Annotated in this window: 54 protein-coding genes (2 of these 54 running past the window's edge); 23 read left to right on the top strand and 31 right to left on the bottom strand. The window is 71.9% G+C overall.

What is annotated here, in order from left to right; genetic code table 11:
- From IE264_RS20035 to IE264_RS20010, 6 genes are all read right to left on the bottom strand, one after another.
- A protein-coding gene (locus IE264_RS20035) for a hypothetical protein (protein ID WP_032753846.1) crosses the window boundary here: on the bottom strand, positions 1-550 show its 5' portion. Its footprint begins 47 nt before the window's first position; the window shows 550 of its 597 coding nt (coding positions 1-550); its start codon is at positions 548-550; the stop codon falls past the left edge of the window.
- Between the two features lie 142 nt (positions 551-692).
- On the bottom strand, positions 693-1,859 hold the full coding sequence (locus IE264_RS20030; protein WP_015612388.1) for an ROK family glucokinase: 1,167 nt from the start codon (positions 1,857-1,859) through the stop codon (positions 693-695).
- A gap of 133 nt (positions 1,860-1,992) precedes the next feature.
- The gene (locus IE264_RS20025; protein ID WP_032753844.1) at positions 1,993-2,838 is read right to left on the bottom strand and encodes an ATP-binding cassette domain-containing protein; all 846 of its coding nucleotides are present in this window, start codon (positions 2,836-2,838) and stop codon (positions 1,993-1,995) included.
- Positions 2,835-3,881, bottom strand: a complete 1,047-nt coding sequence (locus IE264_RS20020; protein WP_031127293.1) for an ABC transporter permease — start codon at positions 3,879-3,881, stop codon at positions 2,835-2,837. Before IE264_RS20020 ends, IE264_RS20025 begins: the two co-directional genes overlap by 4 nt.
- The gene (locus tag IE264_RS20015) at positions 3,878-4,888 is read right to left on the bottom strand and encodes a sugar ABC transporter substrate-binding protein (RefSeq protein ID WP_439905292.1); all 1,011 of its coding nucleotides are present in this window, start codon (positions 4,886-4,888) and stop codon (positions 3,878-3,880) included. The genes IE264_RS20020 and IE264_RS20015 overlap by 4 nt, the downstream gene beginning before the upstream one ends.
- Before the next feature lie 259 nt (positions 4,889-5,147).
- Positions 5,148-5,906 (bottom strand): GntR family transcriptional regulator, encoded by a 759-nt coding sequence (locus IE264_RS20010; protein ID WP_015612384.1) that lies wholly within the window; start codon positions 5,904-5,906, stop codon positions 5,148-5,150.
- A gap of 137 nt (positions 5,907-6,043) precedes the next feature.
- Between IE264_RS20010 and IE264_RS20005 the strand changes: the two genes are divergently transcribed.
- The gene (locus tag IE264_RS20005) at positions 6,044-7,057 is read left to right on the top strand and encodes a Gfo/Idh/MocA family protein (RefSeq protein WP_032753840.1); all 1,014 of its coding nucleotides are present in this window, start codon (positions 6,044-6,046) and stop codon (positions 7,055-7,057) included.
- A gap of 30 nt (positions 7,058-7,087) precedes the next feature.
- Here IE264_RS20005 and IE264_RS20000 read toward each other — a convergent pair whose 3' ends face one another.
- From IE264_RS20000 to IE264_RS19985, 4 genes are read right to left on the bottom strand one after another with little or no spacing between them, the layout of a single operon-like run.
- Positions 7,088-8,302, bottom strand: coding sequence for a cytochrome P450 family protein (locus IE264_RS20000; protein WP_032753838.1), 1,215 nt, complete (start codon positions 8,300-8,302; stop codon positions 7,088-7,090).
- Positions 8,303-8,351: 49 nt separating this feature from the next.
- Positions 8,352-9,524 carry a cytochrome P450 family protein gene (locus IE264_RS19995; RefSeq protein WP_015612381.1) on the bottom strand — a complete coding sequence of 391 codons (1,173 nt, stop codon included), beginning with the start codon at positions 9,522-9,524 and terminating at the stop codon, positions 8,352-8,354.
- A gap of 31 nt (positions 9,525-9,555) precedes the next feature.
- Complete coding sequence (locus IE264_RS19990; protein ID WP_032753836.1) at positions 9,556-10,287, bottom strand: response regulator transcription factor; 732 nt, start codon at positions 10,285-10,287, stop codon at positions 9,556-9,558.
- A 46-nt stretch (positions 10,288-10,333) separates the two neighbouring features.
- Positions 10,334-11,434, bottom strand: a complete 1,101-nt coding sequence (locus IE264_RS19985; protein WP_078657342.1) for an EamA family transporter — start codon at positions 11,432-11,434, stop codon at positions 10,334-10,336.
- A 269-nt stretch (positions 11,435-11,703) separates the two neighbouring features.
- Here IE264_RS19985 and IE264_RS19980 point away from each other — a divergent pair, with 269 nt between their 5' ends.
- The 3 genes from IE264_RS19980 to IE264_RS19970 all read left to right on the top strand — a co-directional run bounded on the left by IE264_RS19980 (position 11,704) and on the right by IE264_RS19970 (position 14,174).
- Positions 11,704-12,345, top strand: a complete 642-nt coding sequence (locus tag IE264_RS19980) for a TetR/AcrR family transcriptional regulator (RefSeq protein ID WP_015612376.1) — start codon at positions 11,704-11,706, stop codon at positions 12,343-12,345.
- Between the two features lie 123 nt (positions 12,346-12,468).
- On the top strand, positions 12,469-13,224 hold the full coding sequence (locus tag IE264_RS19975) for an SDR family NAD(P)-dependent oxidoreductase (protein WP_032753834.1): 756 nt from the start codon (positions 12,469-12,471) through the stop codon (positions 13,222-13,224).
- A 119-nt stretch (positions 13,225-13,343) separates the two neighbouring features.
- On the top strand, positions 13,344-14,174 hold the full coding sequence (locus IE264_RS19970; protein WP_032753832.1) for an aldo/keto reductase: 831 nt from the start codon (positions 13,344-13,346) through the stop codon (positions 14,172-14,174).
- Between the two features lie 95 nt (positions 14,175-14,269).
- Here the strand turns inward: IE264_RS19970 and alc are convergent, their stop codons facing one another.
- Complete coding sequence (alc, locus tag IE264_RS19965; RefSeq protein ID WP_032753831.1) at positions 14,270-15,391, bottom strand: allantoicase; 1,122 nt, start codon at positions 15,389-15,391, stop codon at positions 14,270-14,272.
- A 64-nt stretch (positions 15,392-15,455) separates the two neighbouring features.
- A complete protein-coding gene (gene allB, locus IE264_RS19960) occupies positions 15,456-16,799 on the bottom strand; it encodes an allantoinase AllB (protein WP_031127280.1) in 1,344 nt (447 codons plus the stop codon).
- A 364-nt stretch (positions 16,800-17,163) separates the two neighbouring features.
- Between allB and IE264_RS19955 the strand changes: the two genes are divergently transcribed.
- Entirely contained in the window at positions 17,164-17,964 is an 801-nt protein-coding gene (locus tag IE264_RS19955; protein ID WP_015612371.1) for an IclR family transcriptional regulator, read from the top strand.
- 44 nt (positions 17,965-18,008) lie between these two features.
- On the opposite strand, the gene IE264_RS19950 is transcribed toward IE264_RS19955, so the two are convergent.
- A complete protein-coding gene (locus tag IE264_RS19950; RefSeq protein WP_032753830.1) occupies positions 18,009-18,689 on the bottom strand; it encodes an ABC transporter ATP-binding protein in 681 nt (226 codons plus the stop codon).
- Positions 18,686-19,786, bottom strand: coding sequence for an ABC transporter permease (locus IE264_RS19945; RefSeq protein ID WP_032753829.1), 1,101 nt, complete (start codon positions 19,784-19,786; stop codon positions 18,686-18,688). The genes IE264_RS19950 and IE264_RS19945 overlap by 4 nt, the downstream gene beginning before the upstream one ends.
- A 110-nt stretch (positions 19,787-19,896) precedes the next feature.
- On the opposite strand from IE264_RS19945, the gene IE264_RS19940 reads away from it, so the two are divergent.
- Both IE264_RS19940 and IE264_RS19935 read left to right on the top strand, forming a co-directional pair.
- Positions 19,897-21,147 (top strand): sensor histidine kinase, encoded by a 1,251-nt coding sequence (locus IE264_RS19940; RefSeq protein ID WP_032753828.1) that lies wholly within the window; start codon positions 19,897-19,899, stop codon positions 21,145-21,147.
- On the top strand, positions 21,144-21,788 hold the full coding sequence (locus tag IE264_RS19935) for a response regulator (protein ID WP_015612367.1): 645 nt from the start codon (positions 21,144-21,146) through the stop codon (positions 21,786-21,788). The genes IE264_RS19940 and IE264_RS19935 overlap by 4 nt, the downstream gene beginning before the upstream one ends.
- A gap of 23 nt (positions 21,789-21,811) precedes the next feature.
- On the opposite strand, the gene IE264_RS19930 is transcribed toward IE264_RS19935, so the two are convergent.
- Positions 21,812-22,126, bottom strand: coding sequence for a DUF5955 family protein (locus tag IE264_RS19930; protein WP_031127275.1), 315 nt, complete (start codon positions 22,124-22,126; stop codon positions 21,812-21,814).
- A gap of 191 nt (positions 22,127-22,317) precedes the next feature.
- On the opposite strand from IE264_RS19930, the gene IE264_RS19925 reads away from it, so the two are divergent.
- Together IE264_RS19925 and aceB are read left to right on the top strand one after the other, a co-directional pair.
- Positions 22,318-22,923 carry a nucleotidyltransferase family protein gene (locus tag IE264_RS19925; protein ID WP_032753827.1) on the top strand — a complete coding sequence of 202 codons (606 nt, stop codon included), beginning with the start codon at positions 22,318-22,320 and terminating at the stop codon, positions 22,921-22,923.
- Between the two features lie 257 nt (positions 22,924-23,180).
- Positions 23,181-24,800, top strand: a complete 1,620-nt coding sequence (gene aceB, locus IE264_RS19920; RefSeq protein WP_015612364.1) for a malate synthase A — start codon at positions 23,181-23,183, stop codon at positions 24,798-24,800.
- Between the two features lie 123 nt (positions 24,801-24,923).
- Here aceB and IE264_RS19915 read toward each other — a convergent pair whose 3' ends face one another.
- A complete protein-coding gene (locus IE264_RS19915) occupies positions 24,924-25,529 on the bottom strand; it encodes an SMI1/KNR4 family protein (RefSeq protein ID WP_032753826.1) in 606 nt (201 codons plus the stop codon).
- A 104-nt stretch (positions 25,530-25,633) separates the two neighbouring features.
- Between IE264_RS19915 and IE264_RS19910 the strand changes: the two genes are divergently transcribed.
- Positions 25,634-26,503: an alpha/beta fold hydrolase gene (locus IE264_RS19910; RefSeq protein ID WP_032753825.1), complete on the top strand. Its 870-nt coding sequence runs from the start codon at positions 25,634-25,636 to the stop codon at positions 26,501-26,503.
- A gap of 81 nt (positions 26,504-26,584) precedes the next feature.
- On the opposite strand, the gene IE264_RS19905 is transcribed toward IE264_RS19910, so the two are convergent.
- Positions 26,585-27,436, bottom strand: a complete 852-nt coding sequence (locus IE264_RS19905; RefSeq protein ID WP_032753823.1) for an SDR family oxidoreductase — start codon at positions 27,434-27,436, stop codon at positions 26,585-26,587.
- Between the two features lie 63 nt (positions 27,437-27,499).
- Here IE264_RS19905 and IE264_RS19900 point away from each other — a divergent pair, with 63 nt between their 5' ends.
- A complete protein-coding gene (locus IE264_RS19900) occupies positions 27,500-27,910 on the top strand; it encodes a winged helix-turn-helix transcriptional regulator (protein WP_078657341.1) in 411 nt (136 codons plus the stop codon).
- On the opposite strand, the gene IE264_RS19895 is transcribed toward IE264_RS19900, so the two are convergent.
- Together IE264_RS19895 and IE264_RS19890 are read right to left on the bottom strand one after the other, a co-directional pair.
- Positions 27,817-29,355 (bottom strand): YfcC family protein, encoded by a 1,539-nt coding sequence (locus IE264_RS19895; protein ID WP_106973059.1) that lies wholly within the window; start codon positions 29,353-29,355, stop codon positions 27,817-27,819. The genes IE264_RS19900 and IE264_RS19895 overlap by 94 nt on opposite strands.
- A gap of 96 nt (positions 29,356-29,451) precedes the next feature.
- The gene (locus IE264_RS19890; protein ID WP_032753821.1) at positions 29,452-30,444 is read right to left on the bottom strand and encodes a fibronectin type III domain-containing protein; all 993 of its coding nucleotides are present in this window, start codon (positions 30,442-30,444) and stop codon (positions 29,452-29,454) included.
- Between the two features lie 164 nt (positions 30,445-30,608).
- On the opposite strand from IE264_RS19890, the gene IE264_RS19885 reads away from it, so the two are divergent.
- Positions 30,609-31,226 (top strand): TIGR03086 family metal-binding protein, encoded by a 618-nt coding sequence (locus IE264_RS19885; RefSeq protein WP_032753818.1) that lies wholly within the window; start codon positions 30,609-30,611, stop codon positions 31,224-31,226.
- A 124-nt stretch (positions 31,227-31,350) separates the two neighbouring features.
- On the top strand, positions 31,351-31,728 hold the full coding sequence (locus tag IE264_RS19880; protein WP_032753816.1) for a VOC family protein: 378 nt from the start codon (positions 31,351-31,353) through the stop codon (positions 31,726-31,728).
- Here the strand turns inward: IE264_RS19880 and IE264_RS19875 are convergent.
- The gene (locus IE264_RS19875) at positions 31,715-33,901 is read right to left on the bottom strand and encodes a hypothetical protein (protein ID WP_032753814.1); all 2,187 of its coding nucleotides are present in this window, start codon (positions 33,899-33,901) and stop codon (positions 31,715-31,717) included. The two genes, IE264_RS19880 and IE264_RS19875, sit on opposite strands and share 14 nt — an antisense overlap.
- Before the next feature lie 102 nt (positions 33,902-34,003).
- On the bottom strand, positions 34,004-34,687 hold the full coding sequence (locus IE264_RS19870; RefSeq protein WP_015612354.1) for an alpha/beta fold hydrolase: 684 nt from the start codon (positions 34,685-34,687) through the stop codon (positions 34,004-34,006).
- 65 nt (positions 34,688-34,752) lie between these two features.
- Between IE264_RS19870 and IE264_RS19865 the strand changes: the two genes are divergently transcribed.
- A complete protein-coding gene (locus IE264_RS19865) occupies positions 34,753-35,574 on the top strand; it encodes a chitosanase (protein WP_032753812.1) in 822 nt (273 codons plus the stop codon).
- Between the two features lie 99 nt (positions 35,575-35,673).
- Here the strand turns inward: IE264_RS19865 and IE264_RS19860 are convergent, their stop codons facing one another.
- From IE264_RS19860 to IE264_RS19815, 10 genes are all read right to left on the bottom strand, one after another.
- The gene (locus IE264_RS19860; RefSeq protein ID WP_051821683.1) at positions 35,674-37,146 is read right to left on the bottom strand and encodes a nucleobase:cation symporter-2 family protein; all 1,473 of its coding nucleotides are present in this window, start codon (positions 37,144-37,146) and stop codon (positions 35,674-35,676) included.
- A 327-nt stretch (positions 37,147-37,473) separates the two neighbouring features.
- Positions 37,474-38,862 carry an 8-oxoguanine deaminase gene (locus IE264_RS19855; protein ID WP_032753808.1) on the bottom strand — a complete coding sequence of 463 codons (1,389 nt, stop codon included), beginning with the start codon at positions 38,860-38,862 and terminating at the stop codon, positions 37,474-37,476.
- Positions 38,863-38,907: 45 nt separating this feature from the next.
- Positions 38,908-40,296, bottom strand: a complete 1,389-nt coding sequence (locus IE264_RS19850; protein WP_032753807.1) for a nucleobase:cation symporter-2 family protein — start codon at positions 40,294-40,296, stop codon at positions 38,908-38,910.
- Between the two features lie 68 nt (positions 40,297-40,364).
- Complete coding sequence (gene pucL, locus IE264_RS19845) at positions 40,365-41,288, bottom strand: factor-independent urate hydroxylase (RefSeq protein WP_032753805.1); 924 nt, start codon at positions 41,286-41,288, stop codon at positions 40,365-40,367.
- Positions 41,289-41,295: 7 nt separating this feature from the next.
- The gene (gene uraH / locus IE264_RS19840; RefSeq protein ID WP_015612348.1) at positions 41,296-41,685 is read right to left on the bottom strand and encodes a hydroxyisourate hydrolase; all 390 of its coding nucleotides are present in this window, start codon (positions 41,683-41,685) and stop codon (positions 41,296-41,298) included.
- Positions 41,686-41,705: 20 nt separating this feature from the next.
- Positions 41,706-42,242: a 2-oxo-4-hydroxy-4-carboxy-5-ureidoimidazoline decarboxylase gene (gene uraD / locus IE264_RS19835; protein ID WP_015612347.1), complete on the bottom strand. Its 537-nt coding sequence runs from the start codon at positions 42,240-42,242 to the stop codon at positions 41,706-41,708.
- Between the two features lie 164 nt (positions 42,243-42,406).
- Positions 42,407-42,805 carry a helix-turn-helix domain-containing protein gene (locus tag IE264_RS19830; RefSeq protein ID WP_015612346.1) on the bottom strand — a complete coding sequence of 133 codons (399 nt, stop codon included), beginning with the start codon at positions 42,803-42,805 and terminating at the stop codon, positions 42,407-42,409.
- A complete protein-coding gene (locus IE264_RS19825; RefSeq protein ID WP_015612345.1) occupies positions 42,802-43,053 on the bottom strand; it encodes a thiamine-binding protein in 252 nt (83 codons plus the stop codon). The genes IE264_RS19830 and IE264_RS19825 overlap by 4 nt, the downstream gene beginning before the upstream one ends.
- Before the next feature lie 82 nt (positions 43,054-43,135).
- Entirely contained in the window at positions 43,136-44,329 is a 1,194-nt protein-coding gene (locus tag IE264_RS19820) for a lactonase family protein (protein WP_051821682.1), read from the bottom strand.
- Between the two features lie 123 nt (positions 44,330-44,452).
- On the bottom strand, positions 44,453-45,292 hold the full coding sequence (locus IE264_RS19815) for a GntR family transcriptional regulator (RefSeq protein WP_032753803.1): 840 nt from the start codon (positions 45,290-45,292) through the stop codon (positions 44,453-44,455).
- 287 nt (positions 45,293-45,579) lie between these two features.
- Between IE264_RS19815 and IE264_RS19810 the strand changes: the two genes are divergently transcribed.
- The 9 genes from IE264_RS19810 to IE264_RS19770 all read left to right on the top strand — a co-directional run.
- On the top strand, positions 45,580-46,842 hold the full coding sequence (locus IE264_RS19810; protein ID WP_032753802.1) for an extracellular solute-binding protein: 1,263 nt from the start codon (positions 45,580-45,582) through the stop codon (positions 46,840-46,842).
- 42 nt (positions 46,843-46,884) lie between these two features.
- A complete protein-coding gene (locus tag IE264_RS19805) occupies positions 46,885-47,865 on the top strand; it encodes a carbohydrate ABC transporter permease (protein ID WP_032753801.1) in 981 nt (326 codons plus the stop codon).
- Positions 47,862-48,707 carry a carbohydrate ABC transporter permease gene (locus tag IE264_RS19800; protein ID WP_032753800.1) on the top strand — a complete coding sequence of 282 codons (846 nt, stop codon included), beginning with the start codon at positions 47,862-47,864 and terminating at the stop codon, positions 48,705-48,707. The genes IE264_RS19805 and IE264_RS19800 overlap by 4 nt, the downstream gene beginning before the upstream one ends.
- 58 nt (positions 48,708-48,765) lie before the next feature.
- Positions 48,766-50,376: a beta-N-acetylhexosaminidase gene (locus IE264_RS19795; protein ID WP_015612339.1), complete on the top strand. Its 1,611-nt coding sequence runs from the start codon at positions 48,766-48,768 to the stop codon at positions 50,374-50,376.
- Between the two features lie 37 nt (positions 50,377-50,413).
- A complete protein-coding gene (locus IE264_RS19790) occupies positions 50,414-51,868 on the top strand; it encodes a cellulose binding domain-containing protein (protein ID WP_015612338.1) in 1,455 nt (484 codons plus the stop codon).
- A gap of 239 nt (positions 51,869-52,107) precedes the next feature.
- A complete protein-coding gene (locus IE264_RS19785; RefSeq protein WP_032753798.1) occupies positions 52,108-52,947 on the top strand; it encodes a TIM barrel protein in 840 nt (279 codons plus the stop codon).
- Between the two features lie 68 nt (positions 52,948-53,015).
- Positions 53,016-53,909: a 2-hydroxy-3-oxopropionate reductase gene (locus IE264_RS19780; RefSeq protein WP_032753797.1), complete on the top strand. Its 894-nt coding sequence runs from the start codon at positions 53,016-53,018 to the stop codon at positions 53,907-53,909.
- A 211-nt stretch (positions 53,910-54,120) separates the two neighbouring features.
- Positions 54,121-55,578, top strand: a complete 1,458-nt coding sequence (locus tag IE264_RS19775; RefSeq protein ID WP_032753795.1) for a catalase — start codon at positions 54,121-54,123, stop codon at positions 55,576-55,578.
- Between the two features lie 546 nt (positions 55,579-56,124).
- Positions 56,125-56,331, top strand: the start of a protein-coding gene (locus IE264_RS19770) for an iron-containing redox enzyme family protein (RefSeq protein WP_031127237.1). Its footprint extends 840 nt past the window's final position; only the first 207 of its 1,047 coding nucleotides appear in the window; it begins with the start codon at positions 56,125-56,127; the stop codon falls past the right edge of the window.

Genomic DNA, 56,331 nt, shown 5'->3' with positions numbered 1-56,331 from the left:
CGGACATATTGACCGTGATGGTCTGGGTGGGGCGCGGCTTCTTGTTGCTGTGCGTGGTACTCGCCCAGTTCTCGTTCGGGCCGAAGTACCAGCCGGTGATGTCGATGTCCCGGGGGCTGATGTTGACCGCGCCGGGCTCCAGGGCCGCTCGCCCGGTGCCGACGCCGCTCAGGAAGCGGTCGAGACCGGCGGAGGTCGTCCGGAACTTCGCGTACATCCGGCTGGCTTTCCAGTTGTTCGTCTCGTAGTACTGGACCCCGATCCCGTTGCCGGGGATCGGGATCTCGAAGATCCGGCGCTGCATCTTGGAGGGCCAGCCCTCGCGGAGCCCGAGCGCCGCGGCCTCGGCTTCCTTGTCCTTGCCCGAGCGGCGGCTCTGGCCCGCGGAGATCAGCAGGTAGCCGGCGGGGATGCCGATCAGCAGCACGATGATCGTGGCGGTGATGAACCGCCGCTTGAACACCCGTCGGCGGTCCTCCGGCGGCTTGCTCCCGCCGTCGGCCGGCGACGGGGACTGGGTCGGCACCACGGGGTGGTCGGCTGCGATCATGGTCAGGTGGTCCCTCGTGCTGCGGAGCGGAGTACGGAGGCGTGAAAGCCGGTCGGGTACGGAGTCGGGGGCGGCTTCGGACGTTCGGGGGCGGGGGCGGCTTCGAGTACGGAGGCTGAGACGCCGGGCGGGCGGCTGCGGTTCAGTCGACCGTGCGGGTCGACCGGGTGTTGCGGATCGTGCTCGCCGCCTGGTCGTAGATCTGCGCGTACCGCTCGTACCGCTCGACGCGGCGCCGGTTGGCCCGGCGGAACCGGCGGGCGACCAGCCGGGCGAGGTCCGCGGCGCCGACCATACCGGCCTCGGGGCCGAGCTGGGCCTTGGCGATCCGGGCCTCGGGGCGGTAGCCGCGGCCGGTGAGGTGGCGCTTGAAGGCGTCCCGGGCTGGGCCGATCAGGAGGTCGTCGGCGGCGCTGACACCGCCTCCGATGACGAAGCAGGAGGGGTCGAGCGCGGCGGCCAGGTTGGCGATGCCGACGCCGAGCCACTGGCCGATGTCCTGGAGGAGCTCGATGCACATCGCATCGCCCTCGCGGGCCAGTTCGGTGATGAGCGGCCCGGTGATGTCGGGGATGTTGCCCTTGACCCGGTCCAGCAGATAGTGCGCGACCGGCGAGTCGGCGGCGGCCAGCTCCCTGGCCTCGCGGACCAGCGCGTTGCCGGAGCTGTACTGCTCCCAGCAGCCCCGGTTGCCGCAGGGGCAGCGGTGGCCCGACGGCACGACCTGCATGTGGCCGAACTCACCGGCCACGCCGTACTTGCCGCGCTTGACCTGGCCGTCCTCCAGGATCGCGCCGCCGATCCCCGTACCGAGCGTGATCATGACGAGGTGGTCCTCGCCGCGGCCCGCGCCGAAGCGCCACTCCGCCCAGGCCGCCGTGTTGGCGTCGTTGTCGACCATGACGGGGACGACCAGGCGGGAGGCGATGGCGTCGCGCAGGGGTTCGTCGCGCCAGGCGAGGTGCGGGGCGAACAGGACCTTGGAGCGGTCGGCGTCCACCCAGCCCGCCGCGCCGATGCCCACCGCGTGGACGTCGTGCCGGTCGGAGAGGTCCAGGACCAGCTCGACGATGGTGTCCTCGACGACCTTCGGGCTCTTGGACTTGTCGGGCGTCTCGGTGCGCAGCTGTTCCAGGATGTTGCCGTCGGCGTCCACGACGCCCGCCATCACCTTCGTACCGCCGATGTCGATCCCGACCGTGGGGACGCGGGGGGCGGTGAGGTGCGAGCGGCGCTCCTTGGTGCCGACGGTCTTGAGGACGGTGGCGCGGGCGGAGCCGCGGTGTGCGAAGTCGCGGTACGTGCTCATCGTCCCTGCGGGGTCTGGGGGGCCGGGCCGCTGTCGCGGCCGGCGGCGGACGGCGCCCGCCGCGCTCGATTCTGCCACTGCCCGGCCCCGGGGGCCGTCGGTCGGGGTCGGCCGCGCCGGGGCGGGTCGCCGCTCAGGGGGTGCTGCCGGTCGCGTCCTTGCCGCCCGGGAGGGTCGGGGTCGGGGTGCGTTCCAGCTCGTGGCTGAGCTCCTCCAGCTCACTGCCGCCCGCCATCTGACGTGTGAGTTCGTCCAGCGTGACGTCGTCCTTGGTGTGGCTGCCGGACATCGCTCCGCGCTTGAGGAGGATGAACCGGTCGCCGACGAGGTGGGCGTGGTGCGGGTTGTGGGTGATGAGGACCACGCCGAGCCCGGCGTCGCGGGCGGCCGCCACGTACTTGAGGACCACGCCGGACTGCTTGACGCCGAGGGCCGCGGTCGGCTCGTCCAGGACGAGGACCTTGGCGCCGAAGTAGACGGCACGGGCGATCGCCACGCACTGGCGTTCACCACCGGACAGCGTGCCGATGGGCTGGTCCACGTCGCGCAGGTCGATGCCCATGCGCAGCAGTTCCGTACGGGTCGTCGCCCGCATCTTCTTCACGTCGAGGCGCTTGAAGGGGCCGACGCCGACGGTCGGCTCGGAGCCGAGGAAGAAGTTCCGCCAGACCGGCATCAGCGGGACGACCGCGAGGTCCTGGTAGACCGTGGCGATGCCCCGGTCCAGGGCGTCGCGCGGGTTGGCGAGCGTGGTCTCCTCGCCGTCGATCAGGAACCGGCCGGCGTCGTGCCGGTGCAGCCCTGCGATGATCTTGATCAGGGTGGACTTGCCGGCGCCGTTGTCCCCGAGGACGCAGGTGATCTCGCCCGCGTGGACCTCCAGCGAGACGTGTTCCAGGGCCTTGATGTTGCCGTAGAACTTCGAGACGTCGTCCAGCTCGACCAGGGGGCCCGCACTCTTCTCGGACGTGGCCGTCATGTTGTCGCCTCCGCGCGCTTGCGCACCCACGCGTTGAGCAGGGTGGCCAGGAGCAGCATCGCTCCCAGGAAGAATTTGAACCAGTCCGGATTCCACTCCGCGTACACGATGCCCTTGCTGGTCATGCCGAAGATGAAGGCACCGACCGCCGAGCCGATCGCGGAGCCGTAGCCGCCGGTGATCAGGCAGCCGCCGATGACGGCCGCGATGATGTACGTCAGCTCGTTGCCGACGCCCTCGCCGGACTGGACGACGTCGTAGCTGAACAGCAGGTGCTGGCCGGAGATCCAGGCGGCGAAGGCGACGCCCAGGTAGAGCCCGATCTTGGTACGGATGACGGGGACGCCGACCGCGCGGGCGGCGTCCGCCTCGCCGCCGACGGCGAAGATCCAGTTGCCGAAGCGGGTACGGAGCAGGATCCAGGTGGCGATACCGACGAGCGCCGCCCACCACAGGATCGTCACCTTGAACTCGACGCCGCCGAGGGTGAGCGTCGAGGCGAAGAGGACCCGGGCGGATTCGAAGCCCTCCATGTCACCGATGGCCTTGGTGGAGACCGTGCCGCTGATCAGCTTGGTGAAGCCGAGGTTGAGGCCGGTGAGCATCAGGAACGTGCCGAGCGTGATGATGAAGCTGGGCAGTTTGGTGCGGGTCAGCATGAAGCCGTTGAACGCGCCGATGGCGAGCGTGACCAGCAGCGACACGAAGACGCCGACCCAGACGTTGGCCGTCATCTGGTAGCTGAACATCGAGGAGATCAGCGCGGAGCTGGTCACCATGACCCCGGCGGAGAGGTCGAACTCGCCGCCGATCATCAGCAGCGCGACCGGTGCGGCCATGATGCCGAGGACCGAGGCCGCGTACAGCACGGTGCCGAAGCTGGAGGCCTGGAGGAAGCTGTCGGCCACGATCGCGAAGAAGAGGAAGACCGCTGCCGCGCCGACGACCGAGCCGAGCTCGGGGCGGCCGAGCAGCTTGCGCAGCGGCGAGGTGCGGACGAGGCGCTCGTCCAGCTGGTCGGGGGCGGCTGTGGAGCCGCTCATCGGGTGCCCCGCTTGGTGTAGTCGGCCAGGGCGTCGGCGTCGCCCTTGGTGATGATCTGCGGACCGGTCAGGACGGGGAGGCCGCCGCCGAGGACGTTGCGGTTGTAGCGGTAGAGCCAGAGCAGGTCGACGGCCTCGTAGCCCTGGAGGTAGGGCTGCTGGTCGACGGCGAAGCCGAGCTTGTCGGTCTGGAGGCCGGTGGCGACCTTCGCGTTGAGGTCGAAGGTGTCGATCTCTGCCTTGCTGCCCGCCGTCTGCTTGGCCTGGACGGCTGCGTCGGCGAAGGGGGCGCCGAGGGTGACGACCGCGTCGATGCTCTTGTCGGACTGGAGCTTGGCCTCGATGGACGCCGTGACGTCGGGCATGTTGGTGCCGTCGACGTACAGGTTCTGCAGGGTGCCGTCGAAGGTCTTCTTCGCCCCGGCGCAGCGCTGCTCGTGGCCAACGTTGCCCTGCTCGTGCAGGACGCAGAGCGCCTTCTTGCGGCCGCGGCTGTTCAGCTCGTCGCCGACGGCCTCGCCGGCGATCGACTCGTCCTGGCCGATGTGGGTCAGGGCGCCGAACTCCTTGGACTCGGCGGATCCCGAGTTCACCGTGATGACCGGGATGCCCGCCTTGACGGCCTTGGCGACGACGGCCTTCATGGCGTCCGGCTTGGCCAGCGAGACGATCAGCCCGTCGACCTTCTTGTCGATCGCGGTCTGGACGAGCTGGGCCTGCTGGTTGGCCTCGTCGTTGTGCGAGTAGAGGAAGTTGATGTTGTCCTTGACGGCCGCCTGCTCGGCGCCCTTCTGGACGATGTCCCAGAAGGTGTCGCCGTCGCCCGAGTGGGTGACCATGGCGAAGGTCCAGCGGGGTGTGTTCACCGCGGCCCGTCCCTCGGCGGCCTCGGCCGCGCGCTCTTCCGCCCGCTTGCCGCCGGTGCTGCTGCAACCCGCCAGGGAGGCGGCCAGCACCACTGCCAGTACGGCGCCCATCGCGCGTACCCCTGTCCGAACCCTTGCCACGACGCCGTGCCCTTCTTGCTGCTGCTCGCTGTGCGGTCGACCGGGCCGGGGAGTGTACGGTCCCGGTCCGGCCGCCCAAGTATCCCCGAGCCCTGCCCGCTCCCGCCCGTGGGGCGCCTTCCAGCCGCGCCCCCGGCCCGTGCGGGGGTGCCACCCCGCAGCCCGTGCCCAGGATCCTCTGCCTGCGGGCGCACCAGCGCAAGGGTTCCGTCCTCAAACGCCGGACGGGCTTGAGTGGTCGCGGACGGGCTGAATCGGCTCAGCCGCGCATCAGGAGTTGGAACTCGAACGCGTAGCGCGAGGCGCGGTAGACGTGGGAGCCGAACTCGACCGCGCGGCCCGTGTCGTCGTACGTCGTTCGCTCCATGGTGAGCAGCGGCGCGCCCGGCTCCTCGTCCAGGGCGCCGGCCTCCCCGGCCGTGGCGGCGCGCGCGCCGACGGACTGGCGGGCGCTGTGCAGCGTGATGCCCGAGGCGCGCATCATCCGGTACAGCCCGGTGGACTCCAGCTCCCGCGCCGGGAGGGCGAGCAGGTCCGGGGGGAGGTGGTTGCGCAGGAGGGCCATCGGCTCGTCGTGGGCGTAACGCAGCCGCTCGACGAGGTTGACCTCGGTGCCCTCGGCGAGGCCGAGGGCGGCGGCGATCTCGGCGGTGGCCGGTTCCATGGTGGTGCGCAGGACCTTGGTGGCGGGGCGCTGGCCGGCCGCCTCCAGGTCGTCGTAGAGCGAGCTGAGCTCCAGCGGGCGGCGGACCTGGCTGTGGACGACCTGGGTGCCGACGCCCCGGCGGCGCACCATCAGCCCCTTGTCGACGAGCGACTGGATGGCCTGGCGGACCGTCGGGCGGGAGAGGCCGAGGCGGGCGGCGAGGTCGATCTCGTTGCCGAGCAGGGTGCCGGGGGCCAGTCGGCCCTGTTCGACGGCGGCCTCCAGTTGCTGCGCCAGCTGGAAGTAGAGCGGCACCGGGCTGGTGCGGTCCACGCTCAGCGGCAGCGGCTGATCGGCTCCTTGTGGGGTCACGGGGCGAGCCTAGTTCGATTGTCCGGACAAAGCCATGGCGGGAGTGGGGCCGGGTCGACGCCCGGTCGATGCGTGTGGCCGCCATTTGTCAGGACAAACGCTTGACATGATGACCGGGCGAACGTCACCTTGGGGCCATGCGCATCGGACTCATCGGAACGGGACGTATCGGCACTTTCCATGCGGAGGTGCTGAGCCGTCACCCCGCCGTGGACTCCCTGCTGGTGGCGGACGCGGATCCGGAGCGCGCCGCCGTGGCGGCCACCCGGACCGGGGCGTCGGCCGTCCCGGTGGACGCGATGTTCACCGGCGGGGGCCGGGACCTCCCCGACGCCCTGGTGATCTGTTCGGCGACCGCCGCCCACGCGAGCCTCATCGCCCGCGCCGCCCGTGCCGGGCTGCCGGCGTTCTGCGAGAAGCCGATCGCCCTGGACCTGCCCGGCACGCTCGGCGCCCTCGCGGAGGTCGAGGCGGCGGGCAGCATCCTCCAGCTGGGTTTCATGCGGCGCTTCGACGCGGGGTACGGCGAGGCCCGGGCGGCGGTACGGGACGGGAGGCTCGGGCGGCTGCACACCGTGCGGGCCGTCACCTCCGACCCCGCCCCGCCGCCCGCCGACTACCTCCCGCTCTCCGGGGGGCTCTACCGGGACTGCCTGGTCCACGACTTCGACATCCTGCGGTGGGTGACGGGCCGTGAGGTGAGCGAGGTGTACGCCACCGGGTCGGACGCCGGGCCCGCGATGTTCCGCGCGGCGGGCGATGTGGACACGGCCGCCGCCCTGCTCACCCTGGACGACGGCACCCTCGCCACCGCCACCGCGACCCGCTGCAACGGCGCCGGGTACGACGTCCGCATGGAGCTGGCCGGCGAGCTGGACCAGATCGCCGTCGGCCTGGACGACCGTACGCCGCTGACCTCGGCCGAACCGGAGGGTCCCGGCGCTCCGGCGAAGCCGTGGCCGGGGTTCCTGGAGCGGTTCGCCCCGGCGTACGAGGCGGAGCTGGACGCCTTCCTCCGGGTCGCCCGGGGCGAGCTGGCCAACCCGTGCGACGGGCGGGAGGCCCTGCACGCCCTGCGGATCGCCGAGGCCTGCGAGATCTCCCGCCGCGAACGCCGCCCGGTGGCGATGGAGGAGATCCCGGGCGGGTGAGCCGCCCGCCCTCCATCGGCCGCCGCCTCCCTACCAGGCCACCGGCAGGCTCAGCGGTCCGCGCATCAGGAGGCCGGTGCGCCATGCGAGCGTCGCCGGGTCGGCGGTCAGCCGCAGTTCCGGGCAGCGCTCCAGCAGCGACCGGATGGCGACCCGGGCCTCGATCCGGGCCAGTGGGGCGCCCAGGCAGTAGTGGATGCCGTGCCCGAAGGCGATATGGCCCCGGGCGTCCCGGGTGATGTCGAAGCGGGATGCGTCGGAGTAGCGGGCAGGGTCCCGGTTGGCGTCCGACATCGCGACGAGGACCAGTTCGCCCCCGCCCGGGATCACCGTGCCGTCGATGTCGACCGGTTCGGTCGTGAAGCGGTACGTGGGTGTCTCGACGGGCCCCTCGAAGCGCAGGATCTCCTCGACCGCGTTGTCGATCAGACCGAAGTCCGCTCGCAGGGCGGCGAGTTGGTCCGGGTGCGCCAGGAGGTTGTGCACCCCGTTGGTGATGAGGTTGACGGTGGTCTCGTGTCCGGCGACGAGCAGCAGCCAGGCCATGCCCATCAGTTCGTCGGCGGAGAGCCGGTCGCCGTCCTCGTCGGCGGTGTGGATGAGCGCACTCATCAGGTCGTCGCCCGGCCGCGCCCGCTTGTCCTGGAGCAGCCCGGTCAGATAGGCGGCCATCGCCCGGGTGGAGGAGGCCCGCTTCGAGGCGTCGACCGAGGAGACCGCCTGGTTCGACCATTCGCGGAAGGCCGCCCGGTCCAGGAACGGCACACCGAGCAGCTCGCAGATGACGTTCATCGGCAGCGGGTAGGAGAGCACCTCGACGAGGTCGGCCCGCCGGTCCGGGGCCGCGAGCATCCGGTCCAGCAGCTCGTCGGTCATCTCCTGGACGCGCGGGGTGAGTTGCTCCATCCGGCGCGGGGTGAACTCCCGGGCGACGAGCTTGCGCAGTCGGGTGTGGTCGGGGGTGTCGCTGCTGAGCATCGAGGTGCCCGCGGAGACCTTGGTGACGCCGAGCGCGGGTGAGGCCGCCGCCCACTGTTTGGAGAGCCGCTGGTCGGCGAGGAGCCTCCGCCCGGCCTCGTACCCGACCACGAGCCAGGCCTGGGTGCCCTCGGGGATACGGACCCGGTGGACCGGGCCCTTGGCCCGTAACGCGGCGTAGACGGGGTACGGGTCGCGGGTGAACTCCTCGCCGAGCGCGGCGAGATCGACCAGGGCATCGGTTCCTGGGGTCGCTTCGGTGGTCAACGCTCTTCCCTTTCGGGTGGGTTGTGCGGACACAACGGATACAGCGGGCTCACCACCGCACCGGCAGCCGCCGCACTCCTCGCATCAGCAGGCCCGGCAGCCACTCCGGCTCGCCGCCCGCCGGATCGCGGGCGAGGTCCGGGCAGCGCTCCAGCAGGGCCCCGATCGCGATGCGCGCCTCCATGCGGGCGAGCGGGGCGCCCAGGCAGTAGTGCGCCCCGTGGCCGAAGCCCAGGTGGCCCTGGGGGGCGCGGCGGATGTCGAAGGTGTCCGGGTCCTCGAACCGCTCCGGGTCCCGGCCGCCCGAGGCCAGGGCGACGAGCACCGCCTCGTCGGCCGGGATGACTGTGGAGCCGACCGGCACCGCCTCCCGGGTGAAGCGGAAGGTGGCGGTCTCCACCGGGCCGTCGTACCGCAGCATCTCCTCCACCGCCCCGTCGAGCAGTCCGGGGTCGGCGCGCAGCAGGGCGAGCTGGTCCGGGTGGTCGAGGAGGGCCCGTACCCCGTTGGAGATCAGGTTGACGGTGGTCTCGTGTCCGGCGACGAGCAGCACGAAGGCCATGCCGACCAGTTCGTCGGCGGAGAGCCCGTCGCCGCCCTCGTCGCGGCTTCTGATGAGCGCGCTCAGCAGATCGTCGCCGGGCGAGCTGCGCTTGTCCTCGATGAGCTGGACGAGATAGGCGCTCATCGCGCCGACCGGGTCGGCCTCCCGCTGGGCCGGGGTGGGGGTGACGATGCCGTTCGACAGCGTACGGAAGGTGTCCCGGTCGATGTCGGGGACGCCGAGCAGCTCGCAGATGACGGTCATCGGGAGCGGGAAGGCCAGCGCGTCGACCAGGTCGGCTGCGCCGGCCGGGACCATCGCGTCGAGGAGCTCCGTGGTGATCTCGGTGACCCGCGGGCGCAGCGCCTCGATCCGGCGGGCGGTGAACTCACGGACGACGAGCCTGCGCAGCCGGGTGTGGTGCGGGGCGTCCAGCTCCAGCATGTTGGCGCTGATCGGGTTCGCCTCGGCGGCCCAGCGCCCGGTGGTCCGCCAGTCCTTGCCGAACCGCTGGTCGGCGAGGACCGAGCGGGCCTCCTCGTACCCGACGACCAGCCAGATGCGTTCCGTCTGCTCGGTCCGTACGGCGTGCACCGGCCCCTCGGCGCGCAGCTTCGCGTAGTAGGGGTAGGGGTTCGCCGTGAAATCCGGCAGATCTCTCAGATCGAGCACAGCCATCGTGGTCAGCCCCTCTTCCGTTCCGGTCCCCTCAGCGTAGGCCGCCGCTCCCCTCGTCATCCGTGTCGAGCAGCCCCGCATCGTGGACCAACAGGGCGATCTGGACACGGTTGTTCAGGTCGAGTCTGGCCAGAATCCGCGAAACCTGGGTCTTGACGGTGGCGACGCTGAGGTAGAGCTCGCCCGCGATCTCCGCGTTGGAATGCCCGCGTCCGACGGCCACCGCGACCTCCTTCTCCCGCTCGGCCAGCTCCGCGAACCGCCTGCGGGCCCGCTCGGTGCGGGTGGTGCGGTCATCCTGCGCGCCGCCTGCGGCACGGGCCATGAGCTGCCGGGTGACGGCGGGCGAGAGCACCGGGTCCCCGGCGGCGACCCGGCGGACCGAGTCGACGATCCGGGCGGGCGGGGTGTCTTTCAGGACGAATCCCGCCGCTCCGGCGCGGATGGCCCGCAGGACCTGTTCGTCGGCGTGGAAGGTGGTGAGGACGACGACTTCGGGCGCGTCGGGGCGGCGGCGCAGCTCCTCGGTCGCGGTGAGCCCGTCCATGCCGGGCATCCGGATGTCCATCAGGACGACGTCGGGGCGCAGCCGTTCGACCAGGGCGGCGACCTCGCTGCCGTCCGCGCCCTCCCCCACGATGTCGATGTCATCGGCCCCGCCGAGCATCAGGGTGAGCCCGGCCCGCACGAGCGGGTCGTCGTCGACGATGAGCAGGCGGACGGGCGGGGCGGCGGAAGGCGTCGGGGAGGCCGGGGTGTTCATGACAGCCACCGTAGCCAGCCCGTCCGCCGCGTCCGGCACCCCCGCCTCACGCGGCGGGCCACGGCAGCCGGGCCCGGACCGCGAATCCGCCGTCCGGGGTGGGGCCGTGCTCCAGCCGGCCCCCGGCAAGCGTGGCGCGTTCGGTGAGGCCGATGAGCCCCTGGCCGGAGCCGGGCACCCGTTCGTAGGGCTCGGTGGGGGCCGGGTTGGCCACCTCGATGGTGAGCCCGTCCCCGGGGCCGCCGGTCACGGTGACGGTGACTTCGGTGCCGGGTGCGTGTTTACGCGCGTTGGTCAGGCACTCCTGGGCGATGCGGTACACCGTGCGGCCGGTGGCGGCGGGGGCGTCACCCGGGGCGGCGACGCGCTGGTCGACGGTGACCTTCATGCCCGCCTGCCGGGATTCGTCGATCAGCGCGTCCAGGGTGGTGAGGGTGGGCTGGGGCCGCTCGCCCTCGCCGGTGTCCCCGGGGCCGAAGTCCGCCGCCACGCTCCACGGTGAGGCGCCCGTTCCCGGCAGGGCGGCGAGTACGGCGAAGACGGCGACCGCGCTGCCGAGCTGGACGGTGGTCAGGGAGAGCGAGTCGGCCGACTGCACGGCCTTGATCCTGGCCATGGCCATGACGTGGACGGTCCGGGCGAGGGCGGCGAGCAGCATCAGCAGGTCCCCGGCGGAGGGGCTGGTGAATCCGCCGCCCTGGGTCAGGAGGATCACTCCGGCGACGGAGAGCCCGGCCGCGGCAACGAACGAGGCCGGGGGCCGGACCCGGGTCACGGCGGCTTCGGCGAGCGGTGTGAAGAACATGGTGAGGCTGATGATCAGTCCGGCGTTGGTGGCCGAGGTGTGGACCACCCCGTAGGTCTCCAGCAGGAAGATCCCGCTCAGCACCAGGCCCAGCAGTCCGGCCCCCCGCCACTGCGCGCCGCTCAGCGCCCGCAGCTTGCGCCACCCGGTGGCGACCAGGACCGGCAGCACGACGGCGAAGCGCAGGACGAGGACGGCGATCACGGTGTGGGTGGTGGTGATGCCCTTGGCGGCGAGGTAGCTCGCGCCCCAGACGACGGCTACCGCCAGCACGGGCAGATCGGTCAGCCAGGCGCGGCGGGGTGGTGCGAGGGCGGGCGCGGGCGCGACGGCAGCGGACACCTGGTGCTCCTTGGTTCTCCACAGCGGGACAAGTTGTGGAGACCTCACCGGCTCACACGCGGAACGATCACGCTACTCGCCGGGGGCGGCGGAAAGGAACACCTGTCTCACCGGTCGGATCCCGCCCGGATCATCCGCCGGTATCGCCCGTGGTCAGCGGCGGGGCGCGCCGGTGGACGGGCCGGCGGGACGGACGGCGGGTGGTCCGGCGGAGCCTTCGGCCGTCCCTAGAATGACGCCTCGATAACTCTGAGGTACGGAGTGGTCACATGGCGGCAGTACGGCTGGACGGGCGGGTCGAGCGGGGCAATCAGACGCGGCAGCTGATCCTGGGGCGCGCGGTGCAGATCGCCTCGGTGGAAGGGCTGGAAGGTCTCTCCCTGGGGCGGCTGGCCACCGAGTTGAAACTCAGCAAGAGCGGTGTGTTCGCCCTCTTCGGATCGAAGGAGGAGCTGCAGCTCGCCACGGTGCGCGCCGCGGTCGCGGTCTACGTCGACCATGTGCTGCGCCCGGCCCGCTCGGTCCCCCCGGGGATCGGCCGGATCTGGCGGATGTGCGAGGCGTGGATCGCGTACTCCCGGGAGCGGGTCTTCCGCGGCGGCTGCTTCTTCTACGCGGCCACCGCCGAGTTCGACGCCCGCGGCGGCAAGGTGCACGACGCCCTGGCGGCCGCGCAGACCGGCTGGGTCACCTTCGTGGAGGAGACGATCGAGGAGGCGCGGGCCGCGGGCGAGCTGGCCGGGGACACCGACGTACGGCAGCTGGCCTTCGAGGTGATCGCTTTCCTGGAGCTGGCCAACGCGGAGTCGGTGCTGCAGAACAACAGCCTCGGCTACGGCAAGGCGGCGCGGGCGATCCTGGGGCGGCTGCGGGCGACGGCGACGGAGGGCGCACGGCTGCCGGTGCTGTAGCGGCTCCGGCGGACACCGGCGGCACACCCCGTCCGATTCCCGCCGGTGTCCTCTCCTCCGGGTCGCTTTGCTGGTTCCTGTCGCCGGATTCGGCGGCGCTCCCCGAAGGCAAGGAACCCCGCCATGTCCAGCACCACCGTCACCGCCCCCGCACCCCGGGCCGCCCTGGTCACCGGAGGCAGCCGCGGCATCGGCGCGGCCACCGCGCTGCGGCTCGCCGAGGCGGGCGCGGACGTCGCCATCACCTACGTACAGGACGAGGAGGGTGCCCGCGCGGTCGTCGCGAAGATCGAGGGGGCGGGCCGGCGCGGGGTCGCCCTGCGGTGCGACGCGGCGGACGCGGACGGAGCCGCCGGGGCGGTGCACGGCGCGGCGGACGCGCTCGGCCGGCTCGACGTCCTCGTCAACAACGCGGGCATCGGCGTCCTCGGGCCGATAGCCGCGCTGTCGGACGCCGAGGTCGAGCGGGTCCTGGCGGTGAACGTGCGGGCGGTCTTCCTCGCCTGCCGGGCGGCGGCGGACCGGCTGGCCGACGGCGGCCGCATCATCTCGGTCGGCACCGCCCTGAGCCGGTACACGGGCGGGCCCGGATCGACGCTCTACACGATGAGCAAGTCCGCTCTCGCCGGGCTGACCAGGCCGCTCGCCCGGGAGCTGGGGCCGCGCCGCATCACGGTGAACCTGATCCAGCCGGGCCCGGTGGACACCGACCTCAACCCGGCCGGCGGACCGTTCGCCGAGGGCCAGCGGGCGGCCACCGCCCTGGGCCGGTTCGGCACGGCGGATGAGGTGGCCTCCCTGGTGGCGTACCTGGCGAGCGCGGACGCCGCGTTCATCACCGGCACGGAGGTCGTCGTGGACGGCGGCCACGCGGCCTGAGCCGACCGCCTCCCCCCGGGTCCGCCCGCCGTCGAGCTGCCCCGTCCCTGCCGCCCGCCTACGCTGGCCGGGACGGGGCAGGACGTGACGAGGGGGCTACCGGAAGGACAGCACGGACCATGGGCGACACACCGGTTCACACGCTCAACGACTCCACCACCCTCCCGGCGGTGGGCCTCGGCACCTACCCGCTGGACGACGCGGAGGCCGAGGAGGCCGTCGCGGGCGCCCTGGGGCTCGGCTACCGGCTCGTCGACACGGCCCTGAACTACGGCAACGAGACCGGCACCGGCCGGGGCATCGCCCGCAGCGGCGTCCCGCGCGAGGAGATCCGCCTCACCACGAAGGTGCCCGGCCGGCATCAGGGGTACGAGCAGACGCTGGCCTCATTCGAGGAGTCGCGGGCCCGGCTGGGCGTCGAGTACGTCGACCTGTACCTGATCCACTGGCCGCTCCCCCACGTCGACAAGTACGTCGAGACCTGGAAGGCGATGATCCGGCTCCGCGAGGACGGTCTCGTCCGCTCCATCGGCGTCTCCAACTTCACCGCCGCCCATCTGGAGCGGCTGGAGACGGAGACGGGTGTGCTGCCCTCGGTGAACCAGATCGAGATGCACCCGCTGCTCCCCCAGGAGGAGTTGCGGGCGGTGCACGCGACGAAGGGCATCGTCACGGAGAGCTGGAGCCCGCTGGCCCGGGGCCGCGAGGTGCTGGAGGACCCGTCGACGGTGGCGATCGCCGAGGATCACGGGGTGACCCCGGGGCAGGTGGTGCTCCGGTGGCACACACAGGTCGGTGCGGTGCCGGTCCCGAAGTCGGCGGACCCGGGGCGGCAGCGGGAGAACCTGGACCTGTTCGGCTTCGAGCTGACGGCGCAGGAGCTGACCACGATCGGGTCCGGGCGGCAGCGGCGCTTCGGCGGGGACCCGGACACGCACGAGGAGTACTGAGGGGCCGCGCATACGCACAGGAGTACTGAGGGCCGCGCACATGCCGGTGTGCCACCGCGATCCCCCTGCGATCGCGGTGGCACACCGGCCCGGTGTCAGCCGCCCAGCTCCCGGTGACGGGCCGCCAGCGCGTCCGCGCCGCCCTCGGTGAGGGACCCGTGCAGCCGGAGCCGGGAGATCCCGCCGTCCGGGAAGATGTCGATGCGTACGTGGGTGGCGCGCACCGGCCCGTCCAGGACGAAGCGGTGGTTGGTGTCGGGCTGGAGGCGGGTCCGGGGCAGGAGCTCCGCCCAGTCGCCGTCCTCGCCGTCGCGTACCGAAAGGCTGGCCCAGCCCGCCGAGTTGCCCTTCAGGTAGGCGGTGTCGATCTCGACGGCCCGGACCTCGGACTGCGCGGCGAGGCGGTAGCGGATCCAGTCGTTGCCCCGGTCGCGCCGGCGGCGGGTCTCCCAGCCGTCGTCCATCTTGCGCGAGCGGCCGGGCTGGATGGTGTTGGTGGCCGGGGAGTAGAAGCGGTCGGAGGCGTCCTCGACCTGGCCGCCGTTCTCCAGGGCCGCGAGGTCGAACGTACCGAGGGCGGCGAGCCAGGCGGGGTCCGGGGCGACCTCCCCGTACACGCGGAGCCGGGCGATCCCGCCGTCGGGGTGCTGGTTGATCCGCAGGTGGGTGAAGCGCTGTTCGGCGTCGACGGCGAACCCGTTGGCCGCGTGGCCGCCGACCGCCGTGCGCGGGACGAGCACCGTCCACTTCACGTCAGGAGCGAGGAGGTCCTCGGGCGACGGGGAGCCGGGCAGCGAGACCGCCTCGACGGAGATCGCCTGCGGGTAGTTGCCCCGGAAGTGGGCGGTGTCCAGGACGATGCCCCGGATGACACCGGGGGCGCCGAGGCGGACGAGGGCCCAGTCGTGGTCGTCGGGGGTGGGGTGCGGTTCGGTGGCGCCGGCACCACGGCGGCGGCGGGTCTCCCAGCCGTCCATGATCTTGCCCTTGTGGCCGAAGTGCTCCGGGTCGAAGACGGCGGGTCCGGGCTTCAGCAGGTTCTCGCGCTCGGCGAAGAACTCGTCGTTGGCGGCGATGACCCCGGCACCCAGGCGGCGGTCGGCCAGGTCCACGAGGTGGGCGAAGGGGAAGTCTGCGGTGCGGTGGTCGGCGTACGGGTCGCCGCCCGCGTAGGGGCTCGCGTCGCCGGTGAAGCGCGGTATCGCGGTGTCCGTCATGGTCGGGGGTTCCTTTCGGGGCACGGTCGGTGGTCGCCTACGAGAGCGCTGCTCGCTCCCACGGTCACTGCTCGCGTTCGAGGAGGCGGCCCGCGGGCTCGGCGAGGACGCCGTCGGCCGCGATGCGGACACCGCGCAGCCAGCTGGAGCGCACCACGCCGTGCAGGGTCTTCCCGGCGTAGGCGGTGACCTGGTTGCGGTGGAAGAGCTCGGCGGGATCGACGGTGAAGGTCGCCTCGGGCGCGAGGACCGCGAAGTCGGCGTCGCGTCCGGCCTCGATGGCGCCCTTGCGGGTCAGCCCGGCGAGCGCGGCGGGGGCGGCGGACATCCAGCGGGCGACGTCGTCCAGGGAGTGGCCGCGCCTGCGGGCCTCGGTCCAGATGGCGGGCAGGCCGAGCTGGAGGGAGGAGATGCCGCCCCAGGCCGAGGCGAAGTCCGGGGTCTTGAGGTCGGTGGTGCAGGGCGAGTGGTCGGAGACGATGCAGTCGATCGTGCCGTCGGCGAGCCCGGCCCACAGGGCGTCCTGGTTGGCGGCCTCGCGGATCGGCGGGCAGCACTTGAACTCGGTCGCCCCGTCCGGGACTTCCTCGGCGGTCAGGGTGAGGAAGTGCGGACAGGACTCGACGGTGACACGGACTCCCTCGCGCTTCGCGGCGGCGATCAGCGGCAGCGCGTCGCTGGAGGAGAGGTGCAGGACGTGGACCCGGGCGCCCAGCCGCTTGGCGTGCGCGATGAGCCCCTCGATCGCGGTGTTCTCCGCGTCGCGCGGGCGGGAGGCGAGGAAGTCGGCGTAGGCGGGGCCGGAGCGCTGCGGGGCGTCGGCCAGGTGGTGCGGGTCCTCGGCGTGGACGATGAGCAGCCCGCCGAATCCGGCGATCTCCGCCATGGAGCGGGCCAGCTGCTCCTGGTCCAGCTCGGGGAACTCCTCCACGCCTGAGGGCGAGAGGAAGCACTTGAAGCCGAAGACCCCGGCCTCGTACAGCGGACGCAGGTCCTTCACGTTGGAGGGGATCGCACCACCCCAGAAGCCCGTGTCGACGTGCGCCTTGGGCGCGGCGACCTGCTGCTTGATCCGCAGGTGCTCGACGGTGGTGGTCGGCGGGAGGGAGTTGAGCGGCATGTCCAGGAGCGTGGTGATGCCGCCGGCCGCCGCCGCGCGGGTGGCGGTCCAGAAGCCTTCCCACTCGGTGCGGCCGGGGTCGTTCACATGGACGTGGGTGTCGACCAGGCCGGGGAGCAGGACGTCGTCGCCGAGGTCCTCCAGGCGGGCGCCCGCGGGCACCTCGGTGTCGTACGGCAGAACCGCGTCGATGGTGCCGCCCGCGACGGCGACCGCAGCGGGGCGGGTGCCCTCGGGGGTGACGACGCGCGTCGAGCGCAGTACCAGGTTCACGTCCGGACCGGACACCCGTGCCTCCTTCACTCCAGAATTCGACGAACTCAGGAATTCAACGAACTGTTGAAACTTTTGAAGGAGTCTTCACTTGGGAATCGCCCTCGTCAAGACCCCACTTTCCGGGACGGGGAGCCGGCGGGCCAGCGCGGCGGTCCGACTGGAGGTTTCCACAAAGTAGAAGTCATATTTCGGAGTGCGGAACGTAGCATGGGCCAGGAGAGGCAGCACCGCACCACGGTGCCGACCGCCGCCAGGCCGTCGGCACCCGGACAAAACAGCCCCTGACCGGCACGGACGCCGTCCTGTCGACTGTGGGCCGATCGGGAAGCGCCCGGTAGGCTGCTGCCTTGCCTTCCGCTTCGAAAGGACCGTTGACGTGCCGCCGTCCCACGCCAGCACAGCCGACTCCAAGCCCTCCGGTTCCAGCGGTGGGGTGCAGTCCCTCGAGCGCGCCTTCGACCTGCTGGAGCGGATGGCCGACGCCGGGGGCGAGGTCGGGCTGAGCGAGCTGTCCGCCAGCAGCGGTCTGCCCCTGCCGACCATCCACCGGCTGATGCGCACCCTCGTCGTCTGCGGTTACGTACGCCAGCAGCCCAACCGCCGCTATGCGCTCGGCCCCCGGCTGATCCGCCTGGGCGAGTCCGCCTCCCGGCTGCTCGGCACCTGGGCCCGCCCCTACCTCCAGCGGCTGGTGGAGGAGACCGGGGAGACGGCGAACATGGCGCTGCTGGACGGCGACGAGATCGTGTACGTCGCCCAGGTGCCCTCCAAGCACTCCATGCGGATGTTCACCGAGGTCGGCCGCCGGGTCCTGCCGCACTCCACCGGGGTGGGCAAGGCGCTCCTCGCCGACACCCCCGCCGACGAGGTCCGCGCACTGCTCGCCCGGACCGGCATGCCGGCCGCGACCGAGAAGACGATCACCACCCCGGAGGGGTTCCTCGACGCCCTTGAGCTGGTGCGCCGGGCCGGGTACGCGGTGGACGACAACGAGCAGGAGATCGGGGTCCGCTGCCTGGCGGTCTCCGTACCCAACTCGCCCACCTCGGCCGCGATCTCCATCTCGGGCCCGGCGGGCCGGGTGACGGAGAGCGCGACCGAGCGGATCGTGCCGATCCTCCAGCAGGTCGCCAAGGAGCTGTCGGACGCGCTGGCGAGCAACGGGACGAGCGGCTGAGCCCAGGGCTCAGCCCCGTACCGGTACAGGTCCGGCCCCAGGGCTCAGACCGCCGCCGGTACGGTCAGCCGGCCGTCGTCCATCGTCACCGTGCGGTCCATCCGGTCCAGGTGCGCCAGGTCGTGCGTGACCAGCACCGTGGCGGTGGCGCGCTCCCGGGTCAGGGTGACCAGCAGGTCCAGCACGGCCGCGCCGCGTTCGTGGTCGAGCGCGCTGGTCGGCTCGTCGACGAGCAGCACCGCAGGCTCGTTCATCAGGGCGCGGGCGATGTTGATCCGCTGGCGCTGACCGCCCGACAGCTGGTGCGGCCGCCGGTCCACCCGGTCGGCGAGGCCCACCGCGTCCAGCAGCTCGACCGCCCGGCGGCGGGCTTCCCGGGCCCGCCCGCCCGACAGGTGGGCCATCACCTGGAGCTGTTCGGCGGCCGTGAGCGAGGGCAGCAGGTTCGGCTGCTGGAAGACGATCCCGATGTGCTCCCTGCGCAGGGCCGCCCGCCCCGCCGGAGTGAGCGGCCCCGTCCTCGTACCGGCCACGACGACCTCACCGGAGTCCGGGGTGACCAGGGTCGCGGCGGCGGCGAGCAGGCTGGACTTGCCCGAACCGGACGGCCCGACGACGGCGGTGAGCGTGCCCGCCGGAACCTCCAGCGAGACCCGGTCCAGGGCGGTGAGCCGCCCGTCGCCGTCCGGGTAGGTGAGGGTCACATCGGTGAGGGTGAGCGTCATCGGGCACTCCCGAGTGCGATGAGGGGGTCGACGGCGGTGATCCGCCGGATGGACAGGGCGGCCCCGAAGGCGCCGAGGGCGATCATGATCACGGCCGGCCCCAGGACGGTCGCCGCGTCCAGCACGAACGGCACCGGCCCCCCGCCGATCAGGGCCCCGGCCCCGGCGGCGAGCGCGGTGCCGAGCCCCGTACCGAGGACGAGCATCACCACGGCCTGCCCGAGGGCGTCGCGCAGGAGGTACGGGGTGGAGGCGCCCAGCGCCTTCAGTACGGCGATGTCGCCGCTGCGCTGGATGGTCCAGACGGTGAAGAAGGCGCCGATGACCAGGGCGGAGATGGCGAAGAGGAAGCCGCGCATGAGTTGCAGCGAGCCGTTCTCCGCCTGGTAGGAGCCGATCGCGGTGAGGGAGTCGTCGAGGGAGAGGGTGCGGGTGCCGGCCGCCTCGTCCCCGGCCGCCAGGTCGGCGGAGCCGGTGGTGGTCAGGGCGATCACGGTGGCCTGTTCGGCGGGGCCCGCGCCGTCGTGGCCGATGTGCTGCCAGTCGTCGAGGGTGGTCCAGACGACGGGCGTGTGGCTGTACGAGGCGTCTCCCGCGACGGCGGCGACCTCCCGCTCCGTCCGGCCGAGCGCGATCCTGTCGCCGACCGCCGCGCCGAGCTCCTCGGCCGCCTTCTCGGAGAGCACGACCCGCCCCGGGCCGATCCCTTCCGGCGTTTCCGGCGTTTCCGGCGCCAGGGTGCCGTCGGGTTCCACACCGAAGGCGGAGACGGCGGCCGTACGGTCACCGGGGGCGGTGGCGTTCAGCGTCCGGATGCCCAGCGGCTGCGCGGCCCCGACCCCGGGGAGCTCGGCCCAGGCCCGCCAGTCGTCCTCGCGGACGGTCGAGTCGGCGAAGGACACCGACCGGTCGCCCGGCGGGGCGGCGAACGCGAGGTGGTCGGCGTCCAGACCGGTGACGGCCGAGACGTTCTCCCTGGCCAGGCCGGCCGTCAGACCGGACAGCAGGCCCACGAGCAGCGTGATCAGGACCACGACCGACCCCATGAGCGCGAACCGGCCCTTGGCGAACCGGAGGTCTCTCCATGCGACGAACATGGGTCCATCGTCGGCTGTCCGGGGTGGGGGGACATCGCGCGGGGGGAGGTCGTCGGATCAACCTTTCGATTGACCGGCCGCGCGGGGGCCGCCGCTACGCTGGACGGACCATGCATTCGCGTTCGCACACCCACGTCACCGCTGCCCTGCGGCTCTGTCTGCACGCGCTGCTGACGGGCCTGCTGGCCCTGGCGGCGGTCCGCGCGGTGGGCGGGGACGCACCGCACGCGGGTGCGGTGGTGGCGCTGACGCTGGTGACGGCGGGGGTGTACGGGGCCGGGGCGCTCGCGAAGGCGGGGGCGCGCGCCACCTCCGTACAGCAGGGGGCGCTCACCCCGTCCGTGCGCCCCGGGACCAGGGCGGCGGCCCTCTGGCTGGCCGGGCTCTGCGCCCTCTGGCTCGCGCTGCTCGTCCTGTCGGCGGACGCCCTGTGGGTGGCCTTCCCGCTCTACTTCCTCCAGTTGCATCTGCTGCCGACGCGCTGGGCCGTCCCCGCCGTCGTCGTCACCGCGGCGGCCGCGATCACGAGCTTCGTCGTACACCGTCAGGAGATCGCCCCGGGCGCCTTCATCGGCCCGCTGCTCGGCGCGGCCGTCGCCGTCGCCACGGTCCTCGGGTACGACGCGCTGTTCCGGGAGAGCGAGCGGCGCCGGGAGCTGATCGTGGAGCTGGTCGCCACCCGGGCGGAGCTGGCCGAGGCGGAACGTACGGCGGGCACGCTCGCCGAGCGCGAACGCCTCGCCCGGGAGATCCACGACACGCTCGCCCAGGGCCTGTCCAGCATCCAGCTCCTGCTGCGCGCGGCCGAGCGCACGCTGCCCGGGGACGCCCCGGCCGCCGCGCACGTCCGCGCCGCCCGGGAGGCCGCGCAGGCGAATCTGGCCGAGGCGCGTTCCTTCGTACGGGCACTGACGCCGCCGGACCTGGAGCACGGTTCGCTGGCGGCCGCGCTGGAGCGGCTCTGCGCCCGGACGACCGCGCCGGGCCTCACCGTGCGGTTCGCGGTCAGCGGTACGCCGGTGGAGCTGCCGACGCCGTACGAGGTGGCGCTGTTGCGGACCGCCCAGTCGGCGCTGGCCAACACGGTGCGCCACGCGGGGGCGGGCCGGGCGGAGATCACGCTGAGCTTCATGGACACCTCCGTGGCGCTGGACGTCGTGGACGACGGCCGGGGCTTCGACCCCTCGGGGGCGCCGGTGGACGAGCGCGGCGACGGCGGTTTCGGGCTGCCGGCGATGCGGTCGCGGGCCGCGACGCTGGGCGGCACGCTGAGCGTGGAATCGGCGCCGGGCCAGGGCACGGCGCTGGCGGTCACGCTGCCGGTGGCGGTCCCGGCCCAGGACGGGGAGCGCGCCGCATGAGCGGGGAGAACGCCATCCGGCTGCTGCTCGCCGACGACCACCCCGTCGTCCGGGCGGGGCTGCGCGCGGTCCTGGACACCGAGCCGGACTTCCGGGTCGCGGGCGAGGCCGCCACCGCCGAGGAGGCGGTGGCGCTGGCGGCGGCGGGCGGCTTCGACGTCGTCCTCATGGACCTGCAGTTCGGCCCGGGTCCGGGAATGCACGGCTCCGAGGCCACGGCGGCGATCACCGCCGCGCCGGACGGCCCCCGGGTCCTGATCCTCACCACGTACGACTCCGACGCGGACATCCTGGCGGCGGTCGAGGCGGGCGCGAGCGGCTATCTGCTGAAGGACGCGCCCCCGCAGGAGCTGGCGGGCGCGGTACGCACGGCGGCGGCGGGCCGCTCGGCGCTCGCGCCCTCGGTGGCCCACCGGCTGATGGACCGGATGCGCACGCCCGCCGAGGCGCTGACGCGCCGGGAGCTGGAGGTGCTGCAATGGGTCGGGGAGGGCCTGTCGAACCTCCAGATCAGCAAGAAGCTGTTCCTGAGCCAGGCCACGGTCAAGTCCCACCTGGTGCACATCTACGCGAAGCTGGGCGTGGACTCCCGTACGTCGGCGGTCGCGGCGGCGACGGCCCGCAGGCTGATCCGGCGCTGATCCCACGGGGCGGCTGTCCGGCCTCACCCGCGCGGCGGCTCCCCGAAGAGATCCACCGCGTTGCGTACGTCGCGCAGGGGAGCCGCGAGTGCGCTGACCGAGCCGATCGACCCCGCGATCAGCAGCAACGAGCTGCGCATGCCAGGGATCTCCGGGACCCCGCCGACCGCGATGGCATCGAGTGCCGCGAGTTCCTCCTCGGCGATGGGCCGGTCCGGGAACTCGAAGGCGAGCGAGGCCAGCTCCCGGCGCAGCCGGGAGACGGCTGTCCGCAGCTCCGCCACCCGCGGGTCCTCATCGCTGCCGGTGACCCGCTTCTGCCCCACGCTTCGCAACACAGCACTCCCCCTCGCACGTACCTGTGCCGGTGTGACCCCCGGACCCCGGGGCTGTGGCCAAGTACCGGGTTCCGCCCGCAAGTTAACGCCATGACAGGCAGTGCGCGCCACTCCACGGACAGAAATCAGGGTGCCCCTTGAGAGTGACATGCGTGTCGCGTGTGCGAATGGCTCGGTGGTATCCAGGGCTCATGGCTTCTCGAGCGACGAATCCGAAGGTGGCGGGGGTGCTGCTCGCCGCGGGCGGCGGGCGGCGGCTCGGCGGCCGCCCCAAGGCTCTGCTGGAACACCGCGGCCGCCCCCTGGTAGAGCACGCCCTGCGGGCGCTGCGCAACGGTGGCTGCGGCCCGCTCCATGTGGTGCTGGGCGCGGCGGCCGACGAGGTGCGCGCCCGGGCCGATCTCACGGGTTCCGTGGTGACGGTCAATCCGGGGTGGGAGGAGGGCATGGGCTCCTCGCTCCGGCTGGGCCTGGCCGCGCTGGCCGGTACGGGCGCGGACGCGGCGCTCGTCCTGCTGGTGGACCAGCCGGGCATCGGGGCGGAGGCGGTCGCTCGGGTGCGTCTGGCCTACCGGTCGCGGACGAGTCTGGTGGCCGCCTCGTACGACGGGGAGCGCGGCCATCCGGTGCTGTTCGGGGCGGACCGGTGGGCGGACATCGCGGCGGGGGCGGTGGGCGACCAGGGGGCCCGGGCGTACCTGCGGGAGCACCGCGATGCGATCACGCTCGTGGAGTGTTCGGATGTGGCGCAGGCGTACGACATCGACACCGCGCAGGACCTGAGCCATCTGGAGTGACCTCGGCCGACCCCGCGAACACTCCGTACCCGCCCTGGCACGCTGCGCCGCCGGGGGGCCGTTTCTGTCGACCCGGAGAATCTCGATATCAACAAACCATTGAACTTCCACCATGAGGAAACTACTATCCACTGGTCAGAAGCCCTCTGAACCTCAGACGGCACCCACGGCCGTATCTCGGAGCCATGGCACGCCGTGCCGTCTCAGGCGACCCGGCGGCCATGAGACGCCGCCGCCCGCTGAAGGAGTGACAGCTCATGTCCGCACCAGCGCCGTCCACGCTGGCCATCGTCGATGCCGAGCCCCTGCCCCGGCAGGAAGAGGTCCTGACCGACGCGGCCCTCGCGTTCGTGGCCGAGCTGCACCGGCAGTTCACGCCGCGCCGCAATGAGCTGCTCGCCCGGCGCACCGAGCGCCGCGCCGAGATCGCCCGTACCTCCACGCTGGACTTCCTGCCCGAGACGGCGGCGGTCCGCGCGGACGACTCCTGGAAGGTCGCACCGGCCCCGGCCGCGCTGAACGACCGCCGGGTGGAGATCACCGGTCCGACCGACCGCAAGATGACGATCAACGCGCTGAACTCGGGCGCCCGCATCTGGCTCGCCGACTTCGAGGACGCCTCCGCTCCCACCTGGGAGAACGTAATCCTCGGCCAGCTCAACCTGACCGACGCCTACGAGCGCCGCATCGACTTCACCGACCCGAAGTCGGGCAAGTCGTACGCGCTGAAGCCCGCCGACGAGCTCGCCACCGTCGTCACCCGCCCCCGCGGCTGGCACCTGGACGAGCGCCACATCCAGCTGGACGGCACCCCGGTGCCCGGCGCGCTGGTCGACTTCGGCCTCTACTTCTTCCACAACGCCCAGCGCCTGATCGACCTCGGCAAGGGCCCGTACTTCTACCTGCCGAAGACGGAGTCGCACTTGGAGGCCCGCCTCTGGAACGACATCTTCGTCTTCGCCCAGGAGTACGTCGGCATCCCGCAGGGCACGGTCCGCGCGACGGTCCTGATCGAGACGATCACCGCCGCGTACGAGATGGAGGAGATCCTCTACGAGCTGCGCGACCACGCCTCCGGGCTGAACGCCGGCCGCTGGGACTACCTCTTCTCCATCGTCAAGAACTTCCGTGACGGCGGCGCCAAGTTCGTCCTCCCGGACCGCAACGCGGTGACGATGACCGCCCCGTTCATGCGGGCGTACACCGAACTCCTGGTCCGCACCTGCCACAAGCGCGGCGCGCACGCAATCGGCGGCATGGCGGCCTTCATCCCCTCGCGCCGCGACGCCGAGGTCAACAAGGTGGCCTTCGAGAAGGTCAAGGCCGACAAGGACCGCGAGGCGAACGACGGCTTCGACGGCTCCTGGGTCGCCCACCCCGACCTGGTCCCGATCGCCCTGGCCTCCTTCGACGCGGTCCTCGGCGAGAAGCCGAACCAGAAGGACCGGCTGCGTGAGGACGTCTCGGTGGCGGCGGGCGACCTCATCGCCATCGACACCCTCGACGCCAAGCCCACGTACGACGGCCTGCGCAACGCCGTCGCGGTCGGCATCCGGTACATCGAGGCCTGGCTGCGGGGCCTGGGCGCCGTCGCCATCTTCAACCTGATGGAGGACGCGGCCACCGCCGAGATCTCCCGCTCCCAGATCTGGCAGTGGATCAATGCGGACGTCGTCTTCGAGAACGGCGAGCACGCCACCGCGGAGCTGGCCCGCAAGGTCGCCGCCGAGGAACTGGCCGCGATCCGCGCGGAGATCGGCGAGGAGACCTTCACCGCCGGCAAGTGGCAGCAGGCCCACGACCTCCTGCTCCAGGTCTCCCTGGACCAGGACTACGCGGACTTCCTCACCCTGCCGGCGTACGAGCAGCTGCGCTGACCGGTCCGACGACCGAAGCTCCGCCACCGCCCTCGCACCGCCCCCGGCACCGCACAGCGCCGGGGGCGGTGCGGTTGTCCGGGATCCCGGGGGTTCCAGGGGCCCTCGGAGTCCCCGGGATCCTCATCCGAAGCCGAAGCGGCGGTTCAGCCGGCCCATGTCCCAGTCCGCGACGACGCCCTCGGACGGCTCGCGCCAGTCCAGGAAGCCCTCGCCGTCGACGTACGGTTCGTAGTCGCCCCAGACACCGTCGTGGAGCCCCCGGGCCGTGGACGCGAGGTACGCGCCCAACGACGCCCACGCCCCCTCGTCGGAGAACGAGCCGCCCTCGTCCTTCGCGTGGTCCCCGACCCGTCCGAAGGAGGGCCCGGGCTCCTGGCTGACGAAGAGGCTGTTGCCGCACCCGTCCTGAGCGACGGGAACCCAGCGGGGCTCCCACCAGGGGCGCTCCCCCGGGCCGCGCCGCTGATCCGCCCGCCGGTAGGCGTGGTACTCGTCCACGATCAGGCGGGTGCCGTGGAGCTCGTGGAGGGGCGGGAGGAGGAACCCGCCCGACCCGTCGTGCCGGGCGAGGGACGCCACCAGCTCGGCCGGGAACGCACAGCCGACCGCGTCCTGCGCCGCTCGGATCTCCCCGGGGGCGGCCGGGGGCGGAAGCTCCGCGTGGACGGCGGGGGCGTTGGCGCGGAGCCACTCCTCGATCCGGTCCCATGCCTCGTCGACGGTCATGGGCACAGCATCGCCGGGGTGGTGCGGGCCCCACAAGAAGTTTCCGGGTGGAGTGAAGGGGCGCCGGCCGATGAGTTTCCGGGGCGGGGCCGGTCTGCACAGGCATGAAGACCCACACACTTGAGACCCCCGGTGCCGACCTCGTCCACGACGTGCGCGGACCGCTGCCCACCGCCGACGGGCGCCCGCCGCTGCTCATGATCGGGCAGCCCATGGACGCCGGCGGGTTCGCCGCCCTCGCGGCGCGCTTCCCCGACCGGACCGTCGTCACCTACGACCCGCGCGGGCTCGGGCGCAGCACCCGCAAGGACGGGCGGACCGACCACACGCCGGAGACCCAGGCCGACGATGTGCACGCCGTCATCGGCGCGCTGGGGGCCGGACCGGTCGAGATGTTCGCCAGCAGCGGTGGAGCGGTCACCGCGCTGGCAGTCGTGGCGAAGTACCCGGCGGACGTGACCGTTCTGGTCGCTCACGAGCCGCCCCTCATCACCCTCACACCGGACGGCCGGGCGGCCGTGCGGGCCCGGGCCGCAGTCCTGGAGGCGTACGAGAAGAGGGGATGGGGGGCCGGGATGGCCGCGTTCGTGGCGATGACCTCGTGGGAGGGCGAGTTCACCGAGGAGTACTTCGCGCAGCCCGAGGCCGATCCCGCCGCGTTCGGGATGCCCACCGAGGACGACGGCTCGCGTGACGACCCGCTGCTGTCCGACCGTTCCTGGGCGATCAGCAGCTACCGGCCGGACGCCGACGCGATCGCCGCGGCCCCGACCCGTGTGGTGATCGCCGTGGGCGAGGAGTCCACGAACGTGCAGACCGGACGCACCTCCGTCGCCACCGCCGAACTACTGGGGCAGCGGGTGACCGTGTTCCCGAGCCACCACGGCGGTTTCCTCGACGGGGAGTTCGGATATCCGGGGAAGCCGGACGAGTTCGGGCAGCGGCTGCGCGAAGTGCTCGACGGCGCCTCGTAGCCCTCGGTCCTGGGCCTGTCGGCGGGCGTGGCGTCCGGGCGCGCCCCGCCCGGTACCGCCCGCCCGGTACCGCCCGCTCGTCTACAGGCCCAGGTCGGCCAGCCACCGGCCCGTGCTCCGGGGGTCCCGTCCGAGCAGCTTCTGGGCGGACCGCTCGGGCGCGATGGCATGGTCCGTGAGCTCGCCGAGCGCCTGGTAGAGGCCGGCGACGCCCGCTGCGGGGCCCTCGCCGAGCAGGGGTGCTATCGACTCGCCGAAGGCGGCGGGCGTGATCGCTTCGTAGAAGACCTCGCGCCCGAGGTGCGCGCCGAACGCCCCGGCCAACTCCGGGCCGGTGATCGCGGGAAGCTGTCCGACGTCGACGGTGCCGGTGACGTCGGGGCGGTCGAACAGGTCGGCGACGACATCGGCGATGTCGAGGTGCGAGGCCCAGGAGACCGGGAATTCGGCGCGCAGCGGGTAGCGCAGGGCTCCCTGCTCGCGGGCGGCTCCGACGACCTGCGGCAGGAGCAGGTTCTCCAGGAACAGCCGGGGCCGGACGACCGCGTACGAGATGTCGCCCGCCTCCAGCCCGCCGGTCAGCGTCGAGACCGCGCTGTCCGCCGGGTCCGGAAGCCCACCGCCTCCGGAGCCGCTGGTGGAGAAGACCACCCGGGCCGGCGACGCCTCCCGGATCGCGGCGACGATGTTGTGCGCGTACCGGACGCGGTCCGCCTCCGCGCCGAGGGGCAGATGGACGAATACGCCGGCGGCGCCCCGGTAGAGGTCGGTCAGCTGCTGGGCGGAGGAGTAGTCGGCGGCGACGGTCGCCGGGCCCTGGGCTGCCGCGCCGGCGCGGCGGGCGAGGGGGACGACCGGCCGGCCGGCGGCGGCGAGCGCGGAGACGACGGGGGCACCTTGGGCGCCGGTGGCGCCGTGGATCACATAGGTCATGGAGCCATTAGTGCATGCGATGCATCAGTTACTTCAACTGCACTAATGGGTTAGCGTGGAACCATGTCCACGACTTCTCTGCCCGAATGCGGCGTCGCACGGTTCCTCACGCTGCTGGGCGGCCCGTGGGCCACGCTGATCGTGCGCGAGCTCCTGCACGGCCCCCATCGCTTCACCGAACTCCGTGACGCCCTGCCCGGGATCAGTCCGCACACCCTGACCAGCAGGCTCCGGCAGTTCGAGGCGACCGGCATCGTCACCCGTACCGCCTACGCCGAGATCCCGCCTCGCGTGGAGTACCGGCTCACTCCCCTCGGTGAGGGTCTGCGCGGGGTGCTGGACGCCATGGCCGCCTGGGGCGTGACCGTTCCCGAACCCCCTCAGGTCCAGACCGCCCCGAGCGCCACGAACCCGCAGATCAGCACGGCCAGGACGGCCAGCAGCGGCCAGACGAACCGCAGGTACCTGTCGTAGCCGATCTTCGCCAGCGCGACCCCGCCGATGGTGACCGCCGTCGTCGGGACCCAGAGGTTCATCCAGCCGCTCGCCGCCTGCCAGGCCGTGACGACCACCGCGCGGGAGACGCCCGCGAAGTCGGCGAGGGGGGCCAGGATCGGCATCGCCAGGGTGGCGTGGCCGGAGGTGGAGGGGATGAGGAAGGCCAGCGGCAGGTTGACGAGGAAGACGAAGACCGCGAAGAGCGCCGACGACGTCCCCGAGACCACACCCTCGATCGAGTGCAGCACGGTGTCCGTGATCTGCGAGTTGTTCATGATGACGGTGACACCGCGCGCGAGGACGATGACAAGCGCCGGGGAGATGAAGTCGGCCGCGCCCTGGATGATCGTCGAGCTGAGCTTCTGCTCGCCGAACCGGGCGACGACGCCCACCAGGACCGCGGCGACCAGGAAGAGCGCGGCCAGTTGCGGGAAGGACCAGCCCAGCTCGAAGCCGTACGGGGTGGCGTCGGCGTCGCCCGTGAGGGCCCCGGCCCACGGGACGACCGAGAAGATCATGAAGGCGAAGACCAGGGCGACGAGGACCAGGACGACCTGGTGCAGCCGGGTCAGCTCCGGGGGTTCCTCCGACTCCGCCGCGTTGTGTTCGCGGTCGCCGGGGAGGAAGCCGGAGAGTGAGCGCTCGGGGTTCCTGCGGACGCGGTTGGCGTACCGGATGACATAGGCGATCGTCACCGCCGTCAGGACCACCCACATGACCGCGCGCAGCACGATGCCGTCGCCGAGCGAGATGTCGGCGGCGGACGAGGCCACTCCGGTGGCGAAGGGGTTGACCGTGGAGCAGAGCACGCCGATGCCCGCGCCCAGGATGATCGTGCCGGTGGCCACCATCCGGTCGTAGCCGAGGGCCAGCATCAGCGGGATGATCAGGCCGTAGAAGCCGAGCGTCTCCTCCGCGAAGCCCTCGACCGTGCCGAGCAGCGAGAAGACCAGCATCACGCCCGCGATGAGCAGCGCGCCCCGGTCGCGCAGGCGGTGGGCGAGGCGGCCGATGCCCCGGTCCAGGGCGCCGGTGGCGAAGACCACCGTGATGAACGCGCCGATGGCGAGGACGAAGAGGAACACGCCCGCGCTGCCGTACAGCTCACCGGCCAGGTCCGGGCCGACCACGCCCGTCTCCGCGTCCTGGACGCCGTAGAGGCCGTTGACCGGGGAGAGGAAGAGGTCGTTCAAGCGGTCGACGAAGCTCTGGTCGGAGTCGACGCGGTGGTACGTGCCCTGGACCGGGGCGCCTTCCTCGTTGCGGTCGTAGACGCCGGGCGGGACCAGGAAGGCCAGGGCCCAGACGCCGAGCGTGACGACCACGAGGATGGTGAGGGCGCTGGGGAAGGTGAACTTCCGCCCGGCCGGGGGCTCCGCCTCCACGTCGGCCCGTGTGCTCAGGTCGTCTCCCCGATCCATGGTGCAGCCCCTTCGGTCCCTCCGGCCCGTTCCGGGACCAATGGATCACAAGGGGCGAGGGGCCGCACGCCTGGGAGGCGGATGGACCAGGCGCCGTCAGTCCGCCAGGACGATCGTGGGCTGGGCCGAGAAGTCACCCCACTTGCCGTCCGGGAGCTTGGCCCTGAGCTTCACCGAGTAGCGGGTGCCGGCCGGGTCCGCGAGGTTCAGCCGGTAGGTGGCCCGGCCCTTGGGAGGCGTACCGCCCCAGACGATGGTGGTGGTCAGCTTGCCGTTCAGGTAGAGCTGGTAGGCGGGGATCACGCCGCCCGTGTCGGGCTGGTCCCAGGACAGGTCGACGGTGAACTCGGCGCCCTCCTTGCCGATCTCGGTGCGCAGCCCGGTGGGGGCAGTGCTCGCGGGGGCGCCGGGGGCGGACTCGGTGGTGAGGTCGAGCGCATTGCTGTCGGGAGAGGACTTGTCGGAGGCGTCCCGGGCCCGGACGGTGAAGGTGTAGACGGTTCCCGGGCGCAGGCCCGCGAGCTTCGCCGTCGTCTCGGAGGACGGGACGCTGTGGATCCGGGAGCCTTCCTGGTAGATGTCGTACGAGGTGACGCCGACGTCGTCCGTGGATTGGCCCCAGGTGAGGGTGGCCGCGCGGCTTCCGTCGGCGGCGCCCGTCAGCTCGGCCGGGACGGTGGGGGCCGTGTCGTCCTTGGGCGGGGTGGCCTGGGTGGTGACGGGGACGGCCTTGCTCGGTGCGGAGAGGTTCCCGGCGGCGTCCTTGGACCGGACGGTGAAGGTGTAGTCCGTGGAGGCCGTCAGCCCGTCGACGTCGATCATGGTCTTGGCCGCCGGGACGCTCTTGACCTTGGCCTTTCCTCGGAAGACCTCGTAACCCGCGATCGCCTTGTCGTCGGAGGCGGCCTCCCACATGACGTGCACCGAGGTGGAGCTGCTGGCCTGCGCGGTCACCCCGGCGGGGACGGCGGGCGGCTTCGTGTCGGCTTCAGCGGTGGAGCCGCAGGCGACGAGGAGGGGGGCGAGGAGCAGGGCGGAACAGGCCAACGCGGCAGATATGTGGGGGCGTTGCACGGTGGTGCCTTCCATCCGGACAGCAATGGTCCAGACCTGTATGACATGGCGCGGGGGTCGCCGACAAGAGGACGGCGAGGAACCTTCCGCTATGTGGCGGTGTGCGCCGTACCCGGACCGGGCGGAGACGGTGTCGTGTCCGGCCGATGAGTTCTCGGCCGTCGCACGGTCTGCCCTGTATGAACTCCGACAGCACGCCTGCCTCCGCCCCCGCTCCCGCCCTCGACCTGGAACCGGCCGCCCGGCGGATCGCCGGTCTGCTCGGTGCGATCGACGACGGCCGGCTGGGCGGCCCCACACCCTGCCCGGACTATGCCGTACGGGAGCTGCTGGCCCACCTCTCCGGACTGGCCGCCGCCTTCCGTGACGCGGCCCGCAAGGACCTCGGGGCGAGCACGGCAGTCTCCCCGGACTCCACCCTGCCCGTCCTCGACGACGACTGGCGTGAGGTGCTGCCCCGGCGGCTGGAGGAGGTGGCGGCGGCCTGGCGCTCGGCCGACGCGTGGACGGGGATGACGCGGGCGGGCGGGGTGGAGCTGCCGGGCGAGGTGGCGGGGGCCGTCGCGCTCAACGAACTCGTCGTCCACGGCTGGGACCTGGCCCGGTCGACCGGGCAGCCGTACGGGGCCGGGGAGACCGAACTGCGCTCCTGCGAGGCCCTGCTGGCGCCGGCCGACGACGATCCGGACGGCGGGAGCCTCTTCGGGGCGCCCGTCCCGGTCCCGGACGGCGCCCCGCTGCTGGACCGGGTGATCGGCCTCAGCGGCCGCCGGCCGGACTGGCAGCCGGGAAGCTGAGGGGCGGCGGCACGCAGCTCGGTTCCGTTCCGGTGCCTCTCGCACCAAAAAGTGCGTTCTTCCACGTCAGCCCCTGCTCACCTACGGTCTCCCAGTAACCGGAAGAGACCACGGGAGCGCAGTGATGACCATCCTGAAGACCTACGCACGCCTCTGGACCGACGACCTCGACCAGGCGCTGCCGCTGCTGGAGGAGTTGACCGGCGAGCAGCCCCACCTGCGGCTGGCGTTCCACGAGATCGCCCTCGCCGCCATCGGGAACTTCCTGGTCATCGCGGGCCCGGCCGAGGAACGCGCGCGGTACGGCCACGCCTCGGCCACCGTCGTCGTCGACGACCTCGACGCCCTCCAGGCCACGCTGGAGTCCGCCGGCGCCACCATCACCACCCCTGCGACCGGCGGCCCGACGGGGCGGTTCCTCTATGCCCGGCACGCGGACGGGGCGGAGATCGAGTACGTCGAATGGACGCCGGAGCTGGTCGGCCGGATCATCCACGCCTGACCGCGGCGCGCACCCGGGCGCGCAGTCGTTCGTCGGCGGCCTCGATCGTGCCGTCCAGCCCGAACCTCACCACCCTCAGGTCCCGCTCCCCCAGCGCCGCGAACCGCGCCCGGTGCACCCCGGACAGGGCGTCCACACCGAGCGCCACCAGTGCGTCCACGGCCTCGAAGGGCGCGGTGCCCGCTTCCGCCGCGTCCAGCAGAAGCCCGGCCGCGCGCCCGGCGTCCAGCTCGTCGGGGGCGATGGCACGCAGGGCGGCCACCGCCGACGGCACCTGCTCGGGATCGGTGAGCAGCTCCTTCAGTACGGGGACGAGCGGCCGGGCCGCCGGGCCGAGGCCCGCGGCCGCCCGGGCCGCGCGGATCAGGGTCCAGCGCCGCCAGAGCGCTTCGCTGTCACCGAGCACTCCGGCCAGCACCGGCACCGCCTCGGCCGCGTCGCCGGTGATCCGGTGCAGGGCGACGGCGACCGCGATGTCGTCGTCCATCTGCGGGTTGTTCCGGTCGGAGCCGGGGGCGTTGAGCGCGGCGCGCAGTGCGGGTACGAGCGGTGCGGCGGGGGGCCCGACGGCGGCGGCGGCCGTCGCCGCCTCCCGTATCCGCTCGTCGGATCCCCCGCCTCCCCCGGCACTCCCCGTCAGCCGCTCGGCGAGCAGGGGGAGCAACAGGCCGTGGTCGCCGGTCAGTTCGTGGAGCGCGCGGGCCGCCTCGATCCGGTCGTCCACCGGGCCGGTCCCGGCCCGCGCGCGGAGCGCCTCCGCCACCTCCGTGCGGTGCTCGGGCGGGCAGACGGCGACCAGCACCTTGGGCAGCAGCCGGGGGTGTGCCGGCAGTGCGGAGAGCAGCTCGGGCACGGCGGTGGCCGCGTCCCGGCCCCAGGCCGTGAGCAGCGCCGCCAGCCGGAACGACGTGGTGGTGCCGGACTCCGTCGTGGCGAGCAATCGCCGGACCGCCACCAGCAGCTCGGGGTCGTACGGCACGACGGGAAGGGAGCCGACGGGCCCGCCGCACGCGGCTCCGAGCGCCCGGGGCCGCCGCTCCGGATCCCGGGCGAGCAGGGGCGCGGCCCGCACCGGGTCGACGGCGACGAGCGCTTCGAGGGCCTGGTCCGCCGCATCGCCCTCGCCCGTCGCGCGGACCGCCAGCGCGTCGGCGGCGGGAGCCCCCGACGCACCGAGCCTCCCGAGCGCCGACAGGGCGCCGGACACATCGTCCGGCCCGTCGTCCACGGCCACCGATATCAGCGCGGGGGCCAGCCGCGCGGGCGCGCCGCGGGAGAGCTCGCACGCGGTCGTGGCCGCCCACACCGCCTCGACGCGGGCCTCCGGATCGTCGCTGCGCAACGCGGCGTCCAGCAGCGTGAGCACCGCCTCCCGGTCCGCCTCGGTGTTCCGCTCCAGCAGGGTCAGGGTGAGGTGGTGCAGGGGTTCGTTGCGGGAGAGGTCGAACCGGTCGGCGACCAGAGGGTCCAGGGGAAGCAGGGCGAGCACCGCCTCGTGGTGGGCCCGGGTCCAGGGCAGCCCACTGTCCACGCAGGCCAGCACGGCCGCGATGCGCAGCTCCGGCGGGCTGTCCGGGCCGAGGGCCCCGGTCGCCGCCGGTGCGGTGCCCTCGGGGTCCAACTTGGCCATGGACGCCAGGAGTTCGGCGCGGACCAGCGGGTCGCTCTCGACGGCCGCCCGGTCATGGAGCACCGGCGCCGCGGGGCCGGCCGCGGCCGCTCCCGTCGCCCCCACCGCCCAGGCGGCGGCCTGGCGTACGGCACGGTCCTGGTGACCCACCGAGGCCAGGAGCAGCGGCAGTTGCTCGGCGACGGCCCGGCGGCAGGCCACCTCGTCGCTCTCCTCGGGCGCACCCCCACCCGGGTCCGCGCCGCCCTCCCCTATCCCGCCGATCAGCAGGAGCACATCCGGCGTACGGATGCCCGCCGCGGCGATCCGGGCCAGGAAGGGCACCGCCTCCGCCAAGGCCTCGTACACCGAGCCCTGGTGCAGGATGCTGCCGTACAGCTCGCTCTGCGCCTCCTCGGCCGCCGCGTCGTCGTCCCCGGCGAGGGCGCGCAGGAAGCCGGGGACGTCCTCGGCGCTGCCGTAGGCGTGGGAGTAGGAGGCCCAGGGCTGGGCGTCCAGTTCGGCGAGGAACAGGGCACGGTCGAAGTCCATGGTGCCGATCATGGCAGCCGCCACTGACAACGCCCCGGCCTCCGCCACCCACGGCCGGACCGGCCCACAGCAGGGTTGGCCCACAGCAGAACCACCCACCGCAGGACCGGCGCCTCAGCTCGTGAAGAACTCCGTGATGTGCGGGGCCACCTGGTCGGCCCGGGTCTCGTGCATCCGGTGGCCGCCCGGGACCGTGATCATCCGGCAGTCCGGGATCAGCGAGGCCATGTCCGCCTGGCGCTCCTGCGGCATCCGGCTCTCCGGACCGCCGGTGATGATCATCGTGGGGGCGACGATCTCGCCGAGGCCCTCGGCCGCGTCGGGACCGGGGTCGGCGAGCTGGTCGCGTACAGCGGGCACCGCGTTCTCGTCGTAGTCCACCGGGCCCTCGGGCCGCCCGGCCGGGCCCGGGTCGCCGGGGAAGGGGGCCGGGGTCTCCACCAGCACCAGCCGCTCCACCCGGTCGGAGTGCTCCTGGGCCAGCAGCCGGGCGACGACCCCGCCCATGCCGTGGCCGACGAGCCCGACCCGGTTCAGCTCCAGCTCGTCGAGGAAGCCGACGACGTCCTCGACCATCAGCTCCAGGTCGTACTCGTCGGGCCAGTCGCTCTCGCCGTGGCCCCGCAGGTCCAGGGCGAAGACCCGCCACTCCTGGCCCAGCAGGGGGCCGGCCGCCTCCCAGTCCGCGGCGGAACCGCCGAGGCCGTGCAGCAGCACGACGGGCGAGCCGAACGCATCGCCCCAGGTCCGGTACGCGAGGCGCACATCGCCGACATCCACAACTGACTGATCTTCCATACCCCTGACGCTACAGCCGCCGGGCGGCCGTCCGCTCCGGGGCCCCGGCCTGGCAGGCTGGGCGGGTGAAGCACATCGTCCGCGCCCTGCGCCTGCCCCTCGCCGCCGCTCTCCTCACGGCCGCCGCCCTGACCGGATGCTCCGGATCCGCGTCCCAGGATCCGGAGGCGGGGCTGGCCGACCCGGCGAAGAAGCGGATCGCCATGCAGCTGGTCTCCAGCGCGGAGAACTCCTCGCTGGACTGGGAGGCGCAGTACCCGTACATCGAGGACATCGGGGACGGCCGGGGGTACACGGCGGGCATCATCGGGTTCTGCTCCGGCACCGGTGACATGAGGAAGGTCGTCGAGCGGTACGCGAAGGCGCGCCCCGGCAGTCCGCTGGAGCGGTTCCTGCCCGCGCTGCGCGCGGTGGAGGGCAGCGACTCGCACGCGGGGCTCGGCGAACCGTTCACGCATGCGTGGGCGGAGGCGGCCGAGGACTCCGCCTTCCGCGCCGCTCAGGACGCGGAGCGGGACGCCGCCTATTTCGATCCGGCGGTGGAGCAGGCGGAGAAGGACGGGCTCGGGGCCCTGGGGCAGTTCATCTACTACGACGCGTACGTGATGCACGGCGCGGGTGACACGGAGGGCTCGGTCGGGTTCCGGACGATGCGCCGCGAGGCCCTGGCGGCGGCCCGGCCGCCCGCGCGGGGCGGTGACGAGAAGGCGTACCTGAACGCGTTCCTCGATGCCCGCGTCGCCGCGATCGGCCGGGAGCCGTCGCACACCGACGCCAGCCGGGTGGAGAGCGCCCAGCGAGTCTTCGTACGGGAGGGGAAGCTGGGGCTGGAGACACCGCTGCGGTGGAAGGTGTACGGGGACAGCTACCGCATCGACGGAAGCTGAGGCGCGGCCGGGACGGAGCCCCGCACCGGCCGGAGGTGGGGCACGGCCGAAGCCCCGCGCGGAACGCGGGGCTTCACCGGGCTGCGTACGGCGGATGCGTCAGTGGACGCCCACCCCCGCAGCCGCAGGCACCACGTGCTCGCCGTGGTGCTGCTCCTCGTCCTCCGCGTCCGGCTTGCGGCCGAAGTGGTTGAAGGCGAGGTTCAGCACGATGGCCACCACGCAGCCGGTGGAGATGCCCGAGTCGAGGACGACCAGCAGGCTCTCCGGGAAGGCGTGGTAGAACTGCGGCGCCGCGATCGGGATCAGGCCGATACCGAGGGCCGCCGCCACGATCAGCGCGTTCTCGCCCTTCTCCATGGCGGCGGTGGCCAGGGTCTGGATGCCGCTGGCCGCGACCGTGCCGAAGAGGACGATGCCCGCGCCGCCGAGCACCGGCAGCGGTACGAGGGCGATGACGGAGGCGGCGACCGGGACCAGGCCGAGCACGATGAGGATGCCGCCGCCCGCCGCGACGACGAAGCGGCTGCGGATCTTCGTCATGGCGACGAGGCCGACGTTCTGGGCGAAGGCGCTGCACATGAACCCGTTGAAGATCGGGCTGATGGCGCTGCCGAGGGTGTCGGCGCGCAGGCCGCCCTCGATGATCTTCTCGTCGGCCGGGCGGCCGACGATCTTGCCGAGGGCCAGCATGTCCGCGGTGGACTCGGTCATGCAGACCAGCATCACGATGCACATGGAGATGATGGCGGCGATCTCGAACTGCGGGCCGCCGAAGGCGAACGGCGTCGGGAAGCCGACCACGTCGGCGTTCTTGATGGCGCTGAAGTCGGTGATGCCGGCGGGGACGGCGATCAGGGTGCCGATGACCAGGCCGAGCAGGATCGCGATCTGCTGGAGGAAGCCGCGCAGCAGTTTGCGCAGGGCCAGCACGATCACCAGGGTCACGGCGGCCATGGTGATGTTGGTCATCGAACCGTAGTCGTCCGCCGTCGCGTTGCCGCCCTGGGACCAGTTGAAGGCGACCGGCAGGAGCGAGACACCTATCAGGGTGATGACGGTGCCGGTGACGACCGGTGGGAAGAAGCGGACCAGTTTGCAGAAGTACGGGGCGAGGAGGAAACCGAGCACGCTCGCGACGATGATGGCGCCGAAGATCACGGCGATCCCGTCGTGTCCCCGGTCCTTGCCTATCGCGATCATCGGCGCCACACCGGCGAACGAGACGCCGTTGACGAAGGGCAGCCGGGCGCCGACCTTCCAGAAGCCGATGGTCTGGAGCAGGGTGGCTATGCCCGCGGTGAAGAGGCTCGCCCCCATCAGGAAGGCGGTCTCCTTGGCGGTGAGGCCGACGGCCGGCCCCACGATCAGGGGTGGTGCCACCACCCCGGCGTACATGGCGGCCACGTGCTGGAGGCCGCTGGTGAACATCTTCAGTGGGGGGAGGGTCTCGTCGACCGGATGTTTCCGGCCGTCTGCTGCTGCTTCTGCGTCTACTTGTGTGACGGCGTCGGCCGTCACGTCGGGGGCGGCTGCATCTGCGTCTTTGCGAAACCTGGGCTCAGCGGCCACGGCGGTTCCTCCGGTCGGTTACGCGTCGTCGGCGACGCGGGTGTCAGGGAGGTGCTGCGTATGTGGTGCGGTGGTGCTTGCGGCTCTCTCAGGTGGTGCAGGTCGTGCAGAGGGGGGTGCGGAGGGGCGCGCGCACGGTGGGGGCGTGCGGGCAGCGTTCATCACCGGTCCGGCGGGGCGCACCATCGGGTGCGCCCCGCCGGACCGGCTGCCGCGGACCCCGCTCGGGTCCACGGCGGCCGGTCTCGGGCCGTCCCCCTCGACCGGCCGGTCGGGGATACCTCCGGGCGTCGTCGACAGCCCGGCGGTCGGGGGATACCTCCGGAGTCAGGCTCCGGCGGCGATCTGCGCGAGGCGGCGGGCCTCGTCGCGGGTGACACGGGCGATGGCGTCCTCGTCCACCGTGGTGAGGTGGTTGCCCTCGACGACCGGCTTGCCGTCGACGAGGGAGAGGGTCACCGGGGCGGCCGCGCCGAAGATGAGCGCGGTCACCGGGTCGGCGATCGAGGAGTGGGCCAGGGTGTCCAGCTTCCACAGGACGAGGTCGGCGAGCTTGCCGGCCTCCAGGGAGCCGATCTGGTCGGCGCGGCCCAGTACCTGGGCTCCGCCGAAGGTCCCGAGGCGCAGGGCCTGACGGGCGTTGAGGGCGGCCTCGCGGTGGGCGCCGAGGCGGTTGATGAGGAGGGCGTTGCGCAGCTCGGTGTGGAGCTCGCCGGACTCGTTGGAGGCGGTGCCGTCCACGCCGAGGCCGACCGGGACACCGGCGGCGAGCATGTCGGGGACCCGGGCGATCCCTGCGGCGAGGCGGGCGTTGGAGGAGGGGCAGTGGGCGACGCCCGTTCCCGTACGGGCGAAGGCGGCGATGTCGGAGTCGTTCATGTGGACGCAGTGCGCCATCCACACATCGCTGCCGAGCCAGCCGGTCGACTCGAAGTAGTCGGTGGGGCCCATCCCGAACAGTTCCTTGCAGAACTGCTCCTCCTCGACGGTCTCCGAGCCGTGGGTGTGCAGCCGCACGCCTCGGCGGCGGGCCAACTCGGCGCCCTGGCGCATCAGTTCGGTGGAGACCGAGAACGGCGAGCAGGGGGCGACGGCGACCTGGGTCATGGAGTCGAAGGAGGCGTCGTGGTGGGCGTCGATCGTGGCCTCGGTGGCGGCGAGCGCGCCTTCGAGGGTCTCGACGGCGAAGTCCGGGGGCAGGCCGCCGTCCTTCTCGCTGCGGTCCATGGAGCCCCGGGCGAGGGTGAACCGTACGCCCATCTCGCGGGCGGCACCGATGATGGCGCCGGACAGGTCGCCGGAGCCCTTCGGGAAGACGTAGTGGTGGTCCATGGCGGTGGTGACGCCGCCGCGGACCATCATGGCGAGCGACCCCTGCGCGGCGGCGCGGGCCATCGGCTCGTCGATGCGCGCCCAGGTCGGGTAGAGGGCGACCAGCCAGTTGAAGAGGTTGTGGTCGGTGGCCAGGCCCCGGGTGATCCACTGGTAGAAGTGGTGATGGGTGTTGACCAGGCCGGGCGTCGCCAGGTGCCCGGTGGCGTCGATCCGCCGGACGACCCCGGTGAGGCCCTCCGGTGCCTTGCCGGCGCCGACGGACTCGATGCGGTTGTCCGCCACGACGATGTACCCGGAGGCGTACTCCGTGTCGTGGGCGTCGACGGTGGCGATCGAACAGTTCTCGATGATGATGCGCTGAGGGTCTGCCGAAGCTGCCATGGTGCTTCCTTCTTCTCTCTGTGGCGATGTGGGCACGGCAGGACCCTAGGAGGATTTGAGTGCCACAGCGGTGCGGCTGTGGGTGCCGAGATGGTGGAAGAACAGGTTGAGTACGACCGCGACCAGTGCTCCCGCACTGATCCCGGAGCCGAGGACGGTCTGGGCCCAGGCCGGGAATCCGGCGTAGAAGGTGGGCGCGGCGAGCGGGATGATGCCCGCGCCGAGCGCCACCGCGACCAGGATGATGTTGGAGCTGTCGTCGAGCCCGGCCTCGGAGAGCGTACGGATGCCGCTGACCGCGATGGAGCCGAAGAGGACGATGCCGGCGCCGCCGAGGACGGGCATCGGGACGAGCGAGACGACCGCGCCGAGCACCGGGAAGGCACCCAGGATCAGCAGGGCGCCGCCCGCCGCCGCGACGACGTACCGGCTGCGCACCCGGGTGAGGGAGACGACGCCGACGTTCTGGGCGAAGGCGCTGGTGGGGAAACCGCCGAAGACGGGGCCGAGGAGGGTGGCGATGCCGTCCGTGCGCAGGCCCCGGGTGATCGTACGGCCGTCGGTGCGGCGGTCGCAGATCTCGCCGAGGGCCAGCATGCCGGCCGAGGACTCCGTCATCAGGACCAGCATGACGATGCAGAGGGAGAGGATCGCGGCGGGGCGGAACTCCGGTGCGCCGAAGGCGAAGGGCGTCGGCAGGGCGGCGAGCGGTGCGGACTTCAGCGCGGAGAAGTCGGCGAGCCCGAACGGGATCGCGGCCAGTGTGCCGACGAACATGCCTACCAGCAGGGCGACTTGCTTGAGGAAGCCGCGGCCGAAGCGCTGGATGAGCAGGATGACGACAAGGGTGAAGGCGGCCAGCGCCAGGTACTTCATGGCGCCGAAGTCGGCGGCGGTGGCGTCGCCGCCCTGTGCCCAGGCGACCGGCACGGGCATGAGGGTGACGCCGATGAGGGTGATGACCACCCCGGTGACGAGGGGCGGGAAGAAGCGCAGCAGCCTGCCGAAGAACGGTCCGACCGTCAGGCAGAAGGCTCCGGCAACGAGCACCGCCCCGTAGATCGCCGGGAGTTGGTGTCCGGGCGCACTGGTCTCGGCGATGGCGAGCATCGGCGCGATACCGGCGGAGGAGGCCGCGTTGACGAACGGCAGCCGGTTCCCGGCGAACGCGCCGAGGCCGATCGTCTGCACGATGGTGGCGAGTCCGGCGATCAGGAGGCTCGCGGCGATGAGCCGGGTCATGCCGGCGGTGTCCAGGCCGACGGCCTGGCCGATGATCAGCGGAGGGGTGACGACGCCCGCGTACATGGCGGCGATGTGCTGGAGCGCGGCCGGAACGAGCCGGGAGGGAGGGAGCTTCTCGTCGCACGGGTGAACTGCCGTGCCGATAAGGGGTTTCGGGCCTTCGGCCGTCCCCGTTGCAGGCTGTGCCATGGGTGTTTCCTCCGGGATGACCGGCCCCCGCCCGACTTCGGGCGGGCGGGGGCGGGTTCAGTGCCGCGTCAGAGGTTGGTCATGTCGACCGGGATCTGCGGCTCGACGCCGTCCCGGAGCACGGTGGCCTCGATCAGACCGTAGGGGCGGTCCGCCGCGAAGTAGACCTCATTGTCGTTCTTGAGGCCGAACGGTTCGAGGTCCACCAGGAAGTGGTGGTTGTTCGGCAGCGAGAAGCGGATCTCGTCGATCTCGCTGCGGCTGTTGATGATCCGCGAACCCATTTGGTACAGGGTCTGCTGGAGCGAGAGGGAGTACGTCTCGGCGAAGGCCTGGAGCATGTGCTTGCGCGCCTGCTCGTAGGACTTCTCCCAGTTCGGCATGCGCTGCTCGTCGCTGGTCCAGTTGTACCGCCAGCGCGCGGAGACGTCGGTCGCCAGGATGCGGTCGTACGCCTCCTTCAGCGTCGTGTACTTGTCCTTGACGTAGCCCCAGAACTCGGAGTTGGTCGAGTTCATCACGGTGAGGTCCTTGAGGCCCGAGATGACCTCCCAATTCTCCCCGTCGTAGGTGATCTGGGAGACGCGGGTCTCCTGGCCCTTGCGGACGAAGGAGTGCTTGACCTCGTCGGCGCCGATGAACCTGGAGTTGCCGTCGGAGGTCGCGATGCGCTCCCAGCTGTACTCCTCGATCCGGATCCGGGCGCGGTGGATCGGCTCCTGCGAGGAGACGAAGTGCCGGGCGAGGTGGATGCCGAACTGCTCGGCGGACTCGATCCCGTGCTCCTTGGCGAACGCGTACACCGTGTTCTTGGTGGTGTCGGTCGGCAGGACGTTGGCGTTGGAGCCGGAGTAGTGCACATCGTCCATGTCGCCGGAGAGGGCGACCGAGACGTTGAGGTCCTTGATGTGGTGGGTGTCGCCGTCCCGCGTGATCTTTACGACGCGGTTCTCTGCTTTGCCGTACTGGTTCTGGCCGAGAATCGTGGGCATGTCGGTGCTAGCTCCCTCGGTAAACGGAGTAGCCGAACGGGTTGAGCAGCAGCGGTACGTGATAGTGCTCGCCCGGGGCGACCGCGAACGCGATGGTCACCTCCGGGAAGAACGCGCCGCTGTCCCTTACGCGGGGGGCGTCCTGCTGCGCCTCGGCTTGCTTCTTGGAAAAGTACGTCTCGGTGTCGAATTCGAGACGCACGTGGGTCGTGCCCTCCGGCAGCGCCGGCAGGTCCTTGCAGCGCCCGTCCGCATCGGTCGCGGAGGCTCCGAGCGTCACGTACGGCGAGCCGCTGCCGCTGCGGGCGGCGAGCGAGACGGCGACGGACGCGGCGGGGCGGCCGATGCTGGTGTCCAGGATGTGGGTGGACACCGATGCGGTCGTGTCGGTACTCAAGACCGTCACTCTCCTAGATCTCAAGAGTCCTGCACGGGAGCTTCCTCTGCGAGGGTCTCCCGTACGAGACGGGTCAGCCGGATGCGGTTGATCTTGCCCAGTTCGGTGCGCACGATCTCCTGCTCCTGCTCGGGCGAGTTCCCGGTCCGGGACTTCACCGCGTCGCGCATCTGCTCACCGGTGGCGCCGGTGGCACAGATCAGGAAGACATGTCCGAACCGCTCCTGGTAGGCCAGGTTCAGTTCGAGCATCTCGGTCTTGAGCTCCTCGGAGGCGCCGGCCATCCCCCGCTGCTCGCGGGAGGAGGTCGGGTCGCCGGGGATCGGACGCCCGATCGGCGGGTGGCCCGCCATCGCCTCGGCCAGGTCCTCCGCGGTGAGCTCGGCCATGGCGGCGTCGCTCGCGGAGAGCAGGGCTTCCTCGGTGGCGTACGGACGGCCGGCGAGGACGGTCTCTCCCCAGGCCGCACTGGCACAGACCTCGTGCAGTGCGGGGGTGGCCTCGCCGTCCGCCAGGGTGTTGAACCGGGTGAGGCCCGGTGTGGAGCTCGAAGTCACGGGAGCCTCCGTGGCTGTTTTTCGCTGTGCGTTGTTCGGGCTGCGGATAGCTAACGCCCTCCGCAACACGACGTCAACACTTTGTTGAAATCTCGCGAACGGAGAAAGCCGCCGTCCCGGTATGCGGACAGCGGCTTTCCTGCGGGTTCGGCGCGTTCGGCCAACTACTCACCCTTGGCCGAATGTTCCCTGTTGAGATAGTTGTACACGGTGAACCGGGAGACGCCCAGGGCGCCGGCCACGGTCTCCACCCCGTGTCGTACGGAGAAGGCACCGCGTGCCTCCAGGGTCCGGACGACGGACTGCTTGGCCTTCCGGTCCAGGTCGGCGAGCGGCATCCCGTGCCGTCTCTCCAGCGCGGCGAGGATGTGGTCGAGCGAGTCGGAGAGCTGGGGCAGCCGTACGGCTATGACGTCCTGGCCCTCCCACGCGAGCACCACATCGTCCGGCTGGGCCTGCTCGGGGCCGAGCAGCTCGGCGCCCATCGCGTCGACGAGCGGCTTGACCGCCGATACGAAGGGGTGGTCGACGGTGACCGGAGAGTGATCGGCGGATTCGGTCACCGGCCCTCCTCCCCGATCACATTGACCTGGAGCGAGACCCGGGTGGCGCCCGAGGCCAGGGCCCGGCGCAGCAGGGAGTCCACGGCGGTGAGCACCTCGTCCGCGCCTCCTTCCGCCGTGTTGCCGAACGGGCCGACGTCGACGGCGTCGAGCCCGGCGCTCTGGATGACCTCGCGGGCCACCACCGCGTGGGCGGGCGCCTCGTCGAGATCGAAGGGCTCGGTGGTGAATTCCACCCTCAAGCGCACTGTGCCTCCCTGATGTCCTCGCCGCGGGTGCGGGCGCGCGGCTCGGCCACGACTGTAACCGCGCCCGGGCGCGGACCACGCCCTACGTCAGCGGCAGAACGCAGACGGCGACCGGTGCCGGGAGCGGATCGCCCGCCGGGGTCAGGGAGCCGTCGGAGCCGACCCGGAAGGCGGTGACGGTGGAGGAGCGCTGGTTGGCGGCGAAGAGCAGGGAGCTGTCCGGGGAGAGGGCGAGCTGGCGCGGCCAGTCACCGCCGACGGGCGCGGTGTCCAGGAGGCGCAGGGCCGCCCCGTCGTCCTCCACCGCGTAACGGGTGAGGCTGTTGGGGCCCCGGTTGGCGAGGTACGCGTACGAGCCGTCGCCGGTGACGACCAGCTGGGCCGGGTAGCCGGTGCCCGACCCGGTGGACTGCCCCAAGCCCGGGGTGAGGGTGCCGGAGTCGGGGTCGTACGCGCAGACGACCGTGGTGTTGTCCAGCTCGCAGGCCAGGTAGGCGAAGCGCCCGCCGGGGTGGAAGGTGAGGTGGCGCGGGCCCGAGCCGGGTGCCAGGGCGGCGCGGGAGACTTCGGTGAGCGTTCCGGCGGACTCGTCGAGGCGGTATGTGTAGACCGTGTCGGTGCCGAGGTCGACGGCGAGGACGTGGCCCCCGTTGGGGGCGGTGACGATCTGGTGTGCGTGCGGGCCGTTCTGGCCGGGGCCGGGCGGCGGGGAGCTGTGGGTGACCAGGTCGGTGCGTTCGCCGAGCGAGCCGTCCGCCGCGATGGGGTGCACGGCGACGCTGCCGGAGCTGTAGTTCGCGCTGAGCAGCCAGTGCCCGGACGGGTGGACGGAGAGGTGGGTGGGGCCGGAGCCGCCGGTGGGGTGGGTGCCGAGCACCTCGTACGTCCCGTCCGGCGCGAGCGCCACGGCGGTGACGGCGCCCGCATCCTGCTCGGCGACCGCGTAGACCGTGGCGCCGGAGGGGTGGAGGGCCAGGTAGGAGGGGTTCTCGACGCCGGTGATCACGGGTCCTGGGGTGATCGCTCCGGTGGCGGTGTCGTACGTGGCGGTGCCGATGCCGGTGCCGCCGCCCTCGGCTGAGGTGTAGGTGCCGATCAGGAGGGGGCGGGTGGCGGTGGGGCTGCCGGGCGGGGCCGGGGTGGCGGCCGGTCGGGCGGTGGCGTGGGCGGGGGTGGCCAGGGCGGGAGCGGCGGCCAGGGCGGCTCCTGCCAGCAGGCCGCCGAGGAGGCTCCGGCGGCTGGGCAGGGCGGGGCGCGGGTGGGGGGCTGCGTTCATGCGAGGCACCTCGTGTGGGGGTTCGGCTGCTTCGGATGCGTCCGCCACCCTGGCGCGCCGACGCCCGAACGACAAGAGGCGCAACCGGAGTTGCACCCAGCGCAACGCCGTTCGGGCCCGGGCTCACGCGCCCGCCTGGATGTCCCCCCTGGTGGAGGAGGTGATCGCGTCGCCGTGCGCGAAGTCGCCCGGCGGGATGCCCGGGTGGTGGCCCTCCCGGTCCGGGGCCACCTCGGCGGCCGGGCCCAGCGCGAGGCGGGAGACGATCCGGTAGCGGTCGCCCCGGTAGAGCGAGTGGACGTACTCCACCGGCCGGCCGGCCGTGTCCGAGGTCAGCCGCTCGAAGAGCAGTGCCGGGGAGAGCTCGGGGACGTCGAGCAGCTTCGCCTCGGCGCGGGTGACGACGGTGGGCTCGATCGCCTGGACCGCCTCGTGGACATGCACGCCGTGGGTGGTGCGCAGGTGCTCGTACAGGTCGCCGCTCTCCAGCTCCTGGGCGCTGAGGCCCGGCACCAGCTCGGCCCGGATGTGCAGGTGCTCGATGGCCATCGGCGCCCCGTCGACCAGCCGCAGCCGCGCCACGTAGACGATCTCGGCGGCGGGTGACATCCGCAGCTTGCGGCCGACCCGGGCCCCCGCCTGGAGGGTGGTGAACTCCAGCAGCCGGCTCGACCAGGCGCCCGCCGCCTGCGGCACGGTCAGCGCCCGGTCCCCCGCCACCAGCTCCTGGGTGATCTTGGCGGGCGCGACGAACATGCCCCGCCCGTGTTCGCGCACCAGGAGCCCGGCGGCGACCAGCTCGTCGACCGCCGCGCGCACGGTCGGCCGCGACACACCGAGCAGGGAGCACAGGGCCCGCTCCGAGGGGATCGCGTCGCCGGGGCTGCGCGACTCGATCAGCTCCAGCACGGCATCGCGGGTCCGCTCCCGTTTGAGCACCGTCCCCGGCACATCCGCTTCCACGCGCTCCCCTCCCGACGGGTCCATTTTTCTTACCAGTTGACCGAGCTTTCGAGCCAACTGGCCTGCTGGTCAGGCGAAGTGTAGCGCTTTCCGTCGGCGGCCAGGGCGGCCGTGTTACGGGCACATCACCAAATCACCTTCGTACGCAGGGGGTTGACGGCCTCATTGGTCTATGCCACCTTCAACCCCCATCGAGAGGTGAGCTGTCCAGTGGACTTCACTGGTCAGGTGGTCAGGTGGTCGGGCCGGACTCAGGTCGGACTCAGTTCTGCTTTCCGAGGTGAACCGTGAAGTACCGCTTGCTTGCCGGTGGGTCCGTGCTCGTCCTGACCGCCGCGCTCAGCGCCTGTAGTCCGCCGTCCGACTCCGCGGGCGGGGACGGACGGACGACGGTGGATGTCTGGCTGATGCGCGACAGCGTCTCGGACACCTTCCAGAAGGAGTTCACCGCGGACTTCGAGAAGCGCCACCCGAAGATCGATGTGAAGATCCAGATCCAGGAGTGGGACGGGATCGGCCAGAAGATCACCGCCGCCCTGGCCAGCAACGACGCCCCGGACGTCATCGAGGCGGGCAACACCCAGGTGGCGCAGTTCGCCGAGAGCGGCGGGCTGCTCGACCTCAGCGACCGGACCGACGAGCTGAACGGCGAGGACTGGCTGAGCGGTCTTGCCGAGCCGGGGGCGTACGAGGGGAAGCAGTACGGCATCCCGTACTACGCGGCGAACCGCGTGGTCATCCACCGCACCGACCTCTTCGAGAAGGCGGGCATCGACGCGAAGGCGATCAAGACCCGCGAGCAGTGGATCGACGCCACCGCCAAGCTCAACAAGGGCGGTACACAGGGCATCTACCTGCCCGGACAGCTCTGGTACGCGCTGGCCGGCTTCATCTGGGACGAGGGCGGCGACCTCGCCACCGAGTCCGGCGGGAAGTGGTCGGGCGCGCTGGACACCCCCGAGGCGCTGCGCGGGATGGCGTTCTACGAGGAGCTCCAGGCGCTCGGCAAGGGGCCCAAGGACTCCGACGAGGACGATCCGCCGCAGGCCGAGGTGATGGCGCAGGGGCAGGTGGCCCAGGTCATCTCCACCCCGGGCGGGGCCAACGTCATCGTGGAGAAGAACCCCGAACTCAAGGGCAAGCTCGCCTTCTTCCCCATCCCGGGCAAGACCGCCGGCACCCCGGGCTCGGTCTTCACCGGCGGCTCCGACCTCGTCGTACCGGCCGCCGCGGCCCATCCCGAGGAGGCGGTCACCTTCATCAAGGAGCTGACCGGGGACGAGTGGCAGAAGAAGCTCGCCGTGGCCATGAGCTACGTACCGAACCGGACCTCGCTCGCCTCCGCCGTGGCCGGTGACCCGGGTGCGGCGGCGATGGCGGTCGGCGCGGCCAACGGCCATGCCACGCCCAACACCCCGGGGTGGGCGGCGGTCGAGGCGGAGAACCCGATCAAGGACTACATGACGGCGGTGCTCACCGGGGGCGATCCGGCGAAGGAGGCGGCGCAGGCCTCGCAGGACATCACCCGGGCCATGAACGCCGGTTCCTGACCCGGCCCCACCCGATCACCAGCCACAGGAAGGAGGCGTGCCGTGCCGGTCGTCGCCGAACGGACCCCAGCACCCCGCACACCCCGGCAGCGACCGGCCCCACGCCCCGCCGCACGCAAGGACCCGGCGGGCCGGGCGCACAGCCTCTGGCCGTACGCCCTGATCGCCCCCGCCATCGGCGGCATGCTCTATCTGCTGGTCTATCCGCTGGTGCGGGCCGTCCTGATCTCGTTCCAGGACTTCCGGCTCCGCCAACTGATCGCCGGTCACGCGGAGTTCGTCGGATTCCGCAACTACCGCACACTGCTGGCGGACCCGCGGTTCTGGGAGGTGGTCCGCCGCACCTTCCTCTTCATGGCGATCAACGTCGTCCTGATCATGGTGATCGCCACCCTGGTCGCCCTGATGGTGGAGCGGCTGCGGCGGGTGGGCCGGACGGTGGTGCTCTGCTCGCTGGTGCTGGCCTGGGCGATGCCGGTGGTGGCGGCGACCACGGTGTTCCAGTGGCTGTTCCACTCGGAGTTCGGCATCGTCAACTGGGCGCTGACCTCGATCGGTCTCGACTCCTTCGAGCGCTATCCGTGGTTCGCGAACGGGACGGCCGCGTTCGCCATCCTGGTGACGCTGATCGTCTGGCAGTCCGTGCCGTTCGCCGCGATCACCCTGTACTCCGCGCTGACCACCGTGCCGCTGGAGCTGTACGAGTCGGCGCGGCTGGACGGGGCGGGCGCGGGGCGGATCTTCCGCTCGGTGACCTTCCCGATGCTCCGGCCGATCTTCCTGCTGGTCTTCTCGCTGGAGGTGATCTGGACGTTCAAGGCGTTCGTGCAGATCTGGGTGATGACCCGGGGCGGGCCGGGTGACGCCACCACGATCCTGCCGGTCTACGCGGTGCAGACGGCCCTGTCCAGCCAGCGGTACGACCTGGGCTCGGCCGCCTCGATGATCACCGTGGTCCTGATGTCCGGGGTGCTCGTCCTCTACTTCCGCCAGATGTACCGCCAGGAGGACGAGACCCGATGAACGCCCGTACCGTACGCCCCCGACTGCGGCGCCTGCCCCTGAACATCTCCGCCGCCGTGACCGTCGTGGTCTGTCTCTTCCCCGTGTACTGGATGATCTCCACGGCCTTCAAGCCGTCGAAGGACATCCAGTCGGCCGACCCCCAGCTCTTCCCGCACACCTGGACCCTCGACCACTTCCGACGGGCCGTGGAAGCCGACGGGTTCGCGCTGTTCTGGCGCAACAGCATCCTCGTCACGCTGGGCGCCGTCCTGCTCGCGCTGCTGGTGGCGCTGGGAGCGGCGTTCGCCGTGGCGCGGATGCGGTGGAAGGGCCGGCGGCAGTTCATGCTGATGGTCTTCATCGCGCAGATGGCGCCCTGGGAGTCGCTGATCATCCCGGTCTACATCATCTCCCGGGACACCGACATGCTGGACCGGCTGCCGACGCTGACGCTGATCTACTTCATGATCACGCTCCCGTTCACCATCGTGGTGCTGCGCGGCTTCATCGGGACGATCCCGCCGGAGCTGGAGGAGGCCGCCCAGGTCGACGGCTGCACCCGGACCGGGGCGTTCTGGCGGGTGGCGATGCCGCTGCTGGCGCCCGGTCTCATGGCGACCTCGCTGTTCGGCTTCATCACCGCGTGGAACGAGTTCGCCTACGCCAACTTCCTGATCATCAAGCAGCAGGACAACCGGACCCTGCCGGTCTGGCTGTCGTCCTTCCAGAACACCTTCGGCACCGACTGGGGCGCCACGATGGCCGCCTCCACGCTCTTCGCGCTGCCCGCCCTGGTGATCTTCCTGCTGCTCCAGCGCCATGTCACCTCCGGCTTCGCCGCCGGTGCCGTCAAGGGCTGAGGGCCCGGGAACACCCGCGCCCGTCCCCGTACGCCCGCGAACCGAATCCGGAGACCCCGTGCCCGCATCGCGCCCCGACCTCGCCCTCCTTCCCCGGCCCACCAAGGTCTCCCCGCTGGGCGGCCGGCTGGTCCTCGACCGTGACACCGCCGTCCGGGCGCTCCCGGGCGCCGAACCGGCGGCCGCCCTGCTGCGCTCCCTGGCCGGCCCGGCCACCGGGCTGCCGCTCGCCCCGTCGCCGGAGGGGCGGATCGTCCTCGCGCTGGACGAGCAGCTCGGCGGCCTCGGCGAGGAGGGGTACGGGCTCACGGTCGGCCCGCAGGCCCTCCTCCTCCGCGCCGCACACCCGACCGGGCTGCTCCGGGGCATCCAGACCGTCCGCCAGCTCCTGCCCGCCGAGGCCCTGTCGGGCGGGGCACGGGGCTCCGGCTCCTGGGAGCTGCCGTGCGTCGAGATCACCGACGTCCCGGACCGGCCGTGGCGCGGGGCGATGCTGGACGTGGCGCGGCACTTCCAGCCGGTCGGCTATCTGCGCCGGTACGTGGACCTGCTGGCGCTGCACAAGCTGAACACCCTGCACCTCCATCTCACCGACGACCAGGGCTGGCGGATGCCGGTCGACGCCTACCCCCGGCTGACCTCGGTCGGCTCCCGGCGGTCCCGGTCGCAGAAGGGGCCGAGCGGGCCGGACGGGGCGCACTTCGACGCCGTACCGCACGAAGGGGCGTACACCAAGGCGGAGTTGCGGGGGCTCGTGCGGTACGCGGCGGAGCGCGGGGTCACCGTCGTGCCGGAGATCGAGATGCCCGGCCATGTGCGGGCCGCGCTCGCCGCCTATCCGGAGCTGGGGAACGATCCGGCGCGGAAGCTGGACGTCTGGACCCGCTGGGGCGTCTGCGACACGGTCCTCGGGGTGCACGAGGGGGTCTTCGACTTCTGCCGGGCGGTGCTGGAGGAGGTCATGGACGTCTTCCCGTCGCCGTACATCCACATCGGCGGGGAGGAGTGCCCGACCACCGAGTGGGAGAACAGCCCGGCCGCCCGGGAACGCGCGGCGGCCGAGGGGCTCGCGGATCCGGCGGCGCTGCACGGCTGGTTCATGGGCCGGATCGGCGCGTTCCTCGTGGAGCGCGGGCGGATCCCGCTCGGCTGGGCCGAGACCGGTACCGAACTCCCGCTGGATTTCACGGTGATGACCTGGCGCGACCCCTCGCACGCGCTGGCCGCCGCCCGCCGGGGCCATCAGGTGATCGCCGCCCACCACCGGGCCACCTATCTCGACTACGCCCAGACCGGCGACCCGTCCGAACCGGTCGCCCAGCCCGGCGCCCCGGTGACCCTGCGCACGGTCCACGGCCATGAGCCGGCCCCCGCCGCATGGGCGGAAGCCGAGCGGGCCCGGGTGCTCGGGACGCAGGCCCAGCTGTGGACCGAGTACGTCCGCACGCCCGAGGAGATCGAGTACCTCAGCTACCCGCGGCTCTGCGCGCTGGCCGACCGTTCCTGGTCCGGCGGGCGCGGCGACTGGCCGGGGTTCGTCGAGCGGCTGCGCCACCACACCGCCCGGCTGGACGCCCTGGGCGTCCCCTACCGCCCCCTGGACGCCCGGTCGCTCGCGGCGACCACGTACGCGTCCCCGTCCTCAGGAACAGCGCGACCCCTTTCGTAACCACTCCCCCACCACCGTTCCGGAGAGGAACACACCCGTGAACACATCACGCAGCAATCCGCGCGGAAGCAGGTCCAGGCTGCGCACCGCCGCCGCCTCCGCCGCGGCCGTAGCTCTGGCCGCCACCGGTCTGGCCGCGCTGCCGTCCTCGGCGTCGGCCGCGGCGGACGGGATCGTCGTCCAGTACCGGACGAGCGCGTCCGGTGCGAGCGCCGACCAGAGCGAGCCGTGGCTGAAGGTGCGCAACGCCGGCTCCGCCTCCGTACCGCTGAGCAGTGTCAAGGTGCGGTACTACTTCAAGGCCGACTCCCCCTCCGCCGCCTACCGGTTCGCCTGTTCCTGGGCGGTGAAGGGGTGCGCGAACATCACCGGGACCTTCGGGACGCTCGCCTCCCCGACGGCCACCGCCGACCGGTATCTGGAGATCGGCTTCACCCCGGGCGCGGGTTCGCTGGCGCCGGGGGCGGACACCGGTGACATGCAGCTCCGGTTCCACCAGGCGTCCTGGGCCCGGCTCGTCCAGTCCGACGACTACTCCTTCGGCCCGGAACGGACCGCGTACGGCGACTGGTCCAAGGTGACGGCCCAGGTGAACGGCGCGACCGTCTGGGGCGAGGCGCCCGGGGGCAACGGGCCGACCGACCCGCCGGACCCCACGGACCCGCCCACCGACCCGCCGGCTGACGGGCCCCGGCTGTTCGACGACTTCAACTACAGCTCCCACACCGACCCGAAGATCAACGCGAACGGCTGGAGCGTACGGTCCAACTCCGGTGGTCCGGGGGTGCCGGGCGCGACCTGGGCGGCCGAGAACGTCACCTTCGCCGCGCAGAGCGGGAACTCGGTGATGAACCTGGAGACCTCCACCGCCGGGACGGGGGCCTCGACCGAGCACACCGAGATCCTGACGCAGTCGATGAAGTTCAAGAACGGGACGTACGCGTCGCGGGTGAAGTTCAGCGACGCGCCGCGCTCGGGCCCGGACGGCGACCGGATCGTGCAGACGTTCTTCACGATCAACGACCTCAAGGCGCCGATGGCGGACGACTACGCGGAGTACGACTTCGAGTATCTGCCGAACGGCGGCTGGGGCGAGCCGGCCAACATCCTCTACACCACCTCGTGGGAGACCTACCGGCCCGACCCGTGGGAGGCGGTCAACGCTCACAGCGAGGTCCGGGCGTCGTACGCGGGCTGGCACGACCTGGTGGTGACCATCGACAACAACCAGATCACCTACTACGTCGACGGGCAGCACTTCGGGACGCACGGGGCGGCCTATCTGCCCGAGCGGCCCATGTCGATCAACTTCAACCAGTGGCTGATCGACCTGGAGGGGCAGCCGAGCACCACGCCCCGGTCCTACGACCAGCAGGTGGACTACGTCCTGCATGTGAAGGACCAGGTGCTCACCCCGTCGCAGGTGAACGCGATGGTCGGGGCGTACCGCAGTGCGGGGACCACGTTCCAGGACACGGTTCCGGCCGGGTAGCGGGGCCGCACACGGTGTGAGAGCCGGGCGGGGCGGGGGTCGACGGCGGCCCCCGCCCCGCTTTCGTATGCCCCGAGGGGCCGGCGGAAGGACTTCGAAGGCGCCCCCGCCACCGGTCCCGTACGACGCCGGCCGGGGCGAATTTTGCGGCACCCCCTTGACAGCCCCACCACCCCCCAGGCAATCTTCCGTTAAGCAGAAACTAACTTCCGCAATACGGAAGGAGCGCCGACATCCTCATGGGATACCCGGACCAGCGCTTCGATGTGAACCTTTCGATCCTCTTCACGGAACTCCCGCTCCTGGAGCGTCCCGCGGCAGCCGCCGCGGCGGGCTTCACGGCGGTCGAGCTGTGGTGGCCCTGGATCGAGACCCCCACCCCCATTCGGGCTGAGCTCGACGCCCTCAAGAAGGCGCTCGACGACGCCGGCACCCAGTTGGTGGGGCTGAACTTCTACGCCGGACAGCTCCCCGGCCCGGACCGCGGCGCGCTCTCCGTGCCCGGCACGGAGTCGGACCGCTTCCGGGAGAACATCGAGGTGGCGGCCGACTTCGCCGCCTCGGTCGGCTGCACGGCGCTCAACGCGCTGTACGGCAACCGCGTCGAGGGCGTGGACCCACAGGTCCAGGACTCGCTCGCCCTGGAGAACCTGGTGCTGGCCGCCCGCGCGGCGGACCGCGTCGGGGCGATCCTGCTGGTCGAGACCCTCAACAAGCCGGAGTCGCCGCTCTATCCGCTGGTGAGCGCACCGGCCGCGATCGAGGTCGTCGACAAGGTCAACGCGGCGACGGGCCTCGGGAACGCCAAGTTCCTGCTGGACCTGTACCACCTGTCGATGAACGGCGAGGACCTGAGCCAGGTCATCAAGGCGTACGCCGCGAAGACCGGCCACGTCCAGATCGCCGACAACCCGGGCCGCGGCGCGCCGGGCACCGGCTCGCTCCCGCTGGAGCGGCTCCTGGACGAGCTGAAGGACGCCGGTTACACGGGCTGGGTCGGCCTGGAGTACAAGCCGGGCGACCGGCCGAGCGCCGAGTCCTTCGACTGGCTCCCGGCATCGGCCCGAGCGGCCGGCTGACCGGCGGAGCCCACCACGGGGTGAGCCCAACCCCCTTACGTACACACGTTTTTCAGGAAGGCACCCTCATGAGCAACAACCTCCCCAAGGTCGCCTGGATCGGTCTCGGCATCATGGGATCCCCCATGTCGGAGAACCTGATCAAGGCCGGTTACGACGTCACCGGATACACCCTGGAGCAGGACAAGGTCGACCGGCTGGTCGCCGCCGGCGGCACCGGCGCCTCCTCGATCGCCGACGCGGTCAGGGACGCGGATGTCGTCATCACGATGGTGCCCGCCTCCCCGCAGGTCGAGGCCATCGCCTACGGCCCCGAGGGCATCCTGGAGAACGCGAAGCGCGGCGCGCTGCTGGTGGACATGTCCTCCATCACCCCGCAGACCTCCGTGGACCTCGCCAAGAACGCGGCCGAGAAGGGCATCCGGGTCCTGGACGCGCCGGTCTCCGGCGGCGAGGCCGGTGCCATCGAGGCGGTGCTCTCCATCATGGTCGGCGGTGAGCAGGCGGACTTCGACGCCGCGAAGCCGCTCCTGGAGACGCTCGGCAAGACCATCGTGCTCTGCGGCCCGCACGGCTCCGGCCAGACGGTGAAGGCGGCCAACCAGCTGATCGTCGCGGTCAACATCCAGGCCTGCGCCGAGGCCGTGGTCTTCCTGGAGAAGTCCGGGGTCGACCTCGCCGCCGCGCTGGACGTCCTCAACGGCGGTCTGGCCGGCTCGACCGTGCTGACCCGCAAGAAGGACAACTTCCTGAAGCGGGACTTCGCCCCCGGCTTCCGGATCGACCTGCACCACAAGGACATGGGCATCGTGACCGACGCCGCCCGCAACGTCGGCGCGGCCCTGCCCGTCGGCGGTGTGGTCGCCCAGCTGGTCGCCTCGCTGCGCGCCCAGGGCGACGGCGGCCTGGACCACTCGGCGCTGCTGCGCTCGGTCGAGCGGCTCTCCGGCTCCCAGGTCTGACCCTTCCCCCGGCCCCGCAAGGGGCCACGGCCCGGATGACGGGCCCCCTGATCTCCGGGCCGCGGTGGCGCTGACACCTGTCCTGTCGCGCCCAGGCGCTGCCGCGGCCCGGAACCACACACTTCGTTTTCAACAAACTGTTGACGTTGCCTCGCGGCGAATCTACGCTCCTCAAGCCGTCAGCAGCTCGTACGAAAGGTCATCCCGCCACATGGCTAAGCGTGTGCTCACGACCGAGTCAGGCGCCCCGGTCGCCGACAACCAGAACTCCGCCACCGCCGGTGCGGGTGGACCGATCCTCCTGCAGGACCAGCACCTCCTGGAGAAGCTCGCCCGCTTCAACCGTGAGCGCATCCCGGAGCGCGTGGTCCACGCCCGCGGCTCCGGCGCGTACGGCTACTTCGAGGTGACCGACGACGTCACCGGCTTCACCCGGGCCGACTTCCTCTCCGAGGTGGGCAAACGGACCGAGACGTTCATCCGCTTCTCCACCGTCGCCGACTCCCTCGGTGGCGCGGACGCGGTCCGTGACCCGCGCGGCTTCGCCCTCAAGTTCTATACGAACGAGGGCAATTACGACCTGGTCGGCAACAACACCCCGGTGTTCTTCATCAAGGACCCGATCAAGTTCCCCGACTTCATCCACTCGCAGAAGCGCGACCCCTTCACGGGCAAGCAGGAGCCGGACAACGTCTGGGACTTCTGGGCGCACTCCCCCGAGGCGACGCACCAGGTCACCTGGCTGATGGGCGACCGCGGCATCCCCGCCTCGTACCGCCACATGAACGGCTACGGCTCGCACACCTACCAGTGGACGAACGCCGAGGGCGAGGCCTTCTTCGTCAAGTACCACTTCAAGACCAACCAGGGTGTGCGCTCCCTCTCCGGCGAGCAGGCCGCCGAGCTCGTCGGCAAGGACGCCAACTCGCACCAGACGGACCTGCTCCAGGCCATCGAGCGGGGCGTCAACCCGTCCTGGACGCTGCACGTCCAGGTGATGCCGGCCGCCGAGGCCGCGGAGTACCGGTTCAACCCGTTCGACCTCACCAAGGTGTGGCCGCACAGCGACTACCCGCTCCAGCGGGTCGGCCGGCTGGTGCTGGACCGGAACCCGGACAACGTCTTCGCCGAGGTGGAGCAGGCCGCGTTCTCGCCGAACAACTTCGTGCCCGGCATCGGTCCGTCCCCGGACAAGATGCTCCAGGGCCGGCTGTTCGCCTACGCCGACGCGCACCGCTACCGGCTGGGCGTCAACCACACCCAGCTGCCGGTGAACGCCCCCAAGGCGGCCGAGGTCGACAACTACGGCCGCGACGGGGTGCACGCCACCCGCTACGGCTCGCGCCACGACAAGAACTACGAGCCCAACTCGTACGCCGGCCCGGCGCAGACCGACGCGGCGCTCGCCGCCCCGCTCGCGATCCACGGCTGGACGGGCACATACGAGACGCCCGCCCACACCAAGGACGACGACTTCTTCCAGGCGGGCGAGCTCTTCCGGCTGATGTCGGAGGACGAGAAGGGCCGTCTGGTCGCCACCATCGCCGGAGGCCTCTCGCAGGTCACCCGCGACGATGTGATCGAGAAGAACCTCGCCCACTTCCACGCCGCCGACGCCGACTACGGCAAGCGCGTCGAGGAGGCCGTCCGCGCCCTGCGCGAGGACTAGGTCCACCAAGCCCCTGCCTGTGCCGCGCACCCGGATGAGGGGTGCCGCGCGGCGCGGGCAGGACGACGAGGCCGCGGCGGCTGTGCGATGCCAGTGCGGTGGTGAAGGTCCCGGGGACCGTCTTCTGACCTGAAGGAGACGCTCTCCCCCGGTGCCGATCGCCGCCGCCGCGGTCCCTGTCACCCGAGCGACACCCCGGCGCACCACCTGTGCGTCATCCCTGATCGAGGGCGCGCAGTACGGATACGGTCCCGTACTGCGCGCCCTCTTTGCCATGCCTTGACCAGGGTGCCGGCCGCCTCGACCGGCACCCCGCCCGGTGGCTGGAATCCATATAGACCGCGTACAGAGTCTGCCCAGAGCCCTGCGTGCAGTATGGGCGCGCATTGACCGCCTCTGCCGTTCTGGCACACACCCTGCCCCGCACCTGTGGGCCGTGTGCGGTGCGATCCCCCTTCCTCCTCTCTCTCCTCAGCACGACAGACGGCTATCCGCACGACACATACGGCACGTCACAGTCACCAGGTGAAATACAAGGGGAAGCAGATGCTCGAAGTTGGTACTTCCCGGGTCGAGGCCGAGCCCGCCACCCGTTTTCTGACCACCGTCGACGAGGTCACCGCATTACTCGCCACAGCAGCCGACAAGGTCGACTCGCAGTTCGCGGGCGAAGCGCGCACCGCCCTGCTCGGCCGGGTGGCCGAGATCAACAAGGCCGCCGCCGCCAATGACCAGCAGGCCCTGTACGCGCAG

The sequence above is a fragment of the Streptomyces microflavus genome, assembly GCF_014650075.1.
GTDB lineage: Bacteria > Actinomycetota > Actinomycetes > Streptomycetales > Streptomycetaceae > Streptomyces > Streptomyces microflavus.
This window is presented reverse-complemented; position numbering and strand designations above follow the sequence as displayed.

Excerpts from the sequence above, each read along its gene's own strand:
- IE264_RS19910 (WP_032753825.1), top strand. The coding sequence starts at position 25,634 with ATGAAGACCCACACACTTGAGACCCCCGGTGCCGACCTCGTCCACGAC.
- IE264_RS19995 (WP_015612381.1), bottom strand. The coding sequence starts at position 9,524 with ATGGCTGTGCTCGATCTGAGAGATCTGCCGGATTTCACGGCGAACCCC.
- IE264_RS19915 (WP_032753826.1), bottom strand. The coding sequence starts at position 25,529 with ATGACCGTCGACGAGGCATGGGACCGGATCGAGGAGTGGCTCCGCGCC.
- IE264_RS20030 (WP_015612388.1), bottom strand. The coding sequence starts at position 1,859 with ATGAGCACGTACCGCGACTTCGCACACCGCGGCTCCGCCCGCGCCACC.
- IE264_RS20020 (WP_031127293.1), bottom strand. The coding sequence starts at position 3,881 with ATGAGCGGCTCCACAGCCGCCCCCGACCAGCTGGACGAGCGCCTCGTC.
- IE264_RS19800 (WP_032753800.1), top strand. The coding sequence starts at position 47,862 with ATGAACGCCCGTACCGTACGCCCCCGACTGCGGCGCCTGCCCCTGAAC.
- IE264_RS19820 (WP_051821682.1), bottom strand. The coding sequence starts at position 44,329 with ATGAACGCAGCCCCCCACCCGCGCCCCGCCCTGCCCAGCCGCCGGAGC.
- IE264_RS19970 (WP_032753832.1), top strand. The coding sequence starts at position 13,344 with ATGGGCGACACACCGGTTCACACGCTCAACGACTCCACCACCCTCCCG.
- IE264_RS19855 (WP_032753808.1), bottom strand. The coding sequence starts at position 38,862 with ATGGCAGCTTCGGCAGACCCTCAGCGCATCATCATCGAGAACTGTTCG.
- IE264_RS20005 (WP_032753840.1), top strand. The coding sequence starts at position 6,044 with ATGCGCATCGGACTCATCGGAACGGGACGTATCGGCACTTTCCATGCG.
- IE264_RS19900 (WP_078657341.1), top strand. The coding sequence starts at position 27,500 with ATGTCCACGACTTCTCTGCCCGAATGCGGCGTCGCACGGTTCCTCACG.
- IE264_RS19935 (WP_015612367.1), top strand. The coding sequence starts at position 21,144 with ATGAGCGGGGAGAACGCCATCCGGCTGCTGCTCGCCGACGACCACCCC.
- IE264_RS19775 (WP_032753795.1), top strand. The coding sequence starts at position 54,121 with ATGGCTAAGCGTGTGCTCACGACCGAGTCAGGCGCCCCGGTCGCCGAC.
- alc (WP_032753831.1), bottom strand. The coding sequence starts at position 15,391 with ATGACGGACACCGCGATACCGCGCTTCACCGGCGACGCGAGCCCCTAC.
- pucL (WP_032753805.1), bottom strand. The coding sequence starts at position 41,288 with ATGCCCACGATTCTCGGCCAGAACCAGTACGGCAAAGCAGAGAACCGC.
- IE264_RS19940 (WP_032753828.1), top strand. The coding sequence starts at position 19,897 with ATGCATTCGCGTTCGCACACCCACGTCACCGCTGCCCTGCGGCTCTGT.
- IE264_RS19885 (WP_032753818.1), top strand. The coding sequence starts at position 30,609 with ATGAACTCCGACAGCACGCCTGCCTCCGCCCCCGCTCCCGCCCTCGAC.
- IE264_RS19780 (WP_032753797.1), top strand. The coding sequence starts at position 53,016 with ATGAGCAACAACCTCCCCAAGGTCGCCTGGATCGGTCTCGGCATCATG.
- aceB (WP_015612364.1), top strand. The coding sequence starts at position 23,181 with ATGTCCGCACCAGCGCCGTCCACGCTGGCCATCGTCGATGCCGAGCCC.
- IE264_RS19980 (WP_015612376.1), top strand. The coding sequence starts at position 11,704 with ATGGCGGCAGTACGGCTGGACGGGCGGGTCGAGCGGGGCAATCAGACG.
- IE264_RS19975 (WP_032753834.1), top strand. The coding sequence starts at position 12,469 with ATGTCCAGCACCACCGTCACCGCCCCCGCACCCCGGGCCGCCCTGGTC.
- IE264_RS19870 (WP_015612354.1), bottom strand. The coding sequence starts at position 34,687 with ATGGAAGATCAGTCAGTTGTGGATGTCGGCGATGTGCGCCTCGCGTAC.
- IE264_RS19925 (WP_032753827.1), top strand. The coding sequence starts at position 22,318 with ATGGCTTCTCGAGCGACGAATCCGAAGGTGGCGGGGGTGCTGCTCGCC.
- IE264_RS19875 (WP_032753814.1), bottom strand. The coding sequence starts at position 33,901 with ATGATCGGCACCATGGACTTCGACCGTGCCCTGTTCCTCGCCGAACTG.
- IE264_RS20025 (WP_032753844.1), bottom strand. The coding sequence starts at position 2,838 with ATGACGGCCACGTCCGAGAAGAGTGCGGGCCCCCTGGTCGAGCTGGAC.
- IE264_RS19890 (WP_032753821.1), bottom strand. The coding sequence starts at position 30,444 with ATGGAAGGCACCACCGTGCAACGCCCCCACATATCTGCCGCGTTGGCC.
- IE264_RS19880 (WP_032753816.1), top strand. The coding sequence starts at position 31,351 with ATGACCATCCTGAAGACCTACGCACGCCTCTGGACCGACGACCTCGAC.
- IE264_RS19895 (WP_106973059.1), bottom strand. The coding sequence starts at position 29,355 with ATGGATCGGGGAGACGACCTGAGCACACGGGCCGACGTGGAGGCGGAG.
- IE264_RS19990 (WP_032753836.1), bottom strand. The coding sequence starts at position 10,287 with ATGAACACCCCGGCCTCCCCGACGCCTTCCGCCGCCCCGCCCGTCCGC.
- IE264_RS19905 (WP_032753823.1), bottom strand. The coding sequence starts at position 27,436 with ATGACCTATGTGATCCACGGCGCCACCGGCGCCCAAGGTGCCCCCGTC.
- IE264_RS19785 (WP_032753798.1), top strand. The coding sequence starts at position 52,108 with ATGGGATACCCGGACCAGCGCTTCGATGTGAACCTTTCGATCCTCTTC.
- IE264_RS19850 (WP_032753807.1), bottom strand. The coding sequence starts at position 40,296 with ATGGCACAGCCTGCAACGGGGACGGCCGAAGGCCCGAAACCCCTTATC.
- IE264_RS19950 (WP_032753830.1), bottom strand. The coding sequence starts at position 18,689 with ATGACGCTCACCCTCACCGATGTGACCCTCACCTACCCGGACGGCGAC.
- IE264_RS19945 (WP_032753829.1), bottom strand. The coding sequence starts at position 19,786 with ATGTTCGTCGCATGGAGAGACCTCCGGTTCGCCAAGGGCCGGTTCGCG.